We start from the raw sequence: 57,671 nt of genomic DNA, 5'->3' as shown, positions 1-57,671 counted from the left end.
CAATAAATACAATTTATACTGCCCGATAGTGAGCCATAAATAGGTCTTTAATAGATCTAATATATAGATAACAACAATAAAATAAAGCGCCTTGTAATAGTGTGGATTTAGGTTTGCTTTAACCAAAGGAATAATGACTATTAATACCGAAATGGATAAGCAATCATCAAATAGTTTTGGTGTATTTATAAAGGTGTATTTTGCTGTTACAATCGCAGCAAACAAGATGGTTGATAATGTGAAATCTTTAAGGTTATCTCTAGCTCTGGTGATTTCAAAGCCAGTTTCATAAATTTTACTTTTGGATAAGGTTCTTTTAATGTATAGAATTAATAGAGATAGAAAAATCACTAAAAAAGTGAAAAGATTCAGTTGTTCTTCGCTGTTTTTAAGAAGTTGTAAGAAGTCTTTTATGTTTTTTGTAATAGATTCTGAGTTTTCTCTCCGTATTTTTTGATTTTTAGTAGATTTAAAACTTACTTTCCATAAAGGTTCATGTCGTAAGTAAAAAAGGTTATATACATTTGAATTTTTAAGGTCATTTAGTTGAACAATAACATCTTTTGAACTTGTTATTTGTTTACTTATTTTAGATTCAAGTTTTAATAAATCATTGTTTTTATTGATGATGTTTTTTTCCAATTTGCTTACATCATCTAAAACAGTTTTAACATTTTTTAAAACTTCATATGGAATTTTATTTTCTTTAGAATTGTCATAAGTTAGTTTCCAAGTTTCTTTATCAAAGGAAACTTTTTCCTTGATTCTGTTATTGTTTTTAGCGAATTTATTTACATCAGATTGCCAGATATTTAGATAGTCTATATACCCATTCCATTTTTTTATTAAAATATTTATTTTTAAACGATTTGGGTTTGCTTTTATAAAAGCTTCTGTGTCTTTTCTTTGGTCTCTAATAAATTTAGAATAGATCGGTAATAAAGAGTCTATCAATGCTAAATCTTTATTTTTTTTGAGTTCGTTTTGAGTGTTTTTTAAGGATTCTTTTTCACTTTCAATTTTATCTACAATATTTATAGTTTCAATAAATGTAGGTTTTACAACAGATGTAGAATCCTTTGAAGTGGATGTGCTCCCATTTTGTGCAATTGTAGTTTGTGAGAAACAGACGAAAAGAAAAATAAATAGGGTTGAAAACTTTGATAGGTATTTCATAGCGTAAGGTTCAGACTAAATTTTAGCATTTATTTTTATTGGTAACCATTTTCTTAAGGTAGCACATCTCCATAACCATTCAACTGGGCCAAACTTGAAAAAACGAAACCATAAGATACTAAATGCTAACTGAAAGATTAGCATTGCGCATCCAATATAATAAATAGATTCTAAAGATAATAATCCAAAGAGTTGAAAGGTGTGAGCAAAAGGATAAAAAATTAATATTCCCAATACGGTTTGCCCAATGTATGAGGTTAATGACATTCTACCATATTTTTTAAGTCCGTTAAACACAAAAAATGTAGGCCATTTGTGAACCAATATAGCGAGAAAACAAATATAAAACATGCTTAGGTTTATCTGTGCAGTTTCATGTAGTAACCTGGCTCCAACCTGATACCAATTTTTAGAAAACTCTGCTGCATTTCCTTTTATATACGTTGAAAGATAAGTGAGAGTTATTCCTATAACACCAAAAAGAAGCGTGTTTTTAAATTTTAAGGCACCTGTTGTAAAAAACTTAGTATTGTATAGGTGAGATCCGAGAAAAAAGAGTCCAAGGATTTTAAAAGGCCTTCCTGAAGGAATAAAATCATACCAGCGCCACATTAAATTATGCAAATTTATTTTTATGGCGTCTAAGAAATACGGGCTTTGAAATGTTGTAACAACTTCCGATGGTGTCATATCTGGGTATTGTTTCAAAGCATTTTTGCTTAAGTCAGGTAATGCATTAGCAAAACTATACATGTAAATAATGTCTAAAAATACTGGAGTAAAGTAAAATATTGCCGAATAGTGTAGTAGCAATTTAGGGTTTACATTTCTCATGGACAAAAGAATCATTCCCGTTAATGCATATAACGTTAGAATATCTCCTGACCAAAATGTTGCATGGAATAAGCCTATGACTAATAACAAACACATTCTTCTAAAATATAACGGAGGAAAAAGCGGGTTATCTCTGTTTTTACTTACCTGCATGTAAAATCCGATACCAAATAAAATGGAGAAAATTGTATAAAACTTGGTGTCAATAAAAAACTTAAGGAAATAATAAATGTTAGAATCTGTTTCAGTATTTCCGAGTTGATCAATAAGCTCTTGCGGCAAAAATTTATAACCGCTCCAACTAAGAATATTCGCAAAAAGAATTCCTGATAGAGCAAATCCGCGCAATATATCTAAAAATATAATTCTGTCTTTTACTGGAGTAGGTTGGGTGTTTTTTGACATTTTTTTATTGTTTTTTCCATTTTATACCACACCCCATACTAGGTAATACCTTTCTTGAATATATCTCTCCTTTCAGCATGATATCCATCGCAGAAATAAGATCTTTTCCGGTGACAGGAATATCGTTTCCAGGACGAGAATCGTCTAATTGACCATGATAAAAGATTTCTAAATTTTTATCAAACAAGAAAATATCTGGTGTACAAGCGGCATCATAAGCCTTGGCAACTTTTTGTGTTTCATCAAATAGATAAGGAAAAGGGTACCCAATTTCACGAGCTAGTTTCTTCATTTTATCAGGACTGTCTTGTGGGTAGTTTTCAATATCGTTACTACTAATGGCTATAAAATTGATTCCCTTTGCTTGGTATTCGTTGGCTAATGAAACTAAAAAGGGATTGATATGAATTACATAGGGGCAATGATTACAAATAAATAGGATCAAAGTTCCCTTATTTCCTTTCGATTCTTGTAACGAAATATTCAAATTTGATACAGTATCTAATAAATTGAAATCTGGTGCTTTTTTACGGAGTTCAAAAGGGTTTGATGCAGTAAGTGCCATGTTTTTATGACAAAGATAAATTAATCTGTTATGAGTGCAAGTTATTAGATATAATTACAAATAGATTTTACGAAATAGAGGTTTGAATTGATATGTAACTCTTATAGTATTTTAAATATCCATGTTAAAACAAATAGAATCATTGAGATGGTAACAATAAATGTTGATTCCGAACAATTTCCGAATGATGAAACTTATAGTTTTCAAACACTATTTGAAGAAACTTTAAAAATCATCTTTTATGTTATGAAACCATGTTGTATTAAAATAGTTTTACAGCAAGAATTATTGTTGAATCTCTGAACTGACTATCAGCAGGTGCATTGATGTAAAGAATATCTCTTTTACCGGAAATTCGGTATTCAATAGAGTAAATATCTTTGTACATAAATCCAAAACCTATATTCAAATATGCTGATGAGAATCTGTGAAAATCTAGATGAATGTCAGAGTTTCTCCAATAATTATCTATGACAATTCCTTCTTTTTCTTTATGTTTAGTTAGAACATAAACAAAATTTGCATTGGTGAATAGTGTAGATTTTTCATTTAAACGATATTTATATCTTATTCCCATACCTAGGTTGAAAGTTTTATAATTCCCCTTAAAACTATATCTCTCAGAATATTCAGATCCAGTTAATTGTCCTTCCAAATTAACATTGGTATAAAAGCTCTCAAATAAAATACTCCAAGATTTATTGAAATAGGGAAGAATAGATTCTATTTCTAGTCCCATACGGTATCCTGGTTGATTTTCAGCTACCCCTTGACTATCGTATAAGGTGTTAGTTTCTTTGAATTGAAAATCATTGAAAGATAGTCCAACATTAATAGAAAAGTTCAACCTGGTTTTATTAGAAAAAACCTTGTTAGAGTCTTCAATGACTATAGTGCTTTTCTTCTCGGAGAGATCTGTATATTCAACGTTTTCTTGTGAAATGCAATTGTTATATTTAATAAAAACTTTTTTTAGATCTTTAGATTTATATTTTAAAATATCAAAATCTCGTTTGTTTATTCCATCACATCTGAATGCAGTGTATAATTGTTGACGATACATATTATTCACTACATATGAATTCCCTTTGTTTGTTAAATGTTCAATTCTAATAAGCTGAGATATTGGAGTTGTTTCTGTTTTAAATAAAAATTTCACCAAATTAGAGTCGATGTATTGATAAAGATTTGCATTTCCTTCAATCAAAACTCTTAAAAATAACGTTTCTTGGTTGAATTTTGGATTTCTTGATTTGGTGAACTTGTCAGCATCACTGCTAGATCTTTCAATATTTCCATTAAATTTTATAAACTTTGATTTTCCATATATACCAAATTCAATTATATTTTCCACAGTTGCTGTTTTAATTTTTGTATCGGTAGTTGTTCTATATGATATTTTGGTAGGGTTGCTCATCCAATCTTTGTTTAAAATAGAACACTCTATTTTTGTACTATCATTTGAAATAATATATCCAGATTCGTAGGTGTTTTGAGCAATGTTTAAAAGGCTGCAAAAAAGGAAAATAATAAGAAATTTGATTTTCATCATCATGTTTTTTTATGATGTAAAAGTAACGAACACCACGAAGGATTGGTAGAAACCAGTGTTTTAAAACCTTGTTTTAAACTTGATGTTTACAGCTAAAAACGGGTGGTAGTATAGACAAAAACTAAAATTTGACTCATAAGGAGTTGAAAACCTCATAGAATGTGTTTTTGTTTAAGTAAACGTATTGTACAATCAATTGGAGCTTTTTATTTCAAAAAAGCTATCAAATGAAAGTTTATATAAAATTCTATATATAGATAAACTTAATGACTTTCCTATTTAATTATTTGGTAATTGCTTTTGAACAAAAATGAAAGGTTATAAACTTAGTTTTTTTAGATTCTTATAGTTTTAAATACGAAGTGCATCTCAATCAAAAGATTCTTTGAATTTAAAACGTATAGCCAAAAATAAGTGAACTTGAGCTAAGGTCAGCTCCGGAGATAGCATAATTATATACAATTCTTCTTTTTCTAGAAAGCCTAGCCTCTAATGAGAATTTATCATTTAATTTGTATCCTAGTCCTAAGGAGTAGTAAGATAAAAAAGAATCGTGATAAGTTAAATAACTACTACCACTATCATTTAAAATAACTCCTGGTTTCTCAGCATCTTGAGGCAAGGAGTTGGATAAAATTAGGTTTGTAAAAACTGTAGTGTTTTTATTGAAAACATATTTGTATCGAATACCAACATTGATATCAATATTTGAATAACTACCTTTAAAAGTGTTAGTTGCACTAAATCTATAAAAATAATCTGGGTTTGGTGGAAAAGTACCGTTATATGAAAAACTATAAAATACAGGTTCTAAAAGCAGACTGAACTGATTATGGAAATACGGTATTGTAAATTCAGCTTCAATTCCAATTCGATAACCAACTTCAAGTTCCGTTTGACCGATGTAATATTGATCGTCGGTAAGAACCTCTAGTTTATTAAAGGTAGGTCCAGCGGTAACGGTGAATCTGGTTTTACTACGCTTTTTTTTGACATCAATAAAATTTGTGTTTTTTATTGCTTCATCTGATAGTTGAGATTGGGGTTCTATGCAATTATTATATTTCTTAAATATTTTAGATAAAGAATGATCGTTGTAATCGAGCCATTTTAAATCTTTTTGATGAATGCTCTCACAAATTAAATGATTAGATAATTGTTGTCTAAACATGTTGTTTGTTTTTACACCTCCATCATTTGATAGATATTCAATTTTTATCAATTGTTGAATGTTGTTATTTGGCGTCTTGAAAAAATACTTTGTTATTCCGTTATCGATATATTCATATAATGAACCAGGTCCTTCGAGTAGGACTCGTAAGTATATTATTTCATTGTTGAATTTTGGATTTCTTTGAGTCGTTAAATTGGACAAATTGTTATCAGAACGTTCTATATCGCCATGAAACCGGATATATTTCGATTTACCATTTATACAAAACTCTTTAATGGATTTAATAGAGTCTGTTTGTTTTTTATCTTTTATTTTATAAGTAACGGTTGTAGGGTTGTCAAGCCAATCTTTGTTTAAGATAAGACATTCTAGTTTTGAATTATCATTTAAAATTAAATAACCGTTCTCGTAATGACTTTGAGATGATAAGTCAACGATAAACGAAATGAATACAATAATTAATGTTAGGAATTTCTTTTTCATGTTTTATTTCAAAAAAAAAGAAAATCTTATTATGATTTTCTTTTTAGGTTATTTTAAGAGTATATAGATTACGATTCTAGGTAATAATTGATAGATTCCTCTACCAGTTCAATAGAAACTTTACAATCAATTTTATAGCTAGCAATTGCCTCTAATAATACAAAGTTTACTTGTCCTCCAACATTTTTTTTGTCATGTTTTAAATATTCAAAAACTGCTGTAAAGTCTTCTTTTGTAATCGGCACTTTACCAAATAAATTCAGCACATAAGATTTTAAATCTGCTACTGTTTCTTCCGGAAAACCAAATAACTTATTAGAGATATAAGCCTCTGTAACCATTCCTAATGAAATCGCTTGTCCGTGTGTTAGTGTTTTTTTATGATCAGATTCTAAAAAATATGATTCTACAGCATGTCCAATTGTATGCCCGTAGTTTAATATTTTACGTAGGCTACTTTCTTTTTGATCTGCAAGTACAACCTCATTTTTAATTTCTACTGAACGATGAATTAAATAAGCAACGTTTTTTAAATTATTGTTTCTAACATCATTGTAAAGGTCAAGATCATATATCAACCCATGCTTAATAACTTCTGCAGTCCCAGAAATAATTTCTTCTTCAGGTACTGTTTTTAAAAAGTCTAAATCGATCAATACCATTTCGGGGTCAGAGAAAATTCCAATTTGATTTTTTAATACCCCTAGATCTACACCTGTTTTTCCTCCAACAGAAGCATCTACCATACTTAACAAAGTAGTTGGGATGTTGATAAAGGTAATCCCTCTTTTGAATGTGGATGCAACAAAACCTCCCATGTCGGTGATAACACCACCTCCTAAGTTGATCATCAAACTTTTTCTATCTGCACCAAGCTCTGTTAAAACATTCCAAAGACCTGTACAAGTGTCTAAATTTTTATTGATTTCTCCTGATTCAATTTCAACAATCTCAATCGTGAGATCCGTAGCCATTTCAGCCATTAATTTAGGCAAACAATCTCTATTTGTATTTTCGTCAACAAGAATAAAAATTAACGAATGATTGCTATTGGCTAAATAGTGATTCAATTCTTTGTAAGAATTCTCTTGAAAATGGACCTGACAGCTAGTAGATTGTATGGATTTCATGTGATTTTATTTGAAATGCAATATTACATATTTAATAGTTAATTTGAAATAAGGATTTAAAATCATTTTTATGGATGTTAACTTTGCCTTGAGATAAAAATGAAGTACTGATTTTTTTTTATATTTATCATACTAACCAAAAAATATATTATGAAAAAATTATTGATTATTGCAGTAGTATTTGTCGCGACAACAAGTTTATTCGCTCAAAAAGGGAGTATTTATGCAGGTGGAGCCATTGGGTTTAAAGAAGACTATTTTAAAATAGCACCTGAAGCAGGATATTGGCTTCAAGAATCTCTTCAATTAGGAGCTGTAATTTCTTATGAAAGTGATAAATTTGCTGGAGCTGATGTAAAAACTTTCAAGCCGCATGTTTATTTAAGGAAATTCTTTCCTTTAGGTGAAAAGTTTTCTGTGTATGGTGGAGCTAATGTAAGATATGCAAGTACAGACACTGCAGGTGTTTCTTCTTCTTATACAGATTTATTTATTGATTTAGGGTTTTCTTACGCATTAGCTGATCGATGGGGGGTAGTAGGTAGAGTGGCTTCTATTGGGCAAATAGATGAAGAATTTATTTTAGATTTTAATATGTCACAGCAGCCATTGTTTAATGTTGGTATCTATTATACGTTGAAAAAATAAGTTACTTAAATTTTATAATAAGGGCCAAAAATGAAAGTTTTTGGCTTTTTTTGTGTCCAGTAATCCTAAACATTATTTAAGGAGTTTAAGTGTTGTTTCTTCATAAATTTGTAAGAATGAAGAAGTTATTGGTATATATAGCGCTTATCTCCGCTTGGGGAGCAAGTTATGCTCAGGCACCAGGAGGGGTTCCCACAACTAAGATGTCACTATGGTATAGTGGTGATCATGGTGTGGAAGATTTAGGTACTTTAACTTGGGATGATAGAAGTTCAGATGATAATCATGCTTTGCAGCCAACAGAATCAGAAAAACCCCAGCAATCTAAATTATTTAATTTCAATGAAACTTTTACTTTTGATGGTAACAGTGATAGATTTGCTATTTCAGGATTAAATTATACCAATGGTCAAAATTTGACAGACCTTTCCATGTTTGTTGTTTATGCAACAAATTTTTCCAATTCATCATATTCTGGCAACTGGTCCTTTTTAGATTTTGATAGAAGCGAATCTTTTAACTTTTATATTCATGGAAATGGGCGTTTAGCAATGTCTTATCAATCAGGAGGAACACAAGATTTAGTAGCAACAAGTGTTTCTAATGATGGAATTCCGCATATGGCCACTTATTTATTTGATAATAATGATGATATAACTGGAGCAATTACAAACGAATCTATTATGCGACTGGATGGTTTTCAAGACTACTCAGGTGATAATACTAGCATTGATATATCAGTTAGTGCAAATAGATATGGTTTTATTGGTGATGGTTCCGAAGCCACTGAATTTAATGGTTCTAAAAATAATATTTATTATGATGGTGAAATTGCTGAAATAATATTTTATGATAAGGGTGATTTAAGCACGGAAGATGTTAAAAAAATTGAATCCTATTTAGCTCTGAAATATGGAATAACCATGGATGTAAGCGGTACTTCTTACGTTAATAGCGCTAATTTAACCTTGTGGGACAATACGATATCTGGTTATTGGAATGGAGTTGCTGGAATTGTTCAAGATGACGCTGGGGCTTTAAACCAAAAAATATCAAGATCAAATGATTATGAGAAATTCATTGTATCTATGGATGCTGATTTTTCGTCATCCAATAGCGATGTTAGTAGGACATCAGTAGGAGATGGCAAATCTTTAATTTTTGGTCATAATAATTCCCCAGATGGATTTAGTCCATTTGGTTCGTCTGGAAGTGAGTTTCTTTTTGGTAAAACCTGGTTGTTTCAAGAAAAAAATGGAAACGTTGGAGATGTGTTTGTCGCCATGGAAAAATCTGTTTTTACAGGAGAATCTGTAGATTTAATCATTAGTGATAATGCAACATTTGATTCAGGTGATACAAGATATACTATGACAGAAGGAGGGACACATTATTATAGCCAAGTTGATATACCTGATAATTCTTATGTGTCATTTGTAATGACGCAATCTTCAAAAGCTCCTGGAGGTGTTGCTCCTGGATTAGAATTATGGTTTAGATCAGATACTGGTGTAACTGCTTCGGGAAGCGCTGTAACAAATGTTGTAGATCAAACATTTCAAGGTTATGATTTATCTCAAGCAAATACGTCTAACCAGCCATCTAATTCTTCTATGACAAACTTTAATGACAATTTGACTTTTGATGGAAGTAGTGATCGAATGCCTATAAAGGATAAAAATTATACAAGTACAGATAATCTAAACCAGGTGTATGTATGGACGGTGTATAATACTGATTTTTCGAGTTCTAATACTTCTGGAAGTCTTGACACCTCCAATTGGGCATTCTTAGACTTTGATAGGAGTGAGTGGTTCAATACCTCTATTCACGGTGACGGTACTTTGCAATTTGGATATAATTCTGGTGGGATTAAAGATAATTATGGTGTAGAAGTTACTAATGATGGTACGGCTAAATTAGGTGGTTTTATTTTTGATACTAGTATAACAGAAGAAACCAAATTACGTGTGAATGGTAATGAAGATTTATCTGTTGATGTTACCGACCAGCCCATTAATAGTAGTACTACACGTTTCGGGTATGTGGGAGATGGTTCTGAGGCAGGAACATTTGATAGCGCAGCAAACAATGGTTATTATAATGGTTCTATCTCTGAAGTTATTTATTATGAGAATCAAATTATTTCAGCAGAAAATATCAATAAGATAGAGTCTTATTTGGCAATAAAGTATGGAATTACCCTAAATACATCCTCATTAAAATATATTGCATCTGATGCCATGATTACTATATGGGATGATTTAACTTTTTGGAATGATATTGTTGTTATAGGTAAAGATGAAAGTTCAAATTTGAATCAAAAGCAGTCTAAATCTACTAATGCCGATGGAATATTGACAGTTGCCTTAGGGAGCACTGTTGCTGTGTCAAATAATGCAAACACGAATTCTTTTAATAATGATTTGGATTTTTTTGCTGTTGGTAATAATGATTCAGACGCTATAATTAGTGAATTGTCATTCCCTACTTTAATTCCAGAAATTAGTGTTTGTGAGTATGGGTATATAGGTTTTGATAGAGATTGGAAAGTAAAAAATATTGGTAATGTAACTGGAGTAACTCTTCAATTTGACATGACAGGTTTTGCGAATCCAAGTGAATTTAATCTTTTGATTGATGAAGATGGAAATGCAGATTATTCTGATGGCGTTCATAGGATTGTAAACAACGGTATTTTATCAGGTAATAATTTAATTTTTTCTAATATTGATATTGCTGATGGTGAGGTTTTTACATTGATTCGTGATAATGCAGATGCACAAATTATTTATGAAAGTAGTTCTTGGACGGGGGGAAATTCTGGCGGCGTGTTGGATGATTCTTCTATAGATTTATTAAAATCAGTGCAAATAAGAGAGTCTGTTGTATTACCTACAACCGCTAATTGTAAATGTATGGAGATTACAGTCGGTGCTGTTTTAACTGTTGAAGATGGTAAGAATTTAACGGTTAGTGATGTTCTAGAATTAGAAGGCGACATGTACTTATATGGAGATGCCCAATTGATTCAAACTTTAGACGGAACAGATTTGAATACAGGATCCGGTAATATTTATAAAATGGTTCAAGATGGAACTTCCTCTATTCATAGATTTAATTACTGGGGGGCTCCGGTGAGTAACGCAGGTATATATAATTTAGCAACCAATCTATCAATTGCTTCAGATCCTAATGATTTTTCTTCTTTGACAACTCCTACCTATACTGGTGATGTTGATGGGAGCACAAATACGATTAGTAGTTATTGGTTGTATGATTTTAGTAATGCTTTGGGATGGAATTCAATCAATGAGAATACAGACAAACCAAAAGGAGAAGGTTTTACAATGAAAGGGACTGGAACTGCGACGAATTATGTTTTTGTAGGGAGACCAACCAACGGAGATATAAACTTAAATTTAGACGAGAATAATTATTATCTATTAGGAAATCCCTATCCTTCGACGATAAATGCCGACGATTTTAATGAGTATCATTTGACAAATAACATTACAGATGGTTATCTGTATTTTTGGGATCAACCGTCTGGAGATTCACATTACAAAGCAGCTTACGAAGGGGGGTATGCCACAAGAGCAGGAGGATTATCGAGTCCAGCGGCATCTATTGTAGTGGATGGAAATACTATAAATTTCACAAAAGTCCCAACAGAACATATTGCTGTAGGCCAAGGTTTTATGGTTGCTGGAAAGTCCAATGGTGCTGAAGTTAGTTTTAAAAATTCATTTCGTGAATCCGGATCAACGGTATTTTTTAAATCAAATGGTAAAAAGAAAAAAGTAGCTAAAGATGATTTGGAGATTATTAGAATAGGTTTTGAATACGAAACACCGACTGGTATTTTTCATCGTCAATTGGTGACATCTCCGAGAGGTTTGAGTTTAGACGTTGATCGCGGTTTTGATGCTCCGATGTTTGATAATTATGCCAATGATATGTATTGGGATTTTGGTGATAATTTGAGATATGTAATAAGTGGTGTACCATTTTTAGCAGAAAATCTTGAGATACCACTTGCAATTGTTTTAGAAAAAGATACCGAAGTAACGATATTGTTAGATGCCCTTCAAAATTATTCGAATGATGTGTATCTTTTGGATAAAGAGACTGCCGAAATAGTAGATTTGTCTTTGGATAAAGCTGTGATAACATTAGGTGGTGATTTGCATAGGGGTAGGTTTAGTATTCTTTTAAAAGATTCAAAAAGTTTGTCTAGTGATGAGGTTTTGGATAAACGTGTTTATTTATACTATCACAAAGGCAAAGAAGCCATTATGTTTAATTCTTTTGAGGCTGATGTGACAAATGCCAATATTTATTCATTAACAGGAGATTTACTTCAGAGTCAGAAATTTGATGGGTTTAAGAATTCGGGAAATCTTGAGGTTCCTTATTTAAATTCTGGAGTATATATAGTTCAAATTCAAACAGACCAAGGAACCATATCAAAAAAAGTTGTGATCTCTAAATAAAATAATTTTAATATTTATTTATGAAGTTCTTGGCAAGTTGCACTAGTTTTTAGTTTTTCTTTGTAGTTATAAATTGTTTGAATAATGACCCGTTTACTTATTTTTATTGCAGTACTTGTATTTTTAGATGCCTATTTGTTTATGGGGCTTCGATCAGTTTATGATAAAAGTAAAATCCAAGTATATGTATTAGTAGCGTATTTGGTGTTAGCACTGATTTCTTATATAGGAGTTTATGTGATGATTCAATATTTTCAAGAGCGAACTTTGAATGCTACTCTAGGAAGGAATTTATTGATAGGTACAAGTTTTGCATTTATCATTTTTAAAATCATATTTTTCGGGTTTTTGGTTATTGATGATGTTTTAAGAATTTTAAATTACATCTTTCAGGTATTTGCTAAGTTTTTGGGATATACACCAGAAGCCGATTTTGAAGAACGAAGAAAATTTTTAGTGAAATTAGGTTTGGGGGTCGCAAGTATCCCTTTTGCTTCAATGCTTTATGGTATAACTAAAGGGAAGTATAATTATAAGGTGAAAAACTTAAGTCTTAAATTCCCAAATCTTCCTAAATCTTTTGATGGATATAAGTTGGTTCAAATATCAGACATCCACTCTGGTAGTTTTGACAGTATTGCAGATGTTCAAAGAGGAATCGATTTAATAAATGCGCAGAACGCGGATGTTGTTATGTTTACTGGAGATTTAGTCAATGGTGATTCAAGAGAAATAATACCCTTTATCGATACTTTTAAAAATATTAAACCGCAGGTGTATTCCATTTTAGGGAATCATGATTATAGTGATTATAATCAGTGGTCATCAAAGGAAGCAAAACAAGAGAATGCAGATTTAATGGATGTATATCATAAAGAAATGAATTTTCATCTCTTAAAAAATGAAAACATACGTTTGACCAAAGGAAATCAAGAAATAGCCTTGGTTGGAGTAGAAAATTGGGGTAAAGGGTTCAAACAAAAAGGGGATCTAGACAAAGCTCTTGTCGGTGTTGATAAGGATGATTTTAAAATTTTATTATCACATGATCCGACTCATTGGGATTTAAAAACGGTACCTCATTCCGATCATATTGATTTGACTCTGGCTGGACATACGCATGGAATGCAATTTGGGGTTGATATTCCAGGATTTAAATGGAGTCCGGTTAAATATAGATATGCTAGGTGGTCTGGGCTGTATGAAGAGGCGAAACAGTACTTATATGTAAATAGAGGTTTTGGATTTTTAGGCTTTCCTGGTAGAGTAGGGATGTGGCCTGAAATTACAGTGATTGAGCTAAAAAAAGGATAGCGAATGGATTCAAAACTGAGTAAATGGCTCGAGGTATCAACGAAGTTATTAAAGGCAAGAATTGATGTTTCTAGTGAAAAATCTAATCATTTCATTGAGGAACTTAATTTAAGGAGAGAGGCGGTTAGTGATGCCATGGGTTTTACTTCCAATTTAAATATTTCAGATATTGAAGGTGTTTATCAAATTATAGGTGCAAATTCTGAAAATTCAGAGCAAGGATATTCTGGTATGCTAACATTAAGGTATGAGGATAATAAAATTTATGCGAATTGGTTGATTGAAGGTGAAGACGTTCAAACCGGATACGGTCTATTTATTAATAATATTTTATCCTTGAATTTTATGTATGAACAAGACGGTATAGAGTATTCAGGAATGGTTACTTATCAAATTCTATCAAATAATATACTTTACGGACAATGGGTTGAAGAAGCAAGTGATTCAATAGGTCTTGAACTCGGAAGAAAGTTATCAATAGATAATGTAGATCCTTTGCGTTATTTCGGTTTTAATTAGTTTCGGTCTTTTGATGGTGTGGACTATTGAATTTTTAGATTCAATAGTTTTTCCTAATTTAGCTAGTAAACCTTCTTATAAATGTTCTCGGTCTTAAAATCATCCAAAGTATATAAAATTCTAATTCTTATAACTACTGCTGTTTTTATTTACTCAGTTTTTGATTTTTATCATTACCAGCATAGTAAAAAAGATGCAGCTGAAGCGTTAGGAAAAGAGAAGAACAACGAAGTTCGTTTGGTGATAGATAAGCACATTCGAAAATTTGAAGAAATAACTCAGAACTTAGCGGATAAAGTTGCAAACTCGAATTATTCTGAAGAAGACCTTGTGAATTTAATCATAGAGGCGAGCAAAATATCTGATGTGGGTTTAGGGGTAACGGTGGCATATGAGCCATTTAAGTTTAAAGATGCTCCGTTATTTTCTCCGTATTATGATAAACGCTTGGGGAAAGTAATTGACATAGGAGATTTATATAATTATCAAGAAAAGGGAATTCCCTCTACAGAATGGTATACGAAAGTGGTTGCATCAAAACAAGCTGTTTGGAGTGCACCGTATTATGCAGAAGGAGCAAAGCAACTTGTAGCAGATTATGGAGTTCCAATACTTCATAAAAGTCCTTCAGGTGATTCAGAAACTTTAGGAGTAGTGTCTTATACTTTATCGCTTGAGAGCTTGTCTAAGTTTGTGAATAAGATTAGCTTAGGAGCCTCTGGATTTGGATACATAGCTACAAGAAACCTAGAATTGGTTACACATCCTAATTTGTCTTATTTGATTCATCCTGAGCTGGTTAAAAAAGCGGTGAATCAGGAACCAAATTTCAAACGTTTTAAGTCTGAGAAAGAGGGACATTTTAAAATATTTAGTAATTACACATTTCAGGAATCTGATATTTATTTTTCTACGCTAAAGAATGATTGGATTATTTCTGTTGTTTTTAACTCTGTTGATTTGGTCGGACCGACTAAAGAATTGGACAATAAAATAATAGGAATGGCATTTTGGTTTTCAGTATTGTTATTATTTATCTTAACCTTGATATGTAAGGTTTACAATACTAAAACAGAAAATCTATGGAGTTTTTCAATTGGATTATCTCTTCTTTTATTATTAAATATCGTTTTGATATGGTATGTGAATATTGAAATGAAGTCTACTCGAGAAGATATTAATCATGTAAAAATTACTAATAATACTGCGCTTCAAAATTTTATTTCAAAAAGAAATGAAGAATTAAGAAAGATTGGCTACCCAAGCTCTATAGAAATACCGACTGGAATTTTTATCAATAATGTTACTTTCAAAAATGCTTATGAGGTTTCTTTTAGTGGTAAGATATGGCAAAAATTTAATGATTCCATTAAGATTTTACATGATGAAAATTTCGTTTTCCCTCAAAAATCTTCAAACGGAATTTCCGTAAGAACTTCAGTTGTTTCAAAAACACATATAGAGGATTATTGGCTGTATAGGTATAACTATACAGCAACACTAAAATTTGATTTTGATTATACAAAATACCCGTTAGACTTTAGGTTGTTAAATTTAGAATTGATGTATCCGGATATTCATGATAACAGAATTTTAGTACCCGACCTGGATGGTTATCGTTTGTTAAACCCTGGAAATAGACCAGGAATTCAAACTGATATTTATATTCCAGAAGCAAACTTAACATCTAGCTATTTTAGTTTTTCAAATAGAGATTTTAATTCAAATTTAGGAAATACAGCTTATAGCGGGCCTACGCAAGCACCTGTTTTGGTGTACAATATGATGATAAAGCGAAAGATTATTAATCCTGTGATATCAAACATTCTACCGATATTCGTTATTGCTATTTTGATTTTTTTATTGTTGTTTACTGTTGCAAAACAAGATGGGGAATTGAAAGAAGGAAATGCCTTGTCTGTAATTCAAGCCTCTGGAGGGTTTTTCTTTGTTTTGTTATTGTCACATATACAATTAAGAAGGAGTTTATTAACCCCAGATTTGTCTTATTTAGAAACTTTTTATTTTGTAATGTATGGTGTGATTGCTTTTGTGTCAGCAGGGATTTTATTGTATGTAAAAACGGATAAATACAATTGGTTAGAATATAAAAATAATTTGATCGTAAAATTGGTATATTGGCCTGTGTTGCTTTTGGTAATTTATACGGTGTCTTTATGTATGTTTTATTAATCTCAGTTAAACTGTTGTTAGGAAGCCTCTTTATTTGTCTGTAGTTCGTTAATTGGACCATGAATTTGTTTATCTAGTTCTGCTAATAAATCTTCAGGTTCGAAAGGTTTATAGATAAAACCATTCATACCACTCTCTAAAATTTTATTTTTCACTTCCATAAAAACGGATGCAGATAGCGCAAGTATTGGAATACTAGTATTAAATTTTCTTATTTCGCGAGTTGCTGTATAGCCATCCATGATTGGCATTTGTATGTCCATCAAAACAATATCATATGTATTCTCTTTAACTTTGTCAACTGCAATTTGACCATTTAAAGCTATATCAATATCCATTTGTTCTTTTGCTAGTATTTGTTTTCCAACCATAATGTTAATTTGATTATCTTCCACAAGCAATACTTTTTTCCCTTTAAGTTTGGTTCTTTGCTTTAAAGTTACTGTGCTTTCCACGGTGTCTTGTGCTTTCTGTAGATTGATTTTGAAATAAAAATTACTTCCAAAACCTACTTTACTATCAATATGAATTTCTGTATCCATTGCTTTTATAATTTTTTTCACAATCGATAATCCAAGTCCAGTTCCTCCATATAACCTTGTTGTTGATTCTGTAGCTTGTGTAAAAGCATCAAAGATGACGGCTTGTTGCTCTTCAGTTAGTCCGATTCCTGTATCTATAATTTCAGTTGTTAGATCAATACTAGTATCCGTTTCATTGTCCATACGGATTTTAACAGTTACACTTCCATTATCCGTGAATTTTATAGCGTTTGAAATTAGGTTATTGATAACTTGGTTAAATCGAACAATATCAATTTGTACAGTAGGGATGTTTTCTTGAATATCAACATGCATAGAAATGTTTTTTCTAAGGCAGTTTGCTTCATAAATCTTTTTTAATTGCTTTATTGCTAAGGCAATATCCGTAGATACTGGGGTTAGTGTAATATTTGTGGATTCCATTTTACTAAAATCCAGTACGTTATTTAAAAGGTTTAGTAATATTTTTCCTGAGTAGTTTAGTGCTTCTATATTTTCAACTTGGTCAGGTTTTGGGTTGTTGTCATTTAAGATATGAGAAAGTCCAATAATTGCGTTTAACGGAGTTCTGATTTCGTGGCTCATCGTACTTAAAAACTGTGATTTAGCATTAGAGGCAATTATAGCATCTTCTTTTTTATTGTGTATTTTTGTATAATATCCAATATTTAAATTTGAAAAAACTACAAGTTGGTATCCAGTTAAAATAATGGTGGTTCCAATAGAGACTGGATAGACAATGTTTGCGGCTATAATAGGATCCATATGAGTGCTGGTGTATAAATTGAAATCGGTTAAGTACAAACTAAACCAAACGATACTAGCGGTACCAGAGAAAAAGTATACCAACAAGCGTTCTGTTCTATACGAAAATATCAAAAAGGGAAGTCCAAGTGCAAACATAAGTACAAATTCAACACTACCAGGTTTACCAATAAATGATGCTGTCATAGATACACTTATGATAAAATTGAACATATAGAGAATTCTTGCAGTCAAAAGCTTATTTGCTTTGGCGGCTATAGCAGAGATTAAAAATGTAATAGCAGCAATTAAAATATAGGTAGATAAATGACCAATTTCTAAATAATGAGCAATTCCAGCCCAGATAAAAGAGACTGTTGAGGTTAATAAACTCAGAATAAATACGAGTTTAATTCTCCTTGGGGAGAAGTCGGTTTTCTTTTTCATAGCAGCGAGTTTACCTTAAATATAATATAAAAAAATAATAAAATGAAGTTATTGATAAAATAAAACACCTTAAAATAGAGAAGGTTAACTATAATTCATGCAATGATAATTTAACTAATTTTTTGCCTAGATGTGTTTAGGGCATAAAAAGAGTGTAACAATAAAATAACCTTAATAACTGTTTTATATTCAATTATTAATAGTACTTTTGCAACCTTAAAAATCTCGTATGCAAATTAGAAATATCGCTATTATAGCCCATGTCGATCACGGTAAAACTACGTTGGTTGATAAAATAATCGACCAAGCAAAGGTATTGGACGAAAGAAAGGAAAGAACAGATCTTTTGTTAGATAACAATGACTTGGAACGTGAAAGAGGAATTACGATTCTTTCTAAAAACGTTTCTGTTAATTATAAAGGAACAAAAATTAATGTTATTGATACTCCTGGCCATGCCGATTTTGGTGGTGAGGTTGAGCGTGTATTGAAAATGGCAGATGGTGTTTTATTATTGGTAGATGCTTTTGAAGGACCAATGCCTCAGACACGTTTTGTATTAGGAAAAGCGTTAGAGTTAGGATTGACACCAATTGTGGTTGTTAATAAAGTTGATAAAGAAAACTGTACTCCTGATATTGTACATGAGAAAGTATTTGACTTGATGTTTGCTTTAGAAGCAACAGAAGAGCAGTTAGACTTTACAACGATCTACGGTTCTGCTAAGAACAACTGGATGAGTACTGATTGGAAAAATCAAACAGAAGATATTGTACCTTTATTAGATGCGGTATTAGATTCTATTCCAGAATCTCCATACAATGAAGGAACTCCTCAGATGCAAATTACCTCATTAGACTTTTCTTCATTTACAGGAAGAATTGCTATCGGACGTATTTTCCGTGGAGATTTAGAAGTTGCAAAAGATTACATGTTATGTAAAGCTGATGGAACAAAGAAAAAAGTAAGAATTAAAGAATTACACGTATTTGAAGGAATGGGGAAAGCCCAGGTAGATAAAGTACGTTGTGGTGATATTTGTGCAATTACGGGTATTGATGGTTTCGAGATTGGTGATACTATTGCTGATTTAGAAAACCCAGAAGAATTACCAAGAACAGAGATTGATCAACCTACGATGAGTATGTTGTTTACGATTAATAATTCTCCTTTCTTTGGTAAAGAAGGTAAATTTGTAACTTCTCGTCATTTACGTGATAGATTGTTTAAAGAATTAGAAAAGAATTTAGCTCTTAGAGTTGAAACTACAGATTCTGAAGACAAGTTTAACGTATTTGGTCGTGGTGTATTGCATTTATCGGTATTGATTGAAACAATGCGTCGTGAAGGTTATGAGTTACAAGTTGGACGTCCACAGGTTATTTTAAAAGAAATTGATGGTAAAAAATGTGAACCATACGAAACTTTATCTATTGATGTACCTGAAGATGTAGCTTCTAGAGCCGTAAACTTAGTTTCTTTGAGAAAAGGAGATCTAATGGTTATGGAGCCTAAAGGTGATTTACAACATTTAGAATTCACAATTCCATCTAGAGGATTGATTGGATTAAGAAATAAGATTTTAACAGCGACTGCTGGACAGGCAATTATCAATCATAGATTTAGTGAATACGGTCCTTACAAAGGAGAATTTACAGAAGAGGAAAAAGGAGCAATTGTTTCTGCCGCTGCTGGTAAAGCTACTGCTTATGCTTTAGACCGTTTGCAAGATAGAGGTAAATTCTTTATTGATATTAATGAAGAAATCTACATTGGTCAAGTTATTGGAGAAAACAGTAAAGCAGAAGATATGTCTGTAAACTTAATCAAAGGTAAACAATTGACAAATATGAGAAAATCTGGTACGGATGATGCAATGAAAATTGCTCCGAAAATTGATTTCTCATTGGAGGAATGTATGGAGTATATTAGAGTTGATGAATATCTTGAGGTAACTCCAGAGAGTTTAAGAATGCGAAAAATTACTTTTAAAGCTTAGTTTAAAAGTAGCTATAAATTAAAAAATCCGTTCCAAGTTTGGAACGGATTTTTTTTTATTGGTATCACTATAAATAATTTAAGCTTTCTAACATTGAAAATCAGAAAAGCTTTTTTAAGAATGATTACGATTTGTAAATTTCTATTTCTGTAATATTGGTCCAGTTAAAATAGACATTATGATTATTTCCATTCCCAGTGATTCTAAGATAGCGTACCTTTTTCTCATTTATTTCGAATTTTTCAAAATCCAAGGTTGTACCATTCGATTGGCCATTAAAAACACTTTTCCAATGCTCTCCATCTTTAGAAATAGCAATTTCAAAGAAGTAATTACGTTTATTTCCGCTGAAAAAAGCTAGATTTATAAAGGAGATGTTTGTTGGATTTCCAAGGTTGTATTGAATCCAAGGCTTAGTACCTTCTATTCTTTCTCCTCTCCAACTTGATTTAGAAGAGAGATCACCATCAATAGTAAAATTAGGAAAAAAATCGCCTACACCGTTTTCTTTGGTTTCCCAAATGTTGGCTTTGACATTGATTTGATCTGTGTTAATTTTTTTTTGTTTCTGTGCCGTAGCAATTGAAGATATAACCAGGAGAGCGATTACACTTAACGTTTTTGATTTCATTTGATTGGTTTTAGATATTGTTTAATTTTTCTTGATTTACGCAAATATCATACCGAATACTAGATAAATGAAAGGAATTTACCATTATAGAGTATATTATATTTATTGAAGATTTAGTTTGATAAATCGTTATAAATACGAGTAAGTATATTGGATAATTGAGACATAGTTGGATCTTGCTCTTGTAAGGTATGTGGGCCTACAATTGTAATAAGTTTCCAGTTTCTTGCCTTTGCTTTTTTGGGTGCACTTTTTGTTCTCATGAAGCCAAAAATTGACATGCCTTCTGTAGCCAATATAATTGTTCCGTTAGTTTTGACATCATTAATGATTTCCACTCTTTCTGTATATGATTTTAAAGGGTGCTTAGACATTGTGGGAATGGGATCTCTTAATGCATCGGCAGTGATTAACCAACCATCACCATTTTTATTAGCTGACTCTAAAGAAATTCGAGCAACTTCTGGACCAAAGACATCTAAAGTATTTTCTCCATGGTCTGCGGGAGCACAATCAACATACACTTGATGAATTACCTTGTTTCCAATTTTATCAACCACACCAGAAATCACAGGTCCACCATAGGAATGACCTACAAGGATAATATTCTCAAAATTATTCCATTCTATAAAATTTACAATATCATTTATATGGGGTGTTATTCCAGTTTCTTTTGATAATAAATGATTCCTTTCTCCCAAACCAGTTAGTGTAGGGTTATAAACTTTATAACCTTTTGAAATAAGATCATTCTTCAACATGTTCCATTGACCACCCCATTGAAAGGTTCCATGGACTAGAATAAATATTGGTTTGCTATTGTCTTTTGCACAACCTATAAACGAGGTTAGGCAAATTGATATCATAAAAATCAAAGTTAATTTATTTAGTTTCATGGTTGAGTTTTAAAAATTCATGAAAATGATGTGATTCTATTTTAAAGGTTATCAGGTTTTTAATGATATTGATGGCGGTTTAAATTGTTCTTAAAATCCTTTCTAATTTCCATCCTTTGGCTAATTCATCTACTAATTTATCTAAATACCTTACTTGTTGTGTTAAGGTGTTTTCTATTTCTTCCACTTTATAACCACAAATTTTTCCTGTAATGTGATGGGCCATTTTGTTAAGATTGGCATTTTGGAAAAAGGATTCAAATGTAACATTATTTTTGATTTGCTCCATTAACCCAAGATCATCATAACCCGTAAGCCATTGAATTACTGTATGTAACTCTTCTTTTGTTCTACCTTTTTTTTCAATTTTTGTTAGGTAATGTGGGTATATGGATGCAAATGTCATTTTTGCGATTTTTTCATCTTGGTTGGTCATAATTAAATAAAGGCTTTGATTTTTTTTGTTATTGTTAGATTGGTTTTTAAAACGTGATCATGATCCATGTTGTCGATATCAAATAAATATAAAATTCAGTTGATGGGGTTTGACCAAGAGGTATTCTGAGACTAATTCTTCGAGATCATAATTTTCATTCTGTTTATAGTTATGTAATTTAGAAAAAGAATTTTAAAATCCACTTGAATATGGGGATTACTTAAATATTTTGAGATGTTTCTATCAAATTATAAATTCGATAGATTCAGAAGTTCGTTGAAGCTTCGTTTCATCTTCCAAAACAATTTCTACTGTAAATACAATTTTGTTGGGCAAGTTATCAAAGTCTACTAACTCTAGCATAAAGAATTCTTGTAGCTGAATTTCTTGAAAAAAATCATCAATTTTTAATTGTTCATTGGTATAGGTTACAATTCTAAATAGATCTGAAATATTTTTCTTTTCATGCTGTAGTGTCTCTTGACCATAAATATTTATTCCTTTAATATTATTTGTAATAATTACATCAGTCAGGCATTCACATAATATTGCATACGTTTTATGGAAGGAAAATGCCTTCACAGGAAATGATAAAAATGAATAATCATGCTCATATGTTGTCATGTTTATTTGTATTCCGATAGCGTTTTTATAAACAGGATTTCTTATTACTGTTGAATTAAATCCGGAGGTATCTACAACCTCTAATTTGAATCCAAAATATTCTTTTTCTGTTGCTTTTTCATCTGGACAATCACAACAAGAGGATGCAGTTTGAAGAATATAAATTCCAATAATAATGTAAAGAGCTCTTTTTAACATCTTTTAGTTTTAAAATTAACTATTTATAAACTATAAAGATGTTACTAAAACTAAAATAAATTTGAAATTTTATGTTATTTCAATTATCTGAATCACAAAATTTAGATTGGAATGATATAAATACTTATCAAAACCAAGAGTTGTAAAATTGAAGATTGAAGCGTTTGATGAATTTCCTAATTCATTTTTATGACATAGAGTTTATAATAAGTAGGGGAGTCGTTCTATATTAATTGGATTCAACCTTTTTATTTGAATTATTATTAACTAATAAATCATCCATAGATTGACTATGGATGATTTTATTCTAGATAGTTTTATATTAAAATTCAAATTTCACATGTTCAAATATATTTGGTGAATCAGGAGTAGTATATAGGATTGGACTTCCTTCTTTCGGTATTTCAATGATCATACACATGATAGTTCTTCCTGTTGGACTGCCTGGGTATACTAATATTGGTTTTTTAGTTTTCATTTCACGAACACCATTAAAATTCATTGTATTTGCATTAGTATTTAGAATTTCAGTAGCTGAATTCAATCTTTGATGTGTGTATCCGTAACTTCCACCACCAGATGCTGCATCCATTTTCATGGTAATGGGTGCTTCTTTTAAAAGGGTGTGATTGGTATGAACTGCATAGTAGTCACCATAACCTGTTACAATCTCTGCTTTATTTTCCCATGTTTCTACAGATATCACTGTTTCTCGATCTCCGATCATATAATTCATTGCTGTTCCTGCAGTAATAGTTTGGAGATATTCATAAGCTTTTGAAGCTGTTTCTGTTTCTAGAATTTTTCTAACGTTAAATGATACAGGTATTCCATAGTCTGTTGTTGGTAGGTCTGCGATTGTATTTACACCTACGCTTACCCCTTTGTTATTGACACCATTTTGTCCAATTTGACCTGCAAATGTTTGTTGTAGAATTTCTAAATCAGAATTAGGGTATTTAATTTTTAATACAGTAACAGCGCCTTCATGATAAGTAGGTATATCGTTGTTATGTGTAATGTAATTTGGCAAGTTTTTTCTGCCATACACTGCAGTGGTTGTACAATGTCCGTCTTTTAAAGAAATTTTTCCAGTAGTCATTAAATAAAGAAATAGTTCATCAAAGCTTTGGTATACAAATAATTTATTGAAATTTACATTTGCTCCATCTGCTATTCCTTGCATTTCATCATATAATTTAGGAAGATGTTTTTTAACTGAATTTATATGACCTGTATTTTCAGCAAAATCATGAATTAGTTTTTCCGGATTTTTTTCATTGGTATTATCTGCTAACCATTTCTCAAACTGTACAATTGTTCTTGTTATTACATATTTCATTGCTGCACCATGTTGATATCCTCTCTCATAAGGTGTTTTAGCATCTAGTTCCAAATAAAACACACCACCTTTTACTTCTACCTTTGGTATTTTTATATTGCTAGTATCTGTTTGTTGAGCAAAAATTGTAAGGTTCATCCCGATTACTGTCAGGGCAATCATTAAGTTGTTTTTTAAGTTTTTCATAATATTCTAATTTATGTTTATATATGTCTCTATACTTCTAATAGCGCAATGACTTATAAAAAACCCTAATGGTTTTATGAAAAAAATGATAATTTTTTTCTTTTAGATTTAGAATGTTGTTTTAATGTTTATTGTGATTGACAAACAGGCTTTTTTGGGGTAGAGTAGCGGTTTAGTTTCGAAGGATTACTTGATGAGGCACTCAGCCTATACTTGTTTTGTGTTTTTATCTTGGCACTCAAAAAATAAATGAATAATAAAAATAAATTTTCCATTATGACGCTGTATATGGTTTTATTAAACTGTGAATTAATTTAATAGAGTATTAGAAATTCAATCCTTAATGGTTCATTTACTTTTAGTTTTGTCATTGGTAAGATTTCTTCTTAATGATATATTAATCGAATATTAATCAATAAAAATTTATTTGCATCAAATTAACAAATAGCGGTACAGAATATGGTTTTGTTTAGTCCGTATTTTTAACCAAAAAATCACTAAAAACACCCCCTTATGAAAAAAAACACTTTTTTATTATTTACAATGCTTGTAGGAGTACTTAATCACTCTTTCTCCCAAAAGTTACCTGTAATTGATTTATTTATTGTTGCAGGACAATCTAATGCTGTTGGACTAGCAGGTGATGGTAATTATTACCCTGATGATCTAGAGAACTTGGATAGCTCAATTAGATTGAATCAAACTCTTGTGCGAAAACGAAACCCAGATACTCCTTTCACCACAAATGGTTGGACAACCATGCAGATACAGGATGGTTACTGGAATACATCACTTGAAGATCCTTCTAAAATTATTGGTCATTTTGGTCTTGAAGTTACATTCAGTAGAAATTTAGTTTTGAACGGATACGACCCTGCTATTTTTAAGTTTGGAGAGGGGTCTAGTAGTATTTATGTGCAATGGGGTGCTCCCGGTGACGGAGGGAACTATGATGCGATGATAGAAAAATTAAAATTTGCTCGAAGAGAATTATTAGACCAAGGATACAGAGTTGCTTATAGAGGCTTTATATGGGTTCAAGGCGAGACAGATGCACAAGTAACCCCAGAAACTGGTAACAGGCCTGCAGTAGACAACCAACCCCACTTGTATTACCAAAGGCTTACTACATTAATAAATGACGTACGTGAATTTACTAACAAACCTGAACTACCGGTTATTTTAGGAGTGGATGAACAACATCCAAATATTCTAGAAAATCCAATTGTACATACAGCTCATCAGAAAATTGCTCAAGAAGACCCAAACATAAAGTTTACCTCAATGGTTGGTTTTTTAAAAGCTGACAAAACCCATCTTGCTCCGCAAGGTCTGATAGATCATGGTAATCTGGTATTTGATAATTTTCAATTATTAACTAATAAAACAAATACAGCGAGTTTAAATGAGGTAAACAATTCTCCTACTATCATCGAGGCTGAGGGTACGCGTACTTCTAGTGCTACTGTTAGTTGGGGGCAATCTTTTAAGCCTAATCATTTTGGTAAATTGTCTAGTTTTAGTTTCTATTCAGCTTCTACCGTGAACACTTCTTTTACTTTAACTGTCTACAATGGGCCTAATTGTGAAGGTGTTATTAACAATGAAGGTATTGTTGAAGATACTGCAATGTATAGTCAAACATTAGGTTCCGTGGTTGAAGGAGAAAACAAAGTAATTTTTGCCGAAGATCTTATTTTAGACAGAGAACACACATATTATATTTCTATTACTTCTGATTCTGGTGAAGAATGGAAAGTGCAATACAGTAACCAAAATCAAATATACGGTTGTTTAAGAGGATCTTTAAGCGCAAGGCCCTCATCTTGTGGTAGAGACTATTTAGATTTTGATATGGCTTTTAAAGTTGAAATCATTCCTGATGGTACTAATGAAGTTTTAGAATTAAATATGGAAAGTTCTAATGAAACTTCAGTATATCCAAATCCTTCTAACTCTTTCGTAACAATTAATTTAAATGGTCTTACAAATTCCTCTGTGAGAATTGTAAGTATGAATGGGGTTACAGTTTATAGCATGGATAATATAAATACAACATCCCATCAAGTTGATGTGAATGGTTTTGAATCAGGTCTGTATACAGTACATATTATTTCTCAACATACTCAAGAGTTACACAGCTTGATGATTCAATAATTTTAATCTTGGATTATAATAATAGAAAACAGTTCTTAGAAGGACTGTTTTTTTGTGAATTATGTTGTATCCAATCATTAACAATATCCTTTTGTCTAAAAACGGAATACAATTATAGCAAGGTCATTTTTTTGTAATAAAAATGAAGAAGTTCTTACTGAAGAAATCAATCAGCTAATTCAAATTTCATTAATTATGAAAAGCTCGAGTTCGAAATTTACTTTATTGTAGTTTTTTTGGGCAGGGTGTTTTTTTGTTTGTCTCCATAGTTTCACAAAAGTTTTTAAATTTTAGTCAACCTATTTCAGGATTTTACATTTTTTTGGCTTGCTTACAACGTTTTTGAGTAAGGGCAGTGTGGGAGGTTGTCAATCCGTAGATTGTCAGCCGAGCCACTTAGCTTATAATTATTTTGTGTTTTTATTCTTATCGACCTAAAAATTGATAAATAAGTTTAAGCGGACTTTATAATAAACTAAAACTTTAAGAAAACCATAAAAACCCAGATTAATTTTATATGGTGTTGTAAGTAGTTTCTTTTTTAACTGTTTCCGAATAGTTGAATATAATTATTTTCATCCACAAGTGTAATTTCTTCTTCTTTTTAACTTTAGATTATGTAATAATGTACAGTTTAATGCAAAAACGGTTTGAGCATTGACCCAAACCGCTTTTGCTCTTATGTGATATTGTAAGTAGTTTTTACTTCAATTCTTTCAATAGTGTATTGGCTGCAAGTTTACCAAGTTCATTAGATGCTAAAGGGCTTGCACCTGTAATTAGTTTTCTGTCAACACAAACTGTTTTATCAGATTCTGTATTAATAATAGTGGCACCTAATTTTTTCAATCTTTTGCTCACGCCCTTTTTCATGTGTCCTGGTAAATACCCAATCATTGGTGTTATTTCATCTACGTCGTCCGGGAATACAGCCATCTTGTATCCTTCGTAAAGAAATTTTTGATTATCAAGTGTGGTGGATAATAATGCACCTGGACCATGACAAAGTGTAATTGTAAATATATCACTTTGATATGCCCAATTTAGGACCTTTCCAACGTTTTTATCTTCAGGAATTCCAATCATTGCTCCATGTCCTCCAGGTATAAATACAGCAGCATAAGAACTGTCATTTACAAATGAATTCGTAATAAAATCAGCTAACTTTTTAGGTTGCTCAAAACTCGATTTGTACTGGTCAAAAATTGCTTTTACATTTGCGTCTTCTTCAGGAAAAGCCCACATTTCAAATACAACAGGTTTACCAGTAGGGGTAACTATTTCAAAATCAAACCCCGCATTTTTAAGATGTAACATTGGTACAAGTGCTTCTATTGGGTGATTTCCTGTAGAAAAAAATTTACCATTTTTCATTTCCAAGTTTTTTTGTTCAGTGAAAATCACTAAAATCTTCGATTTATCTCCTTGGTATTTTGCGTACTTTATATTCTCAAAATCTGTTTTTGAAACAGTACCTAAGGTTAGCGCCAAACTTGAAGGGCTATACGAACCATCCTCTTCAAGGGTAGGTTGAGCCATAAAATAGATAACAATAAATACAAGTGCAATAACACTTGCTAATCCTATTAGTGTATTTTTTATCATGATTTTGTTTTTTTAATTTAGAACAAAACTAGAGGATTGATTTGAAGAAAAAATAACCCTATGGTAAGAAAACTATTTTTTTGAGTTTTCTACTCTTATACGACTTAAGCTTTGTTGTGTAATTCCCAAATAAGATGCTATGTGATAATTAGGAGCGTATTGCTCAATATCGGGATATTGATTCAGAAATAATTCATATCGCTCTTGAGCGGTTAGTTGCAATTGGTTTAAAATCCTTTTATGCAAACTAACTACATGTCTCTCTAAGTTTTTCCTTTGAAAAGCTTCAAATTCAGGGAATTTCGAATATATTCCATCTAGTAGTTTAGCATTAAATCTGATTATCTTGGAATCAGCGATACATTCTATTGTTAATGTAGATAACTCATTATTATAGATTGCAATAAAATCACTAATCCACCAATTTTTTATAGCAAATTGTAGTGTGTGTTCTTTCCCGTTTTTGTCAATGCAGTACGCTCTTAAACAACCGTCCTTGACAAAATAAGTGTTCTTCACAACTTGTCCTTGACGAATCAGAACATCACCTTTAGAAACCGTCAATTCTTTTGCTATAGAAACTACATATTCTTCTGCCTTTGAGCTAAGGTCTATATGACTCTTTATTTTATTGATTAAGTTATTCAATTTTTGTTTTGATATTGATTACTTACTATAGTTAGTATATGAAAAGTAGGCTACTTTGGTGTGCCAATTTTTCAGTTAAACACAAATTTTGATACGAGTACAAACTCTTGATTTTACTACTGTTTTACCTGTTTTTTTATACATTGTTACGATGTTTTTGTTTTAACTATTTGATTAATACTGTTTTTTCGTTTTAGATTCAAAAAGTAACTTTCATAGTATTTATATGAAAAATGCGATACAACAATTGTTACAATTATTACGGATAAATTTATAATAATTATATCAAATGTATTTTGAAAACCAAATTTAGAAATTACTTTTAAATAAATTAATCCTACTAATTGCATAATTATGGCGTGATACATATAAATCCCATAGGATATTTTACCAAGATAATCCATCGTTTTGTTCTGAAGAATTTTAATTGGTTTTATAGCTAATATAGAAATTGCAAATCCAAATAATATGAAACTAAAAAGATTGTAAAAAAAAGGATTAAAATTATTTGTGAATATCCCTGTTGTAAAATACATGATAAATATTAATAGTACAGAGTGCCTTGATTTATTAATTAAATTTTGGAAGAAATTATGACTATGAATGATAGAGCATAACCCACCAAAAGAAAAGTAAAAGAATAGCATATTGTATTCTTTTAGAAAAGCTAAATCTTCTGAGAAATATATTAAAAAATAAATGGAGGTAAAGACACATAAGAATAATATTATTCTTTTTAATGGTAGTAATTGAAATAATGGGGCGATAAATAAATAGAATTGCTCTTCAATACCAATGGACCATAAAATTTCTAATATTCCTCCAGGCGAGTATGTACTAAATATGTTTGGAAAAAAAGTAACAGATAAAAATATTCCAGTTAAGAAATCATAATTATTTTCAAATTCAAAACCAAAGAAGGGTAAAATAAGTCGATAGTATAAAAATCCAAAAGTTAAAACTAAATAGTATAAAGGAAAAATACGTAATATTCGTCTTTTATAAAAGTTTTTTAAATTAATTGAATTTGTGTTTTTTTTCTCAACAAAAAGTTGCTTAATAATTAAAAAACCACTTAACGAAAAAAACATATATACAGCCTCTGTACCTTTATGAAAAATTGGAAAACCATTAAAATACGGAAACCCTCTATTTTGGCTAAATTCGGAAATATGAAATATAACTACTAATAAAGCTAAAAGGAAGCGAATTGGTGTTAGATTTGGAATGTGTTTTGATTCTTTTAAATTGGACATTTATTTTTGTTTATGTACAACAACGTTTTGTTTTGTCCTGAAATAGGTTGACCTTTTTTTATTGTTTATAAGGTTAATAATTCCAGTTTATTTTTGTTTTTTCGATACGATTTGTAGTCAATATTTAGATTTGGAAGTTCCTGTTTCGGTGCATGTAAATCAAGACTCCAATGTGGTCGAATATTGCTGTAAATATTAATAGCACTTTTTGTAATCTTCTGTGCTAATTTAGTGTTTTTAATTGTAAGTTTTAACCCGTATTCATATTTTAAAGTTCTATTAATTCTCGCAGCAATTGCATTTTCATAAGGGTCATATTTCTCAGTCATACTCATTGTTAATCCGTTTGATTCTGCAAATAGGGTATAGGTTGGATTGCAATATTGTATTCCTCTATCCGAATGATGAATTAATTTTTCACCTGGGTATTTACGATTTTTAAGAGCCATGGATAGTGCCTCCAAACAAAGTGATGTTTTCATATGTGAATCTAATTTATAGCCCATAATCTGCCTAGAATATGCATCAGTTACCAAAGCTAAATAACTATGTCCTTTTTGCGTTTTGATATAGGTAATATCTGTTACCCAAAGTTGTTCTGCTCTGGTTGGAACTTTATTTGTTATCAGGTTTTTATACTTGTAAAAGTGGTGGTTTGAATTTGTTGTGATATGGTAGTTTTTTGTTCTGGGTACCAGTAATCTATGGTTTTTCAGAAAGGTGTAGAATTTATCTCTACCTATTTTGATTCCTTGTTTTTTGATGTCTTGTTTTAATTCATGATATAGTTTTTTAGCCCCTAAACGTTGTCCAATCTTGTTACGACATTGCTTTACCAGTTGAATTAAAATAAGCTCGTTATTTTGCTTTATTTGATGAGATTTCAAGCGTTTGTAAAAAGCTTGTTTACTAATCCCAAAACATTTAATTAACCATTTTCTTTTAAACGGTCTATCTTCTTTTTCTGAATCTCGTCTGCTAATGTTTTGGGCAATGACTTTTTTGACATATCGACTCCTGAAATAAGTTCCATGTCTGCAATTATGTCTTGCTGAAAGTCTTTTACAAATTCCAATTCCTCTATTTTTTCTTTGAGTTTTTTAATTTCATCTTGTTTACTCATGCCTAATTTCTTTTGCTCTAAAGTACTATATTTTTTAATCCAGTACTGAATAGTTGGTCTAGAAACATCATATTTCTTAGCAGCATAATTGATAGAAATTCTACCATTATGGATTTGATCAATGATGAAAAGTTTGAGTTCGAAGCCTACTTTATTGTAGCTCTTTTTTCGGCAGGGTTGTTTTTTTGTTGTGTCCATAGTTTAACTAAAAGTGTTTAATTTTTAGTCAACCTATTTCAGGATTTTACAATTAGTTGCAGTGCCTACAACGTTTTTGCATAAGGACAGTGTGGGGTTTTAAAATCCGTGAATTTTCAACCTTGCACTCAGCTTAAACTATTTTATTTTTTAATTGAGTTTAAAAATAGGGAATAAGTTTAAGCGAACGTTTTTAAATAATAAATAATTTTCAATTTTTCTCTATTTCCCACATTGGCTTTATGCGGTGTTGTGTTTTGCGGACTCACAGTGAGTTTTCGTCTGAGTGGCAATTCGTTCGTACATTTTTTTCCGTGTAATTATTGCATCAGATTCATATTAAAAATATTTTTCTGTTCCGCATAAAATTTTAGGTCGCAAGTAAATTTTCAGAGTAGGAGAGTCGCGTTGTTTTGTGAAATAATTCAAAGTAAAAGTATTCAGAATTGAGTAAACATTCGGAGTATAACTTTTCACAGTTGAGTGATAATTCACAGTATTTTTCCAGATTTGAGTGGCGATTCATATTATGAATTCCCAAAGAAAATTGAATTTAGAACAAAAAATAATTTTCAACCAAAATTTTCCGAACTCGGAAGCGCATTATGAATTCCAAGAATATACTGTGAGTTAGAATTTCAGCTGAAATTCCACCGTGATACACAACGTTTTTGGCTATGATAAGTTGCGGTTGGCAGTTTTAAAACGACCTGTTTTGGCGAACCGAACCGACCAGTACTTGAGCCAAAACATTATGAGTGTTTTAAAACTGCGTACCTAGAGTTTCATAGCTTTTATAAGACCGTAATTTAGAAAAATAATTTTGAATGCGAATAGGAGCGAAGCAATTTATTATAGCCGGTGTTGGCGACTGACTTTTAGTTTAATAATGGATTAATCCCCCAAACTAGCATTTGAATCGCTATTACTGGGATTAAAAATAATAATCCAATAAATAATGAAACAATCAATTGTCCTATTTTATAATCAGTTTTCAAAGTGTTGTCATCTTCTATTACTTTCGTGCCAGCTATATAGTCACCAATTCTTCGAGTAGGAGAGTATATTGAGTAAATCACCTCAATTGGCCAAAAAACAACAGTGAGACTTCTTAAAAGAGATTTTATTGGGGTTGCAATCTCTCCTGTTTTATTGTCCACAACTATTAAGTTAAGAATTCTTTTACCCGGGCTTTTTCCTTTTAAACCATCTTTATTAAAGTAAACTGAAAATCCTAATAATCCAAATATAAGTGGGATAATTCCAAAATATTCAGGTGTATCAGATTCACCAGGAAGTCCAAAAATCAACAATGATATTCCGACAATTATAAGAGCAATAATCATAATTACAAAAGTCATTATTAAATGATCTAAAAACATTGACGCTAATCTCGTAGTAACTATTTTCTTTTTTTCTTTTTCCATTTTCTGTTTGTTACCAACGTTTTTGTATAAGATTAGTGTGGGAGGTAGACAAACTTTATTTTGTCAGCCGAGCTACTAAGCTTATACTTATTTTGTGTTTTTATCTTGTCGACCTAAAAATAGATAAATAAGTTTAAGCGGACATTATAAACGGACCTAAAACTTTGGGAAAACCATAAAAACCCACATTAATTTTATACGGTGTTGGGTTTTCGTTTTTTATTTCAGTTGTATATGAATATGATCGTCATGTCTAACAGCCCTGCATCCGTGATATCGAATTCGGTCATCGGTTAATCTCATTCTCGATTTTAAATGCGGCTCAATAAAAAGTTTCCCTAGATTCTTTTGGTTTAAAATACTTTGAATTAATTTCTTTGTTCCTTTTTCTGAAAATTTCAGATTTTTATTGATTTCTCCAAATGTTAAATATTTTGGATAGTCATATTGAAAATATCCATGATTTAAACATTTTTCGATTTGATTAAATTCGTTTTTTCTCGGTTTAGCGAATATTCCATAACCGCTATTGGACTTTTGTTTATTGGAAATAATATTGTCTTGACTCTCATAGATTAAACTCAAGTCTATTTTTTTCCCGTCATTGTGGCTTAAATGAGGTAAAAGAGGAAATTTATTTATGAATGGAAAATTTGCGTCTAAATAATGAATTTCAATTCTTGTTTCTTTCAGCTGTTTTTCAGTCTGTTTCAATAAAACGTTCATTTCTGGTTTTACATAATTTCTGTTAAGTAAAACAGTTATAAAGCTCGTAGGATTAATTTTTTCAGAATTATGTACTTTTTCTCTACCGAACACAGGAGCGATTAATGGAACGGCTATAAATGTGAAAAACAAGTATAATACAGTGAATGATATTAAAGTCTGAAGTCTAAAATTCATTTTAAGTTTTCTGTTTATGAATATACTCAAAATATAAATTAATCCACCAATTTGAGTGGTGATTGTCAGAATAATAATTAAGAATAACTGTAATGTTCTTTTTAATCTCAATTTGTCCTAATTTTCTTGTTTTAAAATGAAACCCAACGGTTTTGTATAAGATTAGTGTGGGAGGTAGACAATCTAAAAATTGTCAGCCGAGCCACAAGCTTATACTTATTTTATGTTTTTACTTTGTCGATTTAAAAATACTCAAATAAGTATGAGTGACATTATAAACGGACACAAAACTTTGGGCTAAAACTAAAAACCCACATTAATTTTATACGGTGTTGGCGGTAGTATATATATTCATTCCGATTTTTCATAGACAATTCCATGACACTCATCTCCATCTCCAATTGTAATCATTATTGAAATCTTTTTATCTTTTTTACGTAAAGGTTCAACAGTAATTCCCTCTAATTCAAAATAACAGATTTTTTCTTTATCCATAAATGAGTGAAACCATTTTCCTGTTTCATTCCTTTTATAATTATTTTCATTTTTTTTATCTCCAAATATTTTTTCAGCTAAACTTTCAGGATTATCCTCAAAAATGAGTTTGAATTGATTGTTTTCATTTATTTCAAGTTTAAGAGGCCAACTATAATAATTTTCGTTCAGATATGATTTAGAGTTTTTACTTAACTCATATTCTCCAGTTATTTCACTTTTAGATGGCTCATAATTAATTTCTTCATAGCCGTTTTGCCAAGAACAAAATATTGGATGACAACTTGTGAAAATCAGTAATATAAATATTATTCTCATTTTTTTTAAATTACCGCCAAACGTTGTTGGCAGTAGTAATTATTTTTCTATTAAATATCGTTCTCTTAAATCACTTACTTTTTTCACATCGCAGAGGTAAACAAATATTTGAATAAGATTTTCGTTTATTCTCCATTGAGTAATTTCGTTATTCCAATATTTTATATTCCGATTAATCAATTCGGTTATTAATTCACTTTTCAGTTTTTTGTCAGTAAAACGACCAATCAAGTGACTATTTGCGTATTTATCTTTGCATATATATTCATGAAGAAACTCAGTTGCTTCTTTCTCATTTTGGAAATATTTCAAGTTTTCTTTTTCTCCACGTTCTGTATGATACCAAATATATAAATCACCATATTTTTCCAAACCAACCCCTTCATCAGTTTCAAATCGATTTCCTGGTGTTATTTTGTTTTTCATACAGTTTTCCACCATCCAATCTTCAAGTTGATTAATTGTTGTAAAACTCATTTTAACTCTAGTTTTTCTGAGGTTTCTATTTCCACTTATTACTGCCAACGTTTTTGTATATGAAAAGTTGCGTTTTTTGAAACGCAATTTTTCATGCTATTTTGTTTTTTATAAAAGTACTGAATTTTTCAAAAGAGTAGGAATGTAGCAGTTTTTTATATACGGTGTTGGCATTTCGTTGTATCATTCGTCTTTAATAATATTTTTTTTATTTCAAACTCAATCTGTTTTTCAATTTTTTTATTTTTAAAATAACAAAAGGGTGAATTAGCCCTTAATGCACGGTCTTGTTGGTAGCTGCAATTAACAAGAATATCATTTTTGTCATATAAAAATATTACTTCTTTTGAATAATTAAGTGATGGTAATATACTTTTACATTCTAAATACGCTAGGTATTCCTGTCTATTGTCTCTCATTTTTTTTAAATTAATTTTTTTTGATACTTCTCTTATAGCTTCTCGATTAACTTTTTTATTAATGCCTTTAATTACTCTGAATTTGCTTATTTTTAATATTTTATAGATTAAGAGTAGGATGTAAAGTACTGTTAAAAAAGCCATAATTATAATCATCGGGATTAGAGTTGATTTGTTTATTGAAATATCAAATAAAACTAAAGGACCAATACACACAAAGAAAACAACCCCCATTATTAAAATAGGAATAGTAGTTAAACTATAAATTATTTCAAAGATCCACCCTTTGGTTATGATTCTTTTTTTTTCAATTGATTTTGGAATATTTAAAAAAAGAAAAGCACTCATAATTATTAAATTTATAAGCTAAAATAGTTCAAAAAGTCTTATTATTTTATTTCTTGCCTAGAAATCACGTTAATTCTTTCAAATATTAAATATTCGAATGATTGTTTTACTAAGATAGTTTTAAAATGGAAGTTTTCTTTTTATTCACTGGAGACAATCTGATTTCGAAGTTTATTAAATTAGATTTGTTGCATTAAGTTCTTGAGTACGCAATTTTTTTCATAAATGAATGCCAACGTTTTTGTATAAGATTAGTTTGGGAGTTTGACAATTCGTGAATTGTCTACCGAGCCACAAGCTTATACTTATTTTGTGTTTTTATCTTGTCGACTTAAAAATAGATAAATAAGTTTAAGCGAACTTGGTAAATAAACCAAAACTTTGGGTTAAACCATAAAAACCCACATTAATTTTATACGGTGTTAGCAAAAGTTATTTTTTTGAAATCTCTTTGTTGATAAATTTAGATTGTTTTATTAATTCTTTATAATTTGAATATCTCTCTATGCCAAATAAGTCTTTTTCACTTAACCAGTCTGTTGGAACTTCCAAATTTTTAGTTTTATGAAAGTTTAATAAGTATTCACCACCGTCATACCACATTTCACCCAGTTTGTCTGAGAAGTTTTTTTCATAATATGTAAATTTTACATATTCCCTATGTTTTAACTCTTCCCTAAGAGGCACGTAAATATCGTTATATGCTTTTCTGTTACTTAAAGATTTTTCTTTGTTTTTGTAATTTAAACTTCGATGTTTCTTTATTTCAGGTGAATATTCATCTTCAAAGGCGATATATTCTTCTACCGCATCCCTCCACTGTTTATGTAGTGTTTTATAATTAGGTGATTGGCGCATAATCCAGAGAAGATTTTTGTCTTTTTGAGTTGCCAAAGAATATCGACTCTTTCCTTGTTTTATATTTTCTAAATAATATTCTAATTTTAAATAACTTAATTGTTTGGCAAGTTTATCTTTCTCGTTATTCAATTCTGAAAGATTCATTGATTTATATTTTGAATATTCTGATTTTTTCTGAGTTTCTACTTTAGAAAATTTCAATTCTGAAGTGGGCAGAGTTTTGTCCTTAGATTCAATTTTTTTTGTTGTTGAGCAACTTACTAAAATACAGATGCTTAATATAATGGTTGGAATTTTTATATTCATGTTATTTTTGCTAACGTATTTGTATAAGATTAGTGTGGGAGGTAGACAAACTTTATTTTGTCAGCCGAGCCACTGAGCTTATACTTGTTTTTTGTTTTTATCTTGTCGACCTAAAAATAGATAAATAAGTTTAAGCGGACTTTATAAATAAACCAAAACTTTGGGAAAACCATAAAAACCCACATTAATTTTATACGGTGTTCTACGCAGTTTTTATTTCCGTTAATATTTTTCCATCAGCATTCAATTCGTATTTATAACCTTCCCAATCTATTAATTCAATTCGGTTTTCGATAATTTTAAATTCCGTTTTTCCATCTGGATTCACAAAAATTTCTTTTGCACTAAAATTCCATTTAGTTTTTCCATTTTTATCAATTCTACTTACTTTAATTTCACCGTGAATAATAAAATCCTCGTCAAATTCATAAATTCCGAAACAAGTTGCAGTGTCATATTGATTTCTCCAATTAGCGGATAAATCCATTAAATTCAGAGAGTATATTTGGTCAGAACAGCAAATATAAATTCGGTCATTTTTGATTAGAAATGAATTTTCAGAAATTCCTGTTACTCCACCATTTTCCAGTAATAATGCGCTACACTTTTCAATTCCGTTTTCTGTTATTCGAATTCCGTGTTTTGAGGAAGGTTGATATTTTAATTCAATTCCTAAATCGGAAGGATATTGTTTCTTAAATTTATGACCAAATTCCTCTGAATCCAAATCCGATTCATTTGTTATTTCAATTGTGGAATTTTTATATTTTACTATCATTTTCTTGGTTTGGTCAAATTGCGTAGAACCTTTTTGTATAAGATTAGTGTGGGATGTAGACGAAATTTATGTTGTCAGCCAAACCACTAAGCTTATACTTATTTTGTGTTTTTAACTTTGTCGACCTAAAAATAGATAAATAAGTTTAAGCGGACTTTATAAACAAACCAAAACTTTGTGCAAACCATAAAAACCCACATTAATTTTATACGGTGTTGGGTGCAGTTTTTTTCTAATCTCTAATTCTTTTTTTTAAATCTATTTTTCCGTGTAGAATTCTTGTTATTTCAATTTTATTCTCCGAAATTTTTCTATAAAAAATAATATGTTTATTTGCTTTTACTCCAAGTAAATCAGAGGTCACATTTTCGTATGATTTTCCGAATAAAGGATTTTCGGCAATTTCTTCGCAGCTATCAATTAACATTTCATAATAATTGTCTGCTTGTTTCTCAGACCATTCCTCATATGTGTAATTCCAAATGTGTGTTAAATCCTCAACAGCTTTATTAGTCAAATAATACTTATTCATTATTTGATTTTTTAGCTTTTAAAGATTCAAGGTGTTTTTTAGGGTCAAAGTCATGAGCGATTCCACTATTAATTCCTTCTTGAATAGAATTTCTCAAAGCAATAACTTTAGATTCTTCCTCTTCAAGTAGTCTAAGACCAGCTCTTATTACTTCACTAACATTTTTAAACCTTCCTTCTGATACACGACTTTGAACAAACCCGTCGAAGTAATTTCCAAGTGATATTGATGTGTTTTTTCCCATTTTAAATAATTTTATTCAAAGTTACCTAAAATTGGTATAATATTCAAATTTTAATTGCACCCAACGTTTTTGTATAAGATTAGTGTGGGAGTTTGACAATTCGTGAATTGTCGACCGAGCCACTAAGCTTATACTAATTTTATGTTTTTATCTTTGTCGACCTAAAAATAGATAAATAAGTTTAAGCGGACTTTAGAAATAAACCAAAACTTTGGGTAAACCATAAAAACCCACATTAATTTTATACGGTGTTGCCTACAGTAATTTTCGAATCTAAAATATATTTTTCAAATCTTGACGTCCAACAATACTCATAATTTCCACAATTTCGTTATTAATTCTGTAATATATATTGTCCGAACCACATGGACAACGTCTATAATTTTCTTTTATAAAGTCAACCGATTCAAAAGAGAATGGTCGTTCAGCTATGATTTCAAAATATTCAAAAAATGATTCGAAATATTTGTCGGCTTGTACCATTCCAAATTTCTTAACTCCAAAATGGTGAATTCTTATAAGGTCTTCTTTCGCAGAATTACTCAGCTTATATTTAGCCATTAAGTAAAGATTTTGATTGAGCTAAGATCTGTTCTTTGCTGTCATTCGTAAAGCCACTATTCTCAGCTTTTTCCAGCTTAGAGCTTATCCAATCAATTTGTTTTTGTTGTTTTCGTGCTTGTCTAATTAAGTCGTTCACAAGCTCACTTTTACTGGAATACTCATGATTATCTACTTGAGATTTTAACCATTCGTCGTTCGGTTGTGTGAATGAAATACTTTGTCTTGCCATAATTTTAGTTTTGATGTAAAAATACACCAATTATGAATCATCTGCAAGTTTTCATTATTGTTGGCAACGTCTTTGTATAAGATTAGTGTGGGAGGTAGACAAACTTTATTTTGTCAGCCGAGCCACTAAGCTTATACTTATTTTATGTTTTTATTTTTGACGACCTAAAAATAGATAAATAAGTTTAAGCGGACTTTAGAAATAAACCAAAACTTTCGGCAAACTATAAAAACCCACATTAATTTTATACATTGTTGTAAGTAGTTATTAGTTTGTCTTTATGTAAACTTGTAAATAATTGTTTTCGTATTCTAATACCATTTCATTTTTTGTTAAGGATATAATTTTTTCAGTTGATTTATTAAGAAAGTTACCTTGGTTATCTCTCTCTTGTTTTTTATTCATTAATTTTTCGGTAAACATTAATAATTTTCCTTGATCTGAATTAGGAGAGATAGTCATTTGAAATTCAATTTCGTTTTCTGATAAAAGAATCCAATTTCCTTGATCAGTGTTTTCTGAATTAAATTTCATTTTATACGAACCATTTTTGAGAATTTCTATCTCTGGTCCATTTGTTTTTATGGTAGATTTGTCATTGCTCCTGTAAGTTTTTTCAATTGTTTCTATAATATTATTATTCTTATCTACCGTTTTAACAAAACTCCATGTACCAATTAATAAATTATTGATTTTTGGGAAAATCTCAGGTTTTTCTACTTCAAATATTTTTTGGTGAATTATTTCTCCATTTTCATTCCACCAAGTCCATTTTCCTAAATTGTCATCATTTAACAAAACACCTTCAGATTCTTTATTCCCGTTGTTAAAATACCAAGTCCATTTTCCATTTGAAATTCCATTCTTATATTTTCCTTTCTTTTTTAGATTTCCATTTTCATAATACCATGAAAAAGTTCCATTTTCAATATTGTCTCTGTATTTTCCTTTCTTTTTTAGATTTCCATTTGAAAACCAAGAAGTCCATAAGCCATTTTTCGTTCCATTTTGCATTTTTCCATGGACTTGTTTTTCTCCTGTTAAGTACCAATGTTTCATTTCTCCGTTTAAAACACCATTTTTGATTTCAACTGTTGTTTCTCTATTTCCGTTTTCATAGTAAGCTATGGAGATTCCAGTAAAAGGTTTTTCTTCACCTTTTTTGTAAAGAATTCCTTCTTTTTTCTCAAGTTCTGAATTGTTAATTTGTGAGAATAAAAAAAAAGGAGTATAAATAAATAATATGTATATTTTTTTCATGTTGATTTTTGTGGGGAATTACTTACAACGTGTTTGTATAAGGTTAGTGTGGGAGGTAGACAAACTTTATTTTGTCAGCCGAGCCACTGAGCTTATACTTATTTTGTGTTTTTATCTTTATCGACCTAAAAATAGATAAATAAGTTTAAGCGGACTTTATAAATAAACCAAAACTTTAGGCTAAACCATAAAAACCCACATTAATTTTATACGGTGTTGTATGTAGTTATTTCAGTTTTTCGTATTCAAATGTATTGTCATTCTTATGTGAAGAATAAAATATTAAAATTCCATTAGCATTACAGGATACGGTGTTTATTAATAAATTACCATTTTTAGAAAGTCCTATTCTTCTCATACTAATTGTTGTTTCTCCGCCCAAGGATGGTATTCCGTATTTTTCATAAATTTGATTGTCTATATAGAATTTTCCATTTTGTATTTGACCTATTAAGGTCATTGATTTAAAGATTTTTTTGTTTTCATAAAAGTAAACATTTAGAGTTTTGTCATCAACTAAATTTAACTCAACATAATAATTGTTTAATTCGAGTTTAGATATTGTATCATAGGCTCGACCTAACCTTTGTGAATATCCACTTTTTAATTGACGGTATAAGTCTGTATTCATTCTTAAATACTCCTTTGTGTTGTGATTAGCGAAAATATTCTTCCCAAAATTTTTAGAGGCGTAATGTCTATATTTTCCATTTAGTTTATAAATATTTTTTTCTGATAAGGATTGATATATCTTATCAGTATTATACTCTGAGAAACCTACTTTGCATGATATAAAAATCACTAAAAGTGTACTTAACGCGATTTTTTTCATTTGTCACCAATTACATACAACGTTTTTGTATAAGATTAGTGTGGGAGGAGACAAACTTTATTTTGTCCGCCGAGCGACAAACTTAAACTTATTTTGTGTTTTTATCTTGTCCACTTAAAAATAGATAAATAAGTTTAAGCGGACTTTATATATAAACCAAAACTTTAGGCTAAACCACAAAAACCCACATTAATTTTATACGGTGTTGCCATTAGTTTTTTTTCAGTTCATTCAGTATATCAATTTCATTTTCCTCCAAGTAACTCAAGGGAATATATATTCCTTGTTTTGATTTAAACTTGAGTACAAAATATGTTTTTCTTTTAGAAATGGATGTAAATTCCGAATAGTCTAATTCAGATTTACTCATTTCTGATTTAACAATAATTTTTTCAGGAGTAATTTTATAATCAAGGTCGAAATTCTTGAACCATTCTTTTTTTGTCAATATTCGTATTATTGGCTGAAGAATATAATATAAACCAAATAAAATCATGAATTTTGGTTCTGTAAGTCCAGGCTCACTTATTCCGTTTAAATAAATATTTAAACCAAATATCAGAATTAACGGTCCAGCTAATATTCTAAGAATTGAGTAATAACATCCATAACCAAAATAATATTCATTCAGAAATATTTTAATTTTTTCAAATTCGGATAATTTAATTTTATTCATTTTTTATAATTAAGGGCAACGTTTTTGTATAAGATTAGTGTGGAAGTTTGACAATTCGTGAATTGTCAGCCGAGCCACTGAGCTTATACTTATTTTGTGTTTTTTTCTTTTTCGATCTAAAAATAGATAAATAAGTTTAGGCGGACTTTATAAATAAACCAAAACTTTGATCAAACCATAAAAAACCACATTAATTTTATACGGTGTTGGCTACAGTTTATTTCAAAATTGGTTTTATAAATTTCAATAGTTTTTTCTCATTGATACTATTTACTTCAGTCCATCCCATTTTCTTTGTAGGATAAGCAGCCCCAACTGTGTAATCAATAATTTGTTTATTCTCATCAATTAAATATGCACCAGGAAAGTCTAGTCTATGTTCAAATCCATTAATGAATATATTGTCATGTCCGATTTGTTCAACTGGAGATGGAATTAAATGTATTAATTTATTGTATCGCTTTGCCATTTTCTTTAAATCTTTCTTTTGATTCGAAAAAAGGACAATAAATTCAACTTCATTTTTATATTTTTCAGCAAGTTTATTTAGTGTTGGTATCTCACCCCAACAAGGTCCACACCAAGTAGCAGAAGTAAAAATAACGAAAGGTTTATTTATCTTCTCCGTACTTATCGTTTTCTTTTTTGTAGTTATAAATTCATAATTAGACAAATATTTACCCTTTAGGCAAGAATCTATAATTTCTGAGAATATTTTTTTTGCTTTCTCATATTCTTTGTCTTTATAAGCTTTGGTAATTAATTCTCTTTTACCAATGATACAAGACTCTACAATGTCCTTGTAGAATTCTTTTTCAGATTGTCCAAGAATTGTTACTGAATAAATAAATATAATCAGTGTTAGGATGTTTTTCATTTGTTTTATTGTTGCCAACGTTTTTGTATAAGGTTAGTGTGGGAGATTGACAATCCGTGGATTGTCAGCCGAGCCACAAGCTTATACTTATTTAGTGTTTTTTTCTTTGTCGACCTAAAAATAGATAAATAAGTTTAAGCGGAATTTATAAATAAACCAAAACTTTCGACTAACCATAAACCACATTAATTTTATACGTTGTTGTAAACTGTTAATTTAGAATATATTTTGTTTTATTTTTTTCTCCAATTTTATTAAAAAGACCTTTCTCTGTTCCGTTTTTTAAATCTCTACTTGCCGTAGCAGATGAGATGTCTTTAAATATATCCATATAGTCTTTTCGAGAAAACTCAGTTTTATTTAAAGTGATGAAATATTCTAGCCTTTCCTTTTCAGTTAATGTTCTATTATTAAAATTCAATAATTCAGCAATTGAAGAATCTATAATACTCAGCATATACTCAATAAATCTAGTTGACTTTCCTAATTTGTCGCTTTCAGAAAGAGCTCTGTAGTATTTCTCCTGGTCTTTACTAATCAAGGTTTCAAAAGGGAGATACTCGAAAATTGGATATTTTTCCATTAAGATTAGAGTTTGCCATAAACGTCCCATTCTACCATTTCCATCAATGAAAGGGTGTATAAATTCCATTTCATAATGAAAAACACAACTTTTTATTAGTTCGATTTCTTCCGTGTTTTTCAAATAATTAAATAAGTCTTTCATTAAAAACGGAACATTCTCAGCAGGAGGAGCTAAGTGTTCTACTTTTGATCCTTTAACAATCCCAACTCCTTGTGTTCTATATTTTCCGGAAATATCAATTAATTCAGATAAGAGTATTTTATGAGCTTTTAAAAACGATTTTTCATTCTGAGATTTGAATTCTCTCAGGTTGTCGTAAATAGAAATTGCATTCAACACTTCCTTTACATCTTTTTGAGGTCCTAGAACTCTCTTATTGTCAATTAAAGCAGTTATTTGTTCTTCTGTAAGAGTGTTTCCCTCGATTTTTAAAGATGAATGTATAATTTTTATTTTATTCTGTTTTCTCAATTGTGGAGAAGGTCGATTCAAATAATTAGCATTTACTTCTCCAATTTTTTCGGAAATCGAAGTAATATAATTTAAAATTTTTGATGTTATTTCGTATGGAGGTTTCATTTTGATACTATCGTTTGATACTATCAAAGATATGATCATTTACTGAATTATTCTTGAAAAATGCGGTTTTTTAATTGTTTACAACGTTTTTGTATAAAGTTAGTGTGGGAGTTGATAATCGCTAGATTATCAGCCAAGCACTAAGCTTATACATATTTAGTGTTTTTATCTTAGTCGACCTAAAAATAATCAAATATGTGTAAGTGAGTTTATAAAGAGACAAGAAACTTTGAGAAAACCATAAAAACCCACATTAATTTTATACGGTGTTATGCTATCGTGATGTTGTTCAGTTTTTGAGGAATATTCAAAGTAAAATTATTAAGAGATAAAAAAAAGTTCAGAGTACAACTTTTCAGAGCTGAGTGATAATTCGGAATATTATTTTTTTAGATCCGAGAGTCGAATTCTTGATTCTATCACTCTTTTACATAAAGTCTGGTTACGATTCAATTAAGCATAGCACCTTGATATAAATTTTCTTGAAGCAGAAATTGTTTCGCTATTTCCAATGCCTCATTTCTATCGATCAATACGAGTCCAAGGTCTTTATCTATCTTAATAACAGTAAACTTATGTCTTGCTGTACTGCGCCCTCCATCAATTACCAAATCATAAGTAAAATCGATTGTTTTTACACAAACGATATAATTGTAATAATCATAATATTTCAAATATTTTTCAGCATCAATTTTTCCATCATATGTTTTTACACATTGTAAACTTAAATCTTGCTGTTGTAAAAACAAGTATTCTTTTTTTTCTATAAACCACTCGTGCTCAACTGATAAATAAAACTTTTTAAATCCATAGATTTCATCGTTTTTATAAAAGAAATAATTTGAATCTGGTTCTCTAACATCTTTCAATGGAAGCGAACATTTACTTTTATTTTCATTAGAATAAGAGTTTCGATATATGGGAATACTTTCGATTTCTTTCGCAAAAGCTTTTGAAACATCAGTAGCAACAATTTTATGTAATTGAACCAAATTCTTTTCAAAAGTGATGATTTGTTGCTCTTCATTTTGTTCTTTACAACTGATAAAGAAAATAAAAAAAGCAACACTAACTTTAGAACTGTGTGAAATTATCTTATTTAACATGATCATTCGATTATAAGGCTGTATTTAAGTTTGTAACGTAACAAATGCTTTTTTTTATTTGAGTCTAAGCTACAAATTCTGGTTCATGTTGCATAACGTTTTTGTATAAGATTAGTGTGGGAGGTAGACAAACTTTATTTTGTCAGCCGAGCCACTGAGCTTATACTTATTTTATGTTTTTATTCTTGTCGACCTAAAAATATATAAATAAATTTAAGCGGACTTTATAAATAAACCAAAACTTTAGGAAAACCATAAAAACCCACATTAATTTTATACGGTGTTGTGCTGCGTTTATTTATAAATTGTATTGTTCTTAGTATTTACTTTATTAGATATGAATATTATTAGATTTTTAATATCTCCATTTCTTTCGAATTCTCTCAAAGAAATATATTCAGATTTATTTTTGGTATTGATTCTCATTATTGAACATTTTTTGAGTGACTGATATACAATAAACAAACTCGCGATAAAAAGAAAAAACGGTATAATAATCAAAATTATCCCGCCTCTGTTCGTCAAGTCAGGAGTTTGAGTAAAATTCGTGTTTTTTATAACATTTAGAATCCAAAAGAAATTAAGTATTGAGAGTATAATTGAACAAAACAAAGAGATTTTCCAATTTTTAATCATAAAATACTTGCTCAGATTTATTTGAATAATTTCTGAATAGTTAATGTGTCTAACAACTTGATGATTTTTTATTTTTTGAATTCCATTCTCATTTATTTGGATGTATGGTGAGTTGAAGTTCATTATGCTTTTGTGATTTTTAAGTCTAATTCTAGAGATTATTTCCGTTTTCAGGCAATGCTGCACAACGTTTTTGTATAAGATTAGTGTGGGAGGTAGACAAACTTTATTTTGTCAGCCGAGGCACTGAGCTTATACTTATTTTATGTTTTTATCTTGTCGACCTAAAAATAGATAAATAAGTTTAAGCGAACTTTATAAATAAACCAAAACTTTTGGCTAAACCATAAAAACCCACATTAATTTTATACGGTGTTGGGCATTCGTTATTTTATTCGCTCTATAATTTTAATTCCTATATATTCTTTTAGTTTGGGCGATTTATCTCTATAATAAACATTCCAATAACTTATTATTCTTGATTTAGTTTTCTCCCAGTAAATAGGGTTTTCTTTACTAAATCGAACATAGTTGTCAATAGTTTTTTGATTGAGTTGTTTATTCAGTACTTCTAATACCTCATAAACGTATTCTCCAAGCAAATGAGTAATGAAAGGAACTATCCAATACTCAGTTTTGTCTCCAAGTAATTTTAATCTCTTTTCTCTAATATATCCGTTATGATGTCTGAGGTAAATACAATTTAAAATTGTTTTTTGTTTGTCCGTTAATTTATTCTCTAGTTCTAATTTCGGTTCGTTAAAATAATACCTCCCAGGAATATTCAAAATTTCATTATCAATACGCACAGAAATACTATCAAGAGAGATTAGATTGTCTGTTTTAAATTTATTTCCATAAAAATTAACTACCGTAAAATCATAAAAAGGAATTATATCTAAAACAGCTTTCAAGTCATTTTTTAAATCAGTGGGGAATGATTCAAATATTTTCTTTTTGAATTTTAAAACTTTATAAATTTTAAATAGTTTAATCATTTTTTTTTCTAATGATGCCCAACGGTTTGGCTAAGCTTAGTGTGGGAGTTGATAAATGGAGATTTATCGGACGAGCCACTTAGCTTAGACTTATTTATTTGTTTTTCTTTATCGACATAAAACTAATCAAATAAGTTTAAGCGGACATAGTAAATAAGCCAAAAACATCGAGAAAGTCTAAAAACCCGCATTAAGTTTAGCCGGTGTTGTGTAACGTTTTATTCAACGTATCCCATTTCGTCTCGAGTAATATTAGTTTTTTCGCTTAAAGTGTTTAAAATTTCTTCTATACCTACTAAATGATCGTGGCATTTAATAATATTTTCACCATCACTAATTTTCAAATACAAAGAAAACTTATTAAATCGAATTGATTTAACCTTATTTAATTCGATAACTTGCGTTTTTCCCCACATATTTCTTTGAGTTATTCTTTCAGAATTTAGATAAATTTTATTCATCCATACCATTAAGCTCATAATTGTTCCTAAAGAAGTAAAAAGCACTATAACAGGAATAATATTAGAAAAGTCGACGTTTTCATTATCCACAATAATTGCTGTTACTATTATTAGTGGAATAATTAAAGAAATAATTGCACCAATTCCATATAGAATGGGTAATTGATGAATCGAATTTCCATTTTCTTTTTTTTTACTTTTCTTTTTCGAAGCTTTTTTTATAAAATATAAAGATGTTATAATCAATAAAGGGGTAATTATATTTTTAATAGTTTCAATCATTGCAATTTTGTCTATGTTACACAACGTTTTTGTATAAGATTAGTGTGGGAGAAAACGTCCGTGGACTTTTCTCCCTAGCACTGAGCTTATACTTATTATGTGTTTTTATCTTTGTCGAGCTAAAAATACTTAAATAAGTAGAAGTGACATAGTAAAGAGACACAAACCTTTGAATTAAGCCATAAAAACCCACATTAATTTTATACGGTGTTGGCTACTATTTTTTGTTACTTAATATAGATAGTGTTTGCTTCTTTTATGTTGTATGTTGTCTTTGTGATTAATTGAATTAGGTTTATTTCTCTTTCCTTTCTAGATGTCTTTAGTTTATTTGAAATAATTTTTAGAATGAAGTTTTCATCAACCATTAATTCATTGTAATCCTCATAAATAATCCTTTTGTCAATTTGAAAAACTATTGGTTTTTTGTCTAAAGTAAGATATTTGTTAGTAAGTTCTTTTAGAGTTATAAAATTCGGAGTATAGTCATCCTTGATTGTCATTAATATTTTTCCGTAATACTCTTTTCCGTCTTTCTCGAAATTTTCTTTTACCGTATCAATAGTTTCAATTTTACCTAAAGGGACATCAATCATTTTTAATTGACTTCCGATAAATATTCCGTTTACATAAACAGCAGTTGGCTTCGTTTCAGAAGGAGTCTTATTATTTATTATTTCTATTTCTGAGTTTTCAGAATATTTTGGATCTGAAATCACCTGTTTTAGCGGGATAATTTGACTATATAATGGAGAGAGAATTACGAATAATACTAATGTATAAATATATTTCATTGTTATAATTGTTGCCAACGTTTTTGCATAAGGGCAGTGTGGGAGTTTTAAAATCCATGGATTTTCAACCTAGCACTTAGCTTAAACTTTTTTATTTTTTAATTTGTGATTAAAAATAGGTAATAAGTTTAAGCGAACGTTTTTAAATAATAAATAATTTTCAAATTTTTTCTATTTCCCACATTGGCTTTATGCGGTGTTGGGCATTGCGGACACACAGCTTAGTTTCGTACTGAGTAAGAATTCTTTCGTGTTTACATAATTTTCGTTTTCATGATAAAAAATATTTCCAGATACATATTTTCATTCCGCAAGTAGCTAAAAGTCTGAGTATTTTCTTGCGTAAAAATTCTCATTCGTGCTGAGGATTCACACTATTCCATAATTCATGATTTTTTTACAAGAAATGGTAATTCGTACTATTTCATAAGGAATATTCTTTTGTAAAAGATTCACAACGCAAGAAACTAAAATCAAGAGAATTTTAAAAGTACAGATGATTAAAATTCCAGAATATTTTCAGAGTAAATTTTCGGTACTGGTGAAGGCAACTAAACAACTTCTAATTAACTGTGTGTAGGACTTTCGTGTAAAGTCCGCCGTTTTGCCCAACGTTTTTGTATATGAAAAGTTGCGTTTTTTTAAACGCTATTTTTCATGCTATTTTGTTTTTTATAAAAGTAATGAATTTTTCAACAGAGTAGGAGTATAGCAATTTTTTATATACGGTGTTGTAAACTGTTATTTAACTCTCTCAAATTCTATATAATTATAAGTCGGTATATAGTCGAAATCGCAAGGTGTAGTTGAATCTTCAATTTTATAACCAAATCTCATTATGTCGTCATTTAATTCAAAAAAATCAGGAGTTATACTCTCACCATTAAGGATTAAAGTCACTTTGTTATCTTCCATTATCCAACTTCCATTATTGGAGTATGTTTCTTCACAGTTACCGTTACTCATTGAATAGCTTATGTCGGTGTAATTTCCGTTTTCATAGAAGACAGCTCTTCCTTTTTGTGCACAATTATCAAGGATTCGAAATTCTTTACTACCTGATGAACATGTAACAACTTCTTTTGTACTTTTCCAGGAACCGATAATTGGATTAGATACATCATTGTTAGTGCAGGAAGATATAATCATGGATATAAGTAATATTATGTATAATAATTTGTTTTTTTTCATTCGAATTTTCATAGTATTTTGTTTTTTATAAAGTAATGAATTTTTCCACAAAGTGGAGTGCAGCAATTTTTTATATACGGTGTTGTAAACTGTTTTATTCACAATTTAGATTCGGAATAGGATAGTGTCCTAAAGCCCTATTTGTCTTTACCTTTTTGTATTTTCTTAAATCTTTTTTACAAAAAAAATAATCTACTCCTTTTTTCTTTTCATTGATATAAAATAATTGAACTTCCCCAGTTTTAATAGTTGTAGAGTCTATTATTTTATATTCAGACATTTTATTGATTATATCTATTTTCAATGCTTTAGATGAATCTGCCCAAATGAACAATTTATTATCTCTTTCTATATATTCTGAAGGAAAATAATTTGAAAAACTTCCAATTGAATCTTCTTTTCTTGGGAAGATTTTGTTCATCTCTATTTTATTAAAATTAACTCCATAAATTTCATCATTTATTTCTTCGATATAAATACGATAAGCTTGTTTTCTTTTAAAAATAGAAGAATTCGTAAAGTCAATAATTGAGTTATTAATCACAGTTTCAATTTCTCCTGATTTTAGCATTAAATCTTTCGATATACCACACTTTGTTAGAAGTATTGGAATTAAAAATAGAATTAGAAATTGTTTTTTATTCAAGACTATTAAATTTAATTGTTTACAACGTTTTTGTATAAGATTAGTGTGGGAGTTTGACAATTCGCGAATTGTCGACCGAGCCACTGAGCTTATACTTATTTTATGTTTTTATCTTTGTCGATCTAAAAATAGATAAATAAGTTTAAGCGGACTTTATAAATAAACCAAAACTTTAGGAAAACCATAAAAACCCACATTAATTTTATACGGTGTTGTACGTAGGTTTTTTGTCATACACTTATGAAAAATAATCCTGAAATGATAATTAGACCTAATATTATCATTCGAAATATTCTTTGTTCTTTGGCTTTTCTTTCAAATCCATCTTTTCTCAATTCCCATGAGAATAAAATCACGACAATTGTCCAAAATGGTTCTTCGATAAAATCAGATAAAAGACTTTCGTTGGATTTTCCAGTTTTCTTTAATTTATCTTTTTTTTTCGATAGGTATACGGCTGTTTCAATTTTAGTTTTGTCAATTCTTTTATTCAGTTCAGCCTCTGCTAGTTTAACTATATCAAAATCCCATTTTTCAGAAGCTCCGATAATTTCTAATAATTCATCAGTTTCTCTGTCTTTTATGGGTGGATTAAAGTCAGTCATTATTTAATTCTTTGAATTCATTTATATTACTCAATCTATGAGTTAATTCCGTCCAAATCAAATTTTATTTATTACTTGATGGATTCCTTATTTTCCAAACTTCTCTGCATTATCTGAATGTATGTTTTTCCTGGTTTCTAGAAAATCATAGATAAATTTTAACTCGGTAAAAGAAATGTTTTTTAAACTTTTCATTAATATCTAAAATTTTGGTTGGAACTTACGTACAACGTTTTTGTATAAGATTAGTGTGGGAGGTAGACAAACTTTATTTTGTCAGCCGAGCCACTGAGCTTATACTTGTTTTATGTTTTTATCTTGTCGACCTAAAAATAGATAAATAAGTTTAAGCGGACTTTATAAATAAACCAAAACTTTGGGAAAACCATAAAAACCCACATTAATTTTATACGGTGTTGTGACAAGTTATTTATTTATTATAGTACCTGTTAGTTTAGTTTTATCTATTTGTCCAATGTATCGAGAGTCTTCAGCGTTATCCCTATTATCGCCTAAAACGAAGAGTTTGTTTTTGTCAATAACTAATGGTCCAAAGTTATCCTTATTCCAGTTTTCATTGTATTTCTTCTGTATATATTTATTCTTTATTCCAATTGAATCAATTTGTCTTAAGTGTGTAAATTTTAAGGAATCTGCGACTTTATCTTGAAAAGCAACAATTATAGAATTTTTCAGATATTTATCATTTATATAATATGCTAAATGTTCATTGATAGTATAATCAATTAATTTTTTTTCTTTAAAACTTCTGAATTTATTTTTAGGTAGTTTATAATTATGACATAATTCATATTTGAAATCCATGTTTACATTGTTAACGAATAAAACACCATTTTTTATTTCTACAATGTCATTCTCAATAGCTATCAGTCTAAAGACTCTGGAGTGCTCTCCAAGAATTGAATCTTTATGTTTAAAACAAATAAAATTTCCTTTTTGGGGAGAAATCAAATTGGACGAAAAGAATTTTTCCTTTAATTTTAAATTAGGTTCATTCGCTGTAGTTGGACAATTGTAAAGTTTAAAAATTCCGAGAAGACCAATAATCCAGATTATTGAGACATATAAACCTAAAGTTATCAAGATGTATTTTATAGTTTTCTTCATTTATAGAATTTGGAATTATGACAGCTTAATTTGTTACAACGGTCTTGTATAAGATTAGTGTGGGAGGTAGACAATCCGTGGATTGTCAGCCGAGCCACAAGCTTATACTTAATTTATATTTTTATTTTTGTCGACCTAAAAATAGATAAATAAGTTTAAGCGGGCTTTATAAACAAGCCAAAACTTTGGGCAAAACCATAAAATCCCACATTAATTTTATACGGTGTTGCAAGTAGTAGTTTTGCATTTTAACAGATTCCTGTTTTTTAAAATTCCATTTTCTGTTTCAATTCAGGTTTTTTTAATTCGTTTAATTGAGAAAACCACACAGTTATTTAAAGTTAAGTTCAGCTCAGTTTTCGAGTTGTTTTCAGTATTTTAAATTTAAAGAGTTTCAAACTTTGTATAAGTGAGAAATTCTGTGAAAAATCATTAGTAAAGTGTATTTTATTTTCTATTACTTTCATATTTTTTAATAACCGGAAAACCATAGTAATATTTAGGTAACTTAGTTTTTTGTTTTCCTTTTTTGATGTTTACATTCAAACAATTAAAAGGACCAACTCCAGGATATAGTCCACAAAAAATTTTTCCAATAGCTTCATGATTTCCATATTCTTGAATGAATTTTTTTTCTACTTCTTTAAATATTTCCCATTCAATTTTTTCATAAGGATTTAATTTTTGAACAACTTTCTCTCTATTTTCTTCCGAAAGATTAAAAAAAATGTCTTTATTCAAAAAGTCACTTTTTCTTGATTTAAGAAAATTTCTAAAAAAGTTTTTTATCATTTTTGATTTTCTGTTTAGCTTTATTCAAAATGAGTGTTGCTGCGCTGAATTCCGCTATTACTTGCAACGTTTTTGCATAAGGGCAGTGTGGGGTTTTAAAATTCGTAGATTTTCAACCTAGCACTGAGCTTAAACTTTTTTATTTTTTTTATTGAGTTTAAAAATAGGGAATAAGTTTAAGTGAACGTTTTTAAATAAAAAATAATTTTCAAATTTTTTCTATTTCCCACATTGGCTTTATGCGGTGTTGGGCATTGCGGACACACAGCCGAATTTCGGACTGAGTAAGAATGCTTTCGTGTTTACATAATTTTCGTTTTTATGATAAAAAATATTTCTAGATACATATTTTCATTCCGCAAGTAGATAAAAGTCTGAGTATTTTCTTGCGTAAAAATTCTCATTCGTGCTGAGGATTCACACTATTCCATAATTCATGATTTTTTTACAAGAAATGGTAATTCGTACTATTTCATAAGGAATATTCTTTTGTAAAAGATTCACAACGTAAGAAACTAAAATCAAGAGAATTTAATAAGTTCACAAGATTAAAATTCCTAAATATTTTCAGAGTAAATTTTCGGTACTGAGGAATGCAACTAAACAACTTATAATAAACTGTGAGTAGGACTTTTGTATAAAGTCCGCCGTGTTGCCCAACGTTTTTGTATAAGATTAGTGTGGGAGGTAGACAAACTTTATTTTGTCAGCCGAGCCACTGAGCTTATGCTTATTTTGTGTTTTTATTCTTGTCGACCTAAAAATAGATAAATAAGTTTAAGCGGACTTTATAAATAAACCAAAACTTTGGAGTTTACCATAAAAACCCACATTAACCTTATACGGTGTTGCCTGCAGTTATTTTTTATTATTGCTTACTTTCGGAGGTTTGGGTGGTTTAAAACTAAAATTAGGTAATGATAAATTTACTTGTTCTCCAATAACCGGTTTTTGCTGGTTACCACTAGGTGTTTTCTGTCCTTTTTTAGCCATTTTTCTCAATATTTAAATTTACATTATAATTATTCATTAAGAAGATTTGCATTTGTTTATTAGCCTCTTCTTCCGTTTTTTTGTTTATTTTAAAAGTTGTGTCGTCTCTAAAATTATCGATATCGATTAATTTCTTTTTAAAGTCAAAATACTTTTTTTCAGCAATATTTGATTTGATATTCTGTTTCGAAACATCGTACCATAATTTTTCTATTTCTATATTCAAAAGTTCTATTTTTCTCAATTTAGCATTGAATTCTTTAGTGAACTTATGGAATGGAAAATATGGTTTTATTACGGTTACAACTTGTGAGGCAGCAATAATTATTCCCCATAAATATGATAAGTCATTCCAAATTGTCCAAGCAGCAATACTTCCTGAAGAAGTTATAGCCATAAATAAATTCAGATTTCTCTCTTTGTGCTGAAATTCTCTAACCTTAATATTAATTAAAAACTCTTTAAACTTTGAGTCATTAACTAAAGTCCATAATTTATCTTCTATTTCCATTTAAGGCTATATTTTCTATTTATTATAAAAATAAAATTACAATAAATTTACTTTCAGTTTTATAATTGTTTTTAACTTAAAAGACTAGTTATTAACACTTAATCTCAGTATTTTAATTTTTTGTTGAAAATTATAAAATACATTTCGAATAGTGGTAATTGCTGGCAACGTTTTTGGCTATGATAAGTTGCCGTTGGCAGTTTTAAAACGACCCGTTTTGGCGAACCGAACCGACCAGTACTTAAGCCAAAACATTGTGTGTGTTTTAAAACTGCGTACCTAGAGTTTCATAGCTTTTATAAGACCGTCATTTAGAAATAAAAGTTTGAACGCTTATGGGAATTTAGCAATTATTATAGCCGGTGTTAGGTTTTAGTGCTTTTGTTTTTAATTGAATTTCTTGATTTTTTCTAAAAAACAATTAATTTGTTAGTCGTGGTTTGTCCTTTTTTATTTAAGGTTTTTGCAATGTATATTCCCCTACTTTGTTTAAGTTCAATGTCTATATTATTACTATTGAAGTAGGTTTTTGTAGAAATTAATTGTCCAGAAATATTATAGATGTTAATTATTAGTTGTTGTTGTTGTGAAGGGAAGGAAAAAGAAAATATTTCGGTGCCTGGGGTATGATATACCAATGCTGTATGCTCATATTTATTGTCATCAAGACCTAGAGCTGCTACATTTGTCCAATTTATATCATCAATTCCTAAAGATAATAGATTAGCAGAGTTAACAATTATTTTATCTGCATTGTCAAATAAGCTAGTCGGTGAGAAAACTTTAGAAATACCTTCTAGTAAAAAAGGATTACTACCTAAAAGAGCTCCATCTTTCCAAGCCTCTATTGTGAGAGAATAAGTTTGATTAAAACAAGGAGCAGAAGTTAAAAATGTAATATCACCGAAGTCTACTTCAATACCACTAACAGTTTCTATGATCCATTTAGTCGCACTATAGCCACCAGCTTCTAAGTAATTAACTGTACCTACATTACAACCACTTGGATTAGACGTACGGTATATATGATTATTTACTGGGTTGGGAGTTGTCGTTTCAACAATTGTAAATTTAAAACTTTCTGATCCTGACAGAACTGTATATGGATCTGTTGTTTGCTGTCCATTAGTTAGTCCTAAATCATCAAATGTAATTACTTCTTGAGCGTTCAATGAAGTTATTAATGGTATAAAAAGGAATAATTGTAATTTTATTTTTTTTTTTTTTTGATGCGAAAGGAAGTTCATAGTTTTTTATGCAAATATATACATATGATTCGATTTACTTCTAAAGATTCGAATCTTAATTTTCAATTTTTGTGAGTTGCATTTTTTTGTTAATAAAAATGAGGAAATGAGTATGGGGTTTCTGCATTAAACCTAACGTTTTTGTATAAGATTAGTGTGGGAGGAAGACAAACTTTATTTTGTCAGCCGAGCCACTTAGCTTATACTTATTTTGTGTTTTTATTTTTGTCGACCTAAAAATAGATAAATAAGTTTAAGTGGACTTTATAAATAAACCAAAACTTTGGGCTAACCATAAAAACCCACATTAATTTTATACGGTGTTGGCAGTAGTATCTGTTAGTAAATTTCAATTACTTTGTATGTTTGATAATAGTCAGTTAAAATATTTTTCTATTTCAAATGTGTTTAAACTCTTTTTTTCTTGCTTTGAGATAACTTTATATACTTCTTTTAGTATTCCTTCAAATACTTGATTCTTTCTATAAATTACGTCGTTAAAAAAGTTGTCATCTTGTGAAATTTCACCCTCAGTGTAGAAATATTCAGCTCTTTTTAAATGAACAATAAGATCAGAGAGTTCAATTTGATTAGTTCTTTTATTGAGTCTAGAATATTCATTTGATTTTACATTAATATTAAATATAAATAAAGGTTACAAGAAAATATTTTATTCAGAATAAGATATTGTTATCCTTTCCCAATCTAGACGTTTATTAACTATGATTTTTTTCAATTTTTCAGTTCCTGTAGATTTGGTAAACTTTTGTTCATACTCATTTAGTAGAACTTCCATTTCTTTAATTTTTGTCATTGTGAGAGATTTGTTGTAAACAACTTTTTCTCCTGTTTTAAATATTTGTTCCTTATTATTCAATAAAAGTGATTTCTCGAAATTATTCCAGTCAATATCAAAACTTTTTGCATCTCTATTTTTCTTTTTAAAATACAAGATACCAAGAGAAAAACTTATTACAAGAGTAAGTATGAAAGTAAGTGAAAGTATTATTACATTTTCCATTTTAGTATATCAAAATTCTTTCAGCACTAGAGTATAATTACTGCCAACGGTTTTGTATAAGATTAGTTGCGTGATTAAAGCACTAAATTTAGCAAATAAATCACAAATAGAATGTCCGAGAGGACTTTCGTAAATAGGCTAAAACTAGCAATTAATTTTATACGGTGTTGTAAGTAGGCTTACTTTTCAAATTTGTTATAAATGTTTTTAGTTATTCTAAATATTTTTTCATTTTCTAATTTTATTGTTCCTTTTCCGCTTAAATTTTTTCCTTTTTCTCCAACAATTTTTTTAACATTTTCATCTCTTTCAAAAATTGGATTATAAAAAACTGATATTTCCAATGAGTCTTTTATAGAATCAAAATCTATTTCAGTCAATTCCTTATTTGGGAATTCATTTTTTTTATCATCTTCCCGATATTGATTGTAATCTTTAATCCACTTTTTGTCATTAACTTCAAAAGAAAATTCAATCTTTCCGTTTTTTACAGGAAATTCTCTAGAGAAAAAATGTGTTCCACCATATATGTTAGGATTGTTTTTTCGTTTATATAACCTCTCAACTGTGATTGAAAATATAGTATTTTCAGGAAAATTAGTTTCTACAACTGTTTTAAATTTATTTTCAGATGTTTTTTTCGGGTTTATATTTATTTCAAAATCTCTCTTACAGGATGTTAACAATAAAATTAATATTAAATAAATTCCGATTTTTTTCATATCTCTACTTTTTCCAGCTTACTTACAACGTTTTTGGCTATGATGAGTTGCGATTGGCAATTTTAAAACGACCTGTTTTGGCGAAATCGAACCGCAAACAAGCTGAGCCAAAACTGCCCGAGTGTTTTAAAATTGTTTTACGCGAGTTTCATAGCTTAGTTTGATGCAATTTAGAAATAATATTGTAAAAACTAGTAGGAGCGAAGCAATTTATTATAGCCGGTGTTGTAAGTAGTTTTTAAAAATCAGTTGTGAGTTGTTCAACAGAAATAATTCTACTTGTAAGTCTTTTAACTTGTTCCATTG

Annotated in this window: 55 protein-coding genes (2 of these 55 only partly in view); 7 read left to right on the top strand and 48 right to left on the bottom strand. The window is 29.8% G+C overall.

Features of this window, described 5'->3' with window-relative positions:
• The 6 genes from AC2DZ0_RS04010 to aroB form a co-directional block, all read right to left on the bottom strand.
• Positions 1 to 1,176 carry the start of a mechanosensitive ion channel family protein gene (locus tag AC2DZ0_RS04010; RefSeq protein WP_484643846.1) on the bottom strand. It extends 1,281 nt beyond the left edge of the window, so 1,176 of the gene's 2,457 nt are visible here — the first part of the coding sequence; it begins with the start codon at positions 1,174 to 1,176; its stop codon lies beyond the left edge, outside the window.
• Positions 1,177 to 1,191: 15 nt separating this feature from the next.
• On the bottom strand, positions 1,192 to 2,415 hold the full coding sequence (locus AC2DZ0_RS04005; protein WP_484643845.1) for a DUF418 domain-containing protein: 1,224 nt from the start codon (positions 2,413 to 2,415) through the stop codon (positions 1,192 to 1,194).
• A 4-nt stretch (positions 2,416 to 2,419) separates the two neighbouring features.
• Positions 2,420 to 2,980, bottom strand: a complete 561-nt coding sequence (locus AC2DZ0_RS04000) for a thioredoxin family protein (protein WP_484643843.1) — start codon at positions 2,978 to 2,980, stop codon at positions 2,420 to 2,422.
• Positions 2,981 to 3,242: 262 nt separating this feature from the next.
• Positions 3,243 to 4,529: a hypothetical protein gene (locus AC2DZ0_RS03995; protein WP_484643842.1), complete on the bottom strand. Its 1,287-nt coding sequence runs from the start codon at positions 4,527 to 4,529 to the stop codon at positions 3,243 to 3,245.
• Between the two features lie 394 nt (positions 4,530 to 4,923).
• Complete coding sequence (locus AC2DZ0_RS03990; RefSeq protein WP_484643841.1) at positions 4,924 to 6,189, bottom strand: hypothetical protein; 1,266 nt, start codon at positions 6,187 to 6,189, stop codon at positions 4,924 to 4,926.
• A 68-nt stretch (positions 6,190 to 6,257) separates the two neighbouring features.
• Positions 6,258 to 7,319 (bottom strand): 3-dehydroquinate synthase, encoded by a 1,062-nt coding sequence (gene aroB / locus AC2DZ0_RS03985; RefSeq protein WP_484643839.1) that lies wholly within the window; start codon positions 7,317 to 7,319, stop codon positions 6,258 to 6,260.
• A gap of 150 nt (positions 7,320 to 7,469) precedes the next feature.
• On the opposite strand from aroB, the gene AC2DZ0_RS03980 reads away from it, so the two are divergent.
• The 5 genes from AC2DZ0_RS03980 (at position 7,470) to AC2DZ0_RS03960 (ending at position 16,489) form a co-directional block, all read left to right on the top strand.
• Positions 7,470 to 7,967 (top strand): hypothetical protein, encoded by a 498-nt coding sequence (locus tag AC2DZ0_RS03980; protein WP_484643838.1) that lies wholly within the window; start codon positions 7,470 to 7,472, stop codon positions 7,965 to 7,967.
• A 116-nt stretch (positions 7,968 to 8,083) separates the two neighbouring features.
• Positions 8,084 to 12,463, top strand: coding sequence for a DUF8202 domain-containing protein (locus AC2DZ0_RS03975; RefSeq protein ID WP_484643837.1), 4,380 nt, complete (start codon positions 8,084 to 8,086; stop codon positions 12,461 to 12,463).
• 84 nt (positions 12,464 to 12,547) lie between these two features.
• Positions 12,548 to 13,777: a metallophosphoesterase gene (locus AC2DZ0_RS03970; RefSeq protein ID WP_484643835.1), complete on the top strand. Its 1,230-nt coding sequence runs from the start codon at positions 12,548 to 12,550 to the stop codon at positions 13,775 to 13,777.
• Between the two features lie 3 nt (positions 13,778 to 13,780).
• Entirely contained in the window at positions 13,781 to 14,296 is a 516-nt protein-coding gene (locus AC2DZ0_RS03965; protein WP_484643833.1) for a hypothetical protein, read from the top strand.
• 81 nt (positions 14,297 to 14,377) lie between these two features.
• Positions 14,378 to 16,489, top strand: a complete 2,112-nt coding sequence (locus AC2DZ0_RS03960) for a PDC sensor domain-containing protein (RefSeq protein WP_484643832.1) — start codon at positions 14,378 to 14,380, stop codon at positions 16,487 to 16,489.
• 17 nt (positions 16,490 to 16,506) lie between these two features.
• Here AC2DZ0_RS03960 and AC2DZ0_RS03955 read toward each other — a convergent pair whose 3' ends face one another.
• Entirely contained in the window at positions 16,507 to 18,222 is a 1,716-nt protein-coding gene (locus AC2DZ0_RS03955) for a response regulator (RefSeq protein WP_484643830.1), read from the bottom strand.
• 229 nt (positions 18,223 to 18,451) lie between these two features.
• Here AC2DZ0_RS03955 and typA point away from each other — a divergent pair, with 229 nt between their 5' ends.
• A complete protein-coding gene (typA, locus tag AC2DZ0_RS03950; RefSeq protein ID WP_484491719.1) occupies positions 18,452 to 20,221 on the top strand; it encodes a translational GTPase TypA in 1,770 nt (589 codons plus the stop codon).
• Positions 20,222 to 20,345: 124 nt separating this feature from the next.
• On the opposite strand, the gene AC2DZ0_RS03945 is transcribed toward typA, so the two are convergent.
• The 5 genes from AC2DZ0_RS03945 to AC2DZ0_RS03925 form a co-directional block, all read right to left on the bottom strand.
• The gene (locus AC2DZ0_RS03945) at positions 20,346 to 20,852 is read right to left on the bottom strand and encodes a discoidin domain-containing protein (protein WP_484643829.1); all 507 of its coding nucleotides are present in this window, start codon (positions 20,850 to 20,852) and stop codon (positions 20,346 to 20,348) included.
• Between the two features lie 113 nt (positions 20,853 to 20,965).
• Positions 20,966 to 21,748 carry an esterase/lipase family protein gene (locus AC2DZ0_RS03940; RefSeq protein WP_484643827.1) on the bottom strand — a complete coding sequence of 261 codons (783 nt, stop codon included), beginning with the start codon at positions 21,746 to 21,748 and terminating at the stop codon, positions 20,966 to 20,968.
• Between the two features lie 79 nt (positions 21,749 to 21,827).
• Positions 21,828 to 22,184, bottom strand: coding sequence for a DUF2200 domain-containing protein (locus AC2DZ0_RS03935; RefSeq protein ID WP_484643826.1), 357 nt, complete (start codon positions 22,182 to 22,184; stop codon positions 21,828 to 21,830).
• A 243-nt stretch (positions 22,185 to 22,427) separates the two neighbouring features.
• Complete coding sequence (locus AC2DZ0_RS03930) at positions 22,428 to 23,006, bottom strand: hypothetical protein (protein WP_484643824.1); 579 nt, start codon at positions 23,004 to 23,006, stop codon at positions 22,428 to 22,430.
• Positions 23,007 to 23,328: 322 nt separating this feature from the next.
• Complete coding sequence (locus AC2DZ0_RS03925; protein ID WP_484643823.1) at positions 23,329 to 24,534, bottom strand: C45 family autoproteolytic acyltransferase/hydrolase; 1,206 nt, start codon at positions 24,532 to 24,534, stop codon at positions 23,329 to 23,331.
• A 513-nt stretch (positions 24,535 to 25,047) separates the two neighbouring features.
• Here AC2DZ0_RS03925 and AC2DZ0_RS03920 point away from each other — a divergent pair.
• Positions 25,048 to 26,691, top strand: coding sequence for a T9SS type A sorting domain-containing protein (locus AC2DZ0_RS03920; RefSeq protein WP_484643821.1), 1,644 nt, complete (start codon positions 25,048 to 25,050; stop codon positions 26,689 to 26,691).
• A 702-nt stretch (positions 26,692 to 27,393) separates the two neighbouring features.
• Here AC2DZ0_RS03920 and hchA read toward each other — a convergent pair.
• From hchA to AC2DZ0_RS03740, 36 genes are all read right to left on the bottom strand, one after another.
• Positions 27,394 to 28,296, bottom strand: coding sequence for a glyoxalase III HchA (gene hchA / locus AC2DZ0_RS03915; RefSeq protein WP_484643819.1), 903 nt, complete (start codon positions 28,294 to 28,296; stop codon positions 27,394 to 27,396).
• A 72-nt stretch (positions 28,297 to 28,368) separates the two neighbouring features.
• A complete protein-coding gene (locus AC2DZ0_RS03910; RefSeq protein ID WP_484643817.1) occupies positions 28,369 to 28,944 on the bottom strand; it encodes a Crp/Fnr family transcriptional regulator in 576 nt (191 codons plus the stop codon).
• Positions 28,945 to 29,090: 146 nt separating this feature from the next.
• Positions 29,091 to 30,200, bottom strand: a complete 1,110-nt coding sequence (locus tag AC2DZ0_RS03905) for an acyltransferase family protein (protein WP_484643815.1) — start codon at positions 30,198 to 30,200, stop codon at positions 29,091 to 29,093.
• A gap of 65 nt (positions 30,201 to 30,265) precedes the next feature.
• Entirely contained in the window at positions 30,266 to 31,114 is an 849-nt protein-coding gene (locus AC2DZ0_RS03900; RefSeq protein WP_484644824.1) for an IS3 family transposase, read from the bottom strand.
• A 14-nt stretch (positions 31,115 to 31,128) separates the two neighbouring features.
• On the bottom strand, positions 31,129 to 31,521 hold the full coding sequence (locus AC2DZ0_RS03895; RefSeq protein WP_484643813.1) for a transposase: 393 nt from the start codon (positions 31,519 to 31,521) through the stop codon (positions 31,129 to 31,131).
• 878 nt (positions 31,522 to 32,399) lie between these two features.
• Positions 32,400 to 32,948, bottom strand: a complete 549-nt coding sequence (locus AC2DZ0_RS03890) for an RDD family protein (RefSeq protein ID WP_484643812.1) — start codon at positions 32,946 to 32,948, stop codon at positions 32,400 to 32,402.
• Between the two features lie 219 nt (positions 32,949 to 33,167).
• A complete protein-coding gene (locus tag AC2DZ0_RS03885; RefSeq protein WP_484643811.1) occupies positions 33,168 to 33,851 on the bottom strand; it encodes a hypothetical protein in 684 nt (227 codons plus the stop codon).
• 351 nt (positions 33,852 to 34,202) lie between these two features.
• On the bottom strand, positions 34,203 to 34,664 hold the full coding sequence (locus AC2DZ0_RS03880) for a hypothetical protein (RefSeq protein WP_484643809.1): 462 nt from the start codon (positions 34,662 to 34,664) through the stop codon (positions 34,203 to 34,205).
• 39 nt (positions 34,665 to 34,703) lie between these two features.
• The gene (locus tag AC2DZ0_RS03875) at positions 34,704 to 35,141 is read right to left on the bottom strand and encodes a hypothetical protein (protein ID WP_484643807.1); all 438 of its coding nucleotides are present in this window, start codon (positions 35,139 to 35,141) and stop codon (positions 34,704 to 34,706) included.
• A 155-nt stretch (positions 35,142 to 35,296) separates the two neighbouring features.
• A complete protein-coding gene (locus AC2DZ0_RS03870) occupies positions 35,297 to 35,908 on the bottom strand; it encodes a hypothetical protein (protein WP_484643805.1) in 612 nt (203 codons plus the stop codon).
• Positions 35,909 to 36,340: 432 nt separating this feature from the next.
• Positions 36,341 to 37,075 carry a hypothetical protein gene (locus AC2DZ0_RS03865; protein WP_484643804.1) on the bottom strand — a complete coding sequence of 245 codons (735 nt, stop codon included), beginning with the start codon at positions 37,073 to 37,075 and terminating at the stop codon, positions 36,341 to 36,343.
• A gap of 202 nt (positions 37,076 to 37,277) precedes the next feature.
• Positions 37,278 to 37,853, bottom strand: coding sequence for a hypothetical protein (locus AC2DZ0_RS03860; protein ID WP_484643803.1), 576 nt, complete (start codon positions 37,851 to 37,853; stop codon positions 37,278 to 37,280).
• Positions 37,854 to 38,085: 232 nt separating this feature from the next.
• Positions 38,086 to 38,385, bottom strand: coding sequence for a type II toxin-antitoxin system RelE/ParE family toxin (locus tag AC2DZ0_RS03855; protein ID WP_484643801.1), 300 nt, complete (start codon positions 38,383 to 38,385; stop codon positions 38,086 to 38,088).
• Positions 38,378 to 38,629 (bottom strand): type II toxin-antitoxin system ParD family antitoxin, encoded by a 252-nt coding sequence (locus tag AC2DZ0_RS03850; RefSeq protein WP_484643799.1) that lies wholly within the window; start codon positions 38,627 to 38,629, stop codon positions 38,378 to 38,380. The genes AC2DZ0_RS03855 and AC2DZ0_RS03850 overlap by 8 nt, the downstream gene beginning before the upstream one ends.
• A gap of 273 nt (positions 38,630 to 38,902) precedes the next feature.
• Entirely contained in the window at positions 38,903 to 39,190 is a 288-nt protein-coding gene (locus tag AC2DZ0_RS03845) for a type II toxin-antitoxin system RelE/ParE family toxin (protein ID WP_484643797.1), read from the bottom strand.
• Positions 39,183 to 39,422 (bottom strand): ribbon-helix-helix domain-containing protein, encoded by a 240-nt coding sequence (locus tag AC2DZ0_RS03840; RefSeq protein WP_484491655.1) that lies wholly within the window; start codon positions 39,420 to 39,422, stop codon positions 39,183 to 39,185. Before AC2DZ0_RS03840 ends, AC2DZ0_RS03845 begins: the two co-directional genes overlap by 8 nt.
• Positions 39,423 to 39,689: 267 nt before the next feature.
• Complete coding sequence (locus tag AC2DZ0_RS03835) at positions 39,690 to 40,682, bottom strand: toxin-antitoxin system YwqK family antitoxin (RefSeq protein WP_484643795.1); 993 nt, start codon at positions 40,680 to 40,682, stop codon at positions 39,690 to 39,692.
• A gap of 226 nt (positions 40,683 to 40,908) precedes the next feature.
• The gene (locus tag AC2DZ0_RS03830; protein ID WP_484643793.1) at positions 40,909 to 41,514 is read right to left on the bottom strand and encodes a hypothetical protein; all 606 of its coding nucleotides are present in this window, start codon (positions 41,512 to 41,514) and stop codon (positions 40,909 to 40,911) included.
• Positions 41,515 to 41,725: 211 nt separating this feature from the next.
• Entirely contained in the window at positions 41,726 to 42,190 is a 465-nt protein-coding gene (locus AC2DZ0_RS03825) for a YcxB family protein (RefSeq protein ID WP_484643792.1), read from the bottom strand.
• 217 nt (positions 42,191 to 42,407) lie between these two features.
• Positions 42,408 to 43,067 carry a TlpA family protein disulfide reductase gene (locus tag AC2DZ0_RS03820; RefSeq protein WP_484643790.1) on the bottom strand — a complete coding sequence of 220 codons (660 nt, stop codon included), beginning with the start codon at positions 43,065 to 43,067 and terminating at the stop codon, positions 42,408 to 42,410.
• Positions 43,068 to 43,278: 211 nt separating this feature from the next.
• Positions 43,279 to 44,232 (bottom strand): Fic family protein, encoded by a 954-nt coding sequence (locus AC2DZ0_RS03815; RefSeq protein WP_484643789.1) that lies wholly within the window; start codon positions 44,230 to 44,232, stop codon positions 43,279 to 43,281.
• A gap of 449 nt (positions 44,233 to 44,681) precedes the next feature.
• Complete coding sequence (locus AC2DZ0_RS03810) at positions 44,682 to 45,338, bottom strand: hypothetical protein (RefSeq protein WP_484643788.1); 657 nt, start codon at positions 45,336 to 45,338, stop codon at positions 44,682 to 44,684.
• Positions 45,339 to 46,360: 1,022 nt separating this feature from the next.
• Positions 46,361 to 46,972 (bottom strand): hypothetical protein, encoded by a 612-nt coding sequence (locus AC2DZ0_RS03805; protein ID WP_484643787.1) that lies wholly within the window; start codon positions 46,970 to 46,972, stop codon positions 46,361 to 46,363.
• A gap of 218 nt (positions 46,973 to 47,190) precedes the next feature.
• Complete coding sequence (locus AC2DZ0_RS03800) at positions 47,191 to 47,715, bottom strand: hypothetical protein (RefSeq protein WP_484643785.1); 525 nt, start codon at positions 47,713 to 47,715, stop codon at positions 47,191 to 47,193.
• A gap of 227 nt (positions 47,716 to 47,942) precedes the next feature.
• Complete coding sequence (locus AC2DZ0_RS03795; protein WP_484643784.1) at positions 47,943 to 48,509, bottom strand: hypothetical protein; 567 nt, start codon at positions 48,507 to 48,509, stop codon at positions 47,943 to 47,945.
• A 741-nt stretch (positions 48,510 to 49,250) separates the two neighbouring features.
• Positions 49,251 to 49,700, bottom strand: a complete 450-nt coding sequence (locus tag AC2DZ0_RS03790; protein ID WP_484643783.1) for a lipocalin-like domain-containing protein — start codon at positions 49,698 to 49,700, stop codon at positions 49,251 to 49,253.
• A gap of 94 nt (positions 49,701 to 49,794) precedes the next feature.
• The gene (locus AC2DZ0_RS03785; protein WP_484643782.1) at positions 49,795 to 50,346 is read right to left on the bottom strand and encodes a hypothetical protein; all 552 of its coding nucleotides are present in this window, start codon (positions 50,344 to 50,346) and stop codon (positions 49,795 to 49,797) included.
• A 230-nt stretch (positions 50,347 to 50,576) separates the two neighbouring features.
• The gene (locus AC2DZ0_RS03780) at positions 50,577 to 50,951 is read right to left on the bottom strand and encodes a hypothetical protein (protein WP_484643780.1); all 375 of its coding nucleotides are present in this window, start codon (positions 50,949 to 50,951) and stop codon (positions 50,577 to 50,579) included.
• 426 nt (positions 50,952 to 51,377) lie between these two features.
• Complete coding sequence (gene lepB / locus AC2DZ0_RS03775; protein WP_484643779.1) at positions 51,378 to 52,079, bottom strand: signal peptidase I; 702 nt, start codon at positions 52,077 to 52,079, stop codon at positions 51,378 to 51,380.
• Between the two features lie 447 nt (positions 52,080 to 52,526).
• The gene (locus tag AC2DZ0_RS03770; protein ID WP_484643778.1) at positions 52,527 to 52,820 is read right to left on the bottom strand and encodes a hypothetical protein; all 294 of its coding nucleotides are present in this window, start codon (positions 52,818 to 52,820) and stop codon (positions 52,527 to 52,529) included.
• 909 nt (positions 52,821 to 53,729) lie between these two features.
• On the bottom strand, positions 53,730 to 53,864 hold the full coding sequence (locus AC2DZ0_RS03765; RefSeq protein WP_484643776.1) for a hypothetical protein: 135 nt from the start codon (positions 53,862 to 53,864) through the stop codon (positions 53,730 to 53,732).
• Positions 53,857 to 54,375 (bottom strand): hypothetical protein, encoded by a 519-nt coding sequence (locus tag AC2DZ0_RS03760; RefSeq protein ID WP_484643774.1) that lies wholly within the window; start codon positions 54,373 to 54,375, stop codon positions 53,857 to 53,859. Before AC2DZ0_RS03760 ends, AC2DZ0_RS03765 begins: the two co-directional genes overlap by 8 nt.
• Before the next feature lie 410 nt (positions 54,376 to 54,785).
• Entirely contained in the window at positions 54,786 to 55,622 is an 837-nt protein-coding gene (locus tag AC2DZ0_RS03755) for a T9SS type A sorting domain-containing protein (RefSeq protein ID WP_484643772.1), read from the bottom strand.
• Between the two features lie 670 nt (positions 55,623 to 56,292).
• Entirely contained in the window at positions 56,293 to 56,643 is a 351-nt protein-coding gene (locus AC2DZ0_RS03750; RefSeq protein WP_484643770.1) for a hypothetical protein, read from the bottom strand.
• A gap of 179 nt (positions 56,644 to 56,822) precedes the next feature.
• Positions 56,823 to 57,365, bottom strand: a complete 543-nt coding sequence (locus AC2DZ0_RS03745) for a hypothetical protein (protein ID WP_484643768.1) — start codon at positions 57,363 to 57,365, stop codon at positions 56,823 to 56,825.
• Positions 57,366 to 57,603: 238 nt separating this feature from the next.
• On the bottom strand, positions 57,604 to 57,671 hold the 3' portion of the coding sequence (locus tag AC2DZ0_RS03740; protein ID WP_484643767.1) for an abortive infection system antitoxin AbiGi family protein. It continues 691 nt past the right edge of the window; 68 of the gene's 759 nt are visible here — the last part of the coding sequence; the start codon falls outside the window, past its right edge — the gene reads right to left on this strand; it ends in the stop codon at positions 57,604 to 57,606.

This window comes from Flavicella sp. IMCC45668 (assembly GCF_057219105.1).
This window is presented reverse-complemented; position numbering and strand designations above follow the sequence as displayed.

Bases quoted from the DNA above. Each gene is read 5' to 3' on its own strand.
- AC2DZ0_RS04005 (WP_484643845.1), bottom strand. From the start codon at position 2,415: ATGTCAAAAAACACCCAACCTACTCCAGTAAAAGACAGAATTATATTT.
- AC2DZ0_RS04000 (WP_484643843.1), bottom strand. From the start codon at position 2,980: ATGGCACTTACTGCATCAAACCCTTTTGAACTCCGTAAAAAAGCACCA.
- AC2DZ0_RS03995 (WP_484643842.1), bottom strand. From the start codon at position 4,529: ATGAAAATCAAATTTCTTATTATTTTCCTTTTTTGCAGCCTTTTAAAC.
- AC2DZ0_RS03990 (WP_484643841.1), bottom strand. From the start codon at position 6,189: ATGAAAAAGAAATTCCTAACATTAATTATTGTATTCATTTCGTTTATC.
- aroB (WP_484643839.1), bottom strand. From the start codon at position 7,319: ATGAAATCCATACAATCTACTAGCTGTCAGGTCCATTTTCAAGAGAAT.
- AC2DZ0_RS03980 (WP_484643838.1), top strand. From the start codon at position 7,470: ATGAAAAAATTATTGATTATTGCAGTAGTATTTGTCGCGACAACAAGT.
- AC2DZ0_RS03975 (WP_484643837.1), top strand. From the start codon at position 8,084: ATGAAGAAGTTATTGGTATATATAGCGCTTATCTCCGCTTGGGGAGCA.
- AC2DZ0_RS03970 (WP_484643835.1), top strand. From the start codon at position 12,548: ATGACCCGTTTACTTATTTTTATTGCAGTACTTGTATTTTTAGATGCC.
- AC2DZ0_RS03965 (WP_484643833.1), top strand. From the start codon at position 13,781: ATGGATTCAAAACTGAGTAAATGGCTCGAGGTATCAACGAAGTTATTA.
- AC2DZ0_RS03960 (WP_484643832.1), top strand. From the start codon at position 14,378: ATGTTCTCGGTCTTAAAATCATCCAAAGTATATAAAATTCTAATTCTT.
- AC2DZ0_RS03955 (WP_484643830.1), bottom strand. From the start codon at position 18,222: ATGAAAAAGAAAACCGACTTCTCCCCAAGGAGAATTAAACTCGTATTT.
- typA (WP_484491719.1), top strand. From the start codon at position 18,452: ATGCAAATTAGAAATATCGCTATTATAGCCCATGTCGATCACGGTAAA.
- AC2DZ0_RS03945 (WP_484643829.1), bottom strand. From the start codon at position 20,852: ATGAAATCAAAAACGTTAAGTGTAATCGCTCTCCTGGTTATATCTTCA.
- AC2DZ0_RS03940 (WP_484643827.1), bottom strand. From the start codon at position 21,748: ATGAAACTAAATAAATTAACTTTGATTTTTATGATATCAATTTGCCTA.
- AC2DZ0_RS03935 (WP_484643826.1), bottom strand. From the start codon at position 22,184: ATGACCAACCAAGATGAAAAAATCGCAAAAATGACATTTGCATCCATA.
- AC2DZ0_RS03930 (WP_484643824.1), bottom strand. From the start codon at position 23,006: ATGTTAAAAAGAGCTCTTTACATTATTATTGGAATTTATATTCTTCAA.
- AC2DZ0_RS03925 (WP_484643823.1), bottom strand. From the start codon at position 24,534: ATGAAAAACTTAAAAAACAACTTAATGATTGCCCTGACAGTAATCGGG.
- AC2DZ0_RS03920 (WP_484643821.1), top strand. From the start codon at position 25,048: ATGAAAAAAAACACTTTTTTATTATTTACAATGCTTGTAGGAGTACTT.
- hchA (WP_484643819.1), bottom strand. From the start codon at position 28,296: ATGATAAAAAATACACTAATAGGATTAGCAAGTGTTATTGCACTTGTA.
- AC2DZ0_RS03905 (WP_484643815.1), bottom strand. From the start codon at position 30,200: ATGTCCAATTTAAAAGAATCAAAACACATTCCAAATCTAACACCAATT.
- AC2DZ0_RS03895 (WP_484643813.1), bottom strand. From the start codon at position 31,521: ATGGACACAACAAAAAAACAACCCTGCCGAAAAAAGAGCTACAATAAA.
- AC2DZ0_RS03890 (WP_484643812.1), bottom strand. From the start codon at position 32,948: ATGGAAAAAGAAAAAAAGAAAATAGTTACTACGAGATTAGCGTCAATG.
- AC2DZ0_RS03885 (WP_484643811.1), bottom strand. From the start codon at position 33,851: ATGAATTTTAGACTTCAGACTTTAATATCATTCACTGTATTATACTTG.
- AC2DZ0_RS03880 (WP_484643809.1), bottom strand. From the start codon at position 34,664: ATGAGAATAATATTTATATTACTGATTTTCACAAGTTGTCATCCAATA.
- AC2DZ0_RS03875 (WP_484643807.1), bottom strand. From the start codon at position 35,141: ATGAGTTTTACAACAATTAATCAACTTGAAGATTGGATGGTGGAAAAC.
- AC2DZ0_RS03870 (WP_484643805.1), bottom strand. From the start codon at position 35,908: ATGAGTGCTTTTCTTTTTTTAAATATTCCAAAATCAATTGAAAAAAAA.
- AC2DZ0_RS03865 (WP_484643804.1), bottom strand. From the start codon at position 37,075: ATGAATATAAAAATTCCAACCATTATATTAAGCATCTGTATTTTAGTA.
- AC2DZ0_RS03860 (WP_484643803.1), bottom strand. From the start codon at position 37,853: ATGATAGTAAAATATAAAAATTCCACAATTGAAATAACAAATGAATCG.
- AC2DZ0_RS03855 (WP_484643801.1), bottom strand. From the start codon at position 38,385: ATGAATAAGTATTATTTGACTAATAAAGCTGTTGAGGATTTAACACAC.
- AC2DZ0_RS03850 (WP_484643799.1), bottom strand. From the start codon at position 38,629: ATGGGAAAAAACACATCAATATCACTTGGAAATTACTTCGACGGGTTT.
- AC2DZ0_RS03845 (WP_484643797.1), bottom strand. From the start codon at position 39,190: ATGGCTAAATATAAGCTGAGTAATTCTGCGAAAGAAGACCTTATAAGA.
- AC2DZ0_RS03840 (WP_484491655.1), bottom strand. From the start codon at position 39,422: ATGGCAAGACAAAGTATTTCATTCACACAACCGAACGACGAATGGTTA.
- AC2DZ0_RS03835 (WP_484643795.1), bottom strand. From the start codon at position 40,682: ATGAAAAAAATATACATATTATTTATTTATACTCCTTTTTTTTTATTC.
- AC2DZ0_RS03830 (WP_484643793.1), bottom strand. From the start codon at position 41,514: ATGAAAAAAATCGCGTTAAGTACACTTTTAGTGATTTTTATATCATGC.
- AC2DZ0_RS03825 (WP_484643792.1), bottom strand. From the start codon at position 42,190: ATGAATAAAATTAAATTATCCGAATTTGAAAAAATTAAAATATTTCTG.
- AC2DZ0_RS03820 (WP_484643790.1), bottom strand. From the start codon at position 43,067: ATGAAAAACATCCTAACACTGATTATATTTATTTATTCAGTAACAATT.
- AC2DZ0_RS03815 (WP_484643789.1), bottom strand. From the start codon at position 44,232: ATGAAACCTCCATACGAAATAACATCAAAAATTTTAAATTATATTACT.
- AC2DZ0_RS03810 (WP_484643788.1), bottom strand. From the start codon at position 45,338: ATGTTAAATAAGATAATTTCACACAGTTCTAAAGTTAGTGTTGCTTTT.
- AC2DZ0_RS03805 (WP_484643787.1), bottom strand. From the start codon at position 46,972: ATGATTAAACTATTTAAAATTTATAAAGTTTTAAAATTCAAAAAGAAA.
- AC2DZ0_RS03800 (WP_484643785.1), bottom strand. From the start codon at position 47,715: ATGATTGAAACTATTAAAAATATAATTACCCCTTTATTGATTATAACA.
- AC2DZ0_RS03795 (WP_484643784.1), bottom strand. From the start codon at position 48,509: ATGAAATATATTTATACATTAGTATTATTCGTAATTCTCTCTCCATTA.
- AC2DZ0_RS03790 (WP_484643783.1), bottom strand. From the start codon at position 49,700: ATGAAAAAAAACAAATTATTATACATAATATTACTTATATCCATGATT.
- AC2DZ0_RS03780 (WP_484643780.1), bottom strand. From the start codon at position 50,951: ATGACTGACTTTAATCCACCCATAAAAGACAGAGAAACTGATGAATTA.
- lepB (WP_484643779.1), bottom strand. From the start codon at position 52,079: ATGAAGAAAACTATAAAATACATCTTGATAACTTTAGGTTTATATGTC.
- AC2DZ0_RS03765 (WP_484643776.1), bottom strand. From the start codon at position 53,864: ATGGCTAAAAAAGGACAGAAAACACCTAGTGGTAACCAGCAAAAACCG.
- AC2DZ0_RS03760 (WP_484643774.1), bottom strand. From the start codon at position 54,375: ATGGAAATAGAAGATAAATTATGGACTTTAGTTAATGACTCAAAGTTT.
- AC2DZ0_RS03755 (WP_484643772.1), bottom strand. From the start codon at position 55,622: ATGAACTTCCTTTCGCATCAAAAAAAAAAAAAAATAAAATTACAATTA.
- AC2DZ0_RS03750 (WP_484643770.1), bottom strand. From the start codon at position 56,643: ATGGAAAATGTAATAATACTTTCACTTACTTTCATACTTACTCTTGTA.
- AC2DZ0_RS03745 (WP_484643768.1), bottom strand. From the start codon at position 57,365: ATGAAAAAAATCGGAATTTATTTAATATTAATTTTATTGTTAACATCC.